This is a genomic window from Streptomyces violascens (genome assembly GCF_014649955.1).
GTDB classification, from domain to species: Bacteria; Actinomycetota; Actinomycetes; order Streptomycetales; family Streptomycetaceae; genus Streptomyces; species Streptomyces violascens.
In genome coordinates, this window is the sequence record NZ_BMUA01000015.1 from 57,672 (window position 1) to 114,446 (window position 56,775).

Sequence of the window (56,775 nt, forward strand, 5' to 3'; positions counted from 1 at the left end):
GCAACCCGGCTGAACGGAAGGCCGCGGGATGACCTCGTACGTGGAAGTTCCGGGAGCGGCGGCCACCCCCGCCGCCCCGGTGCCCCGGGCGCCCGTGCGCGACCGGTACTTCGACTTCCTGCGCGCCCTCGCCCTGTTCCGGGTGGTGCTCTACCACCTGATGGGCTGGGCCTGGCTGCCGCTGGCCTTCCCCTCCATGGGCGTGATGTTCGCGCTCGCCGGAAACCTGATGGCCCGCTCCCTGAAGCGCCCCGCCGTCCAGGTCGTACGGGGCCGCCTGCGCCGGCTCCTTCCGCCGATGTGGCTGCTCGGCGCGGTCGGCATCACCGGCATGCTCGCCCAGGGCTGGGGCCCCGACTCCGACGGACACCCCGCCTGGTGGTGGGGGCACCTGCTGTTCTGGGTGGTCCCGCTCAGCGACCCGCCGTACGGGGCAGGCCTGCCCGGCATCCACCACGTACTGGGCGACAACTGGGGCGCGAACCTGGCCGAACCGCTCTGGTACCTGCGGGCCTACCTGTGGTTCGTGCTGCTCTCACCGCTGTTCCGGATGCTCCTGCGGCGCCTGCCGTGGCTGACGATCCTCGCTCCGGTCGCGATCGCCGCGCTCGTGGACTTCGTGGACCTCGGTCTTCCCCAGCGCATCGACTCCGCGCTCACCGACTTCGCCACCTTCGGCGCCTGCTGGATCCTCGGCATGGCCCACCAGGCGGGCGTCACACGGAAGTTGCCGAACTATCTGATCCCCTCGCTCGCCCCCCTCGTGATGGCCCTCGGCTACTGGTGGGCCGTGCGCGGCGGGTACTCGATCACCGGCGACACGGAGCTCGACTCGATCCCGCTCGCGCAGACCCTGTGGTCGCTCGGCGCGGTGCTCCTGCTGCTCCACATCAGCCCCTCCTGGGAACAGTGGCCGGCCCCGCTGCGCCGCTGGGACCGCCTGATCACCCTGCTCAACTCGCGGGCCGTGACGGTCTACCTCTGGCACAACCTGTGCATCCTGGTCGCCGCCACCGTCTGGGACGACCTGTGGAGCATCGACGCGCTCGCCGGAGCGGGCAAGTTCCTCAACAGCTCGTGGCCGGTACTCGCCGTGACCTGGGTCCTCATCGGCCTGTGCGTGCTGTGCTTCGGCTGGGTCGAGGACGTCGCCGCCAAGCGCCGGCCCCGGCTCTGGCCCGCCTGACCGACCCGGGCGGCGGCGGTCTCACCGCCGCCGCCCGGGCCCCGTGAAGACACGGTTGCACCCCGGTCACCCGGCGGCACGCGGCCGAAACGCTCCCTCCCTACGGTCGCTGTCACGTGAAGCGAACCGACCGTGGAGGCATGATGGCTGGCCGTTGGATCGAGCGGTGGGACCCGGAGGACGACACCTTCTGGCGGGAGACCGGCGAGCGCGTCGCCCGGCGCAACCTCTTCCTGTCCGTGTTCTGCGAACATGTCGGGTTCTCCGTGTGGAGCCTGTGGTCGGTGATGGTGCTCTTCATGGGCCCCGGCTACGGAGTGGACCCCGCGGGCAAGTTCTTCCTGATCTCGGTGGCGACCCTGGTCGGCGCCCTCGTCCGCATCCCGTACACCTTCGCCGTCGCCCGCTTCGGCGGCCGCAACTGGAGCGTCTTCAGCTGCCTGCTGCTCCTGGTCCCGGCCGTCGCCGCCTGGCTCGCCATGGAGCCCGGCACCTCGTACACCACGTTCCTGCTTGTCGCGGCCATCGCCGGGGTCGGCGGGGGCAATTTCGCCTCCTCGATGACCAACATCAACGCCTTCTTCCCGCTGCGCAAGAAGGGCTGGGCGCTCGGCCTGAACGCGGGCGGCGGCAACATCGGCGTACCGGTGGTGCAGCTCGTCGGGCTGCTCGTCATCGCGACCGCCGGGGCCACCCAGCCGCGCATCGTGCTCGCCGTCTACATCCCGCTGATCGTGATCGCCGGGCTGTGCGCGGCCCTTGGCATGGACAATCTGGCGCCGGTACGCAACGACACCGGCGCTGCCAAGGAGGCGCTGCGCGACGCGCACACCTGGATCATGGCGTTCCTGTACGTCGGCACGTTCGGCTCCTTCATCGGCTACAGCTTCGCCTTCGGCCTCGTGCTCCAGACCCAGTTCGGCCGCACCCCGCTCCAGGCCGCCTCGCTCACCTTCATCGGACCGCTGCTCGGCTCCGTGATCAGGCCCGTCGGCGGCCGCCTCGCCGACGTGTACGGCGGCGCCCGCATCACCCTGGGGAACTTCGCCGCGATGGCCGCCGCCACCGGCGTCGTCCTGTACGCCTCGGTCCAGAAGTCGCTGCCCGTCTTCCTCACCGGGTTCATCGCCCTGTTCGTGCTCAGCGGGCTCGGCAACGGCTCCACGTACAAGATGATCCCCGGCATCTTCCAGGCCAAGGCCCTCGCCCGCGGGCTCTCCGGCGAGGACGCGGCGGCCTACGGGCGACGGCTCTCGGGGGCCGCCATGGGATTCGTCGGGGCGATCGGCGCGCTCGGCGGGCTCGCCATCAACCTCGCCTTCCGTCAGTCCTTCCAGACGGTGGGAAGCGGCACCGCCGCCTTCGCCGCCTTCCTGGCCTGCTACGCCGCGTGTTTCACGGTGACGTGGGCGGTATACGTCCGCCGGCCTGCCCGGACACCGGTCTCCGCCGCACCGGCGCCCGCGTACGCCGAGGTGTGATCCTTGACGGTGGGAGGTGACGTAACACCCGGGAAACCATGGTGAACCCCGGGCGTCACGCTCCGTTGGCAGGCTCGGACGTCCCCGCACCACCTGGAGAGTCATGTCCGCAGAAGCAGAAGCGGCCGCACCGCACGGGCCTCTGGCCGGCTTCACCGTCGGGGTCACCGCCGCCCGCCGTGCCGACGAGCTCGCGGCGCTGCTCACCCGCCGCGGGGCCGCCGTGCTGCACGCCCCCGCGCTGCGGATCGTGCCGCTCGCCGACGACAGCGAACTCCTCGCCGCCACCCAGGAGTTGATCGCCAGAGTGCCGGACACCGTGGTGGCCACCACCGCCATCGGGTTCCGCGGCTGGGTCGAGGCCGCCGACGGCTGGGGGGTGGGGGACGCGCTCCTGAAGACCCTCAAGGGCGTCGAACTCCTCGCCCGCGGCCCCAAGGTCAAGGGCGCGGTACGGGCCGCCGGGCTCACCGAGCAGTGGTCGCCCTCGTCCGAGTCGATGGCCGAGGTCCTCGACCGGCTGCTCGCCGAGGGCGTCGCGGGCCGGCGCATCGCCATTCAGCTGCACGGCGAACCGCTGCCGGGCTTCGTGGAGTCGCTGCGCGCGGGCGGCGCCGAGGTCGTCGGGGTGCCGGTCTACCGCTGGCTGCCGCCGCAGGACCCGGCGCCGCTCGACCGGCTCCTGGACGCCACCGTCTCGCACGGCCTGGACGCGCTCACCTTCACCAGCGCCCCGGCCGCGGCCTCCCTCCTGGACCGGGCCGAGGAGCGCGGCATGCTCGCCGAGCTGCTGCTGGCCCTGCACGACGACGTCCTGCCCGCCTGCGTCGGCCCCGTCACCGCGCTGCAGCTCCAGGCCCGCGGCGTGACCACGCTGGCCCCCGAACGCTTCCGCCTGGGCCCGCTCGTCCAGCTCCTGTGCACCGAACTCCCGGCCCGCTCAAGGGTGTTGCCCCTGGCCGGCCGCCGCGTCGAGATCCGCGGTCACGCGGTCCTGGTGGACGGCGAGCTGAAATCCGTCCCCCCGGCCGGCATGGCCCTGCTTCGCGCCCTCGCCCGCCGCCCCGGCTGGGTGGTGGCCCGCGCCGAACTGCTGCGCGCGCTACCCGGGTCGGGCACGGACGAACACGCGGTGGAAACGGCAATGGCTCGCCTGCGCACGGCGCTCGGCACCCCCCGGGTCATCCAGACCGTGGTGAAACGTGGCTACCGGCTCGCCCTGGATCCGGCGGCGGACGCCAAGTACGCGGAGGACTGAGCGGCCCCCGGCGCACCGTCCGCCGCAACCGGCTACGGCCTCTTCTTCAGCCCGTTCACGACGTCGAAGGCGTGCCGGGGGCCGGGCCGGGGCGAGAACTGGCCGACGAGTTCACGGAAACAGACCAGGGCGGTGATCGGCGGGATTCCGACGACTACCATCGCGAAAAGCGAATGCGGCGCTTGACCGATGCACATGGTCACCGCGGTGCCGGAAGAGATCAGCATCACCGCCCAGGACCGCCGGGCGGTCCGGTGCTGAACGGATGCCCGCAGGATGGAAAGCCCCGCGAGGAGCCACGGCCCGTACACCGTCAGCGGCCACCATTGTGCCAACTGCGGCGTCGCGCCGAGGAGCGCAATGGTGCGCAGCTGATTGTACGAATAGGAGATGGACCAGGTCAGTATCGTCACCGCGCAGATGGTGATCATTACGATGAGGACCGAGACGGCGATGATCCTCCGTTTTCCGGCAAGGACGTGGAATCCCGACCGGGGCCGCCGTCGGCTGACCTGGCGGTGCGAGTGCCGGTCGCCGTCCAGAGGGGGAGGCGCCGGATCCACGCTGTGCGTCGGCTGCAGGATGCGGGCCAGCTCCTCGTCCGGATCCCAGCTGTCCGCCGGGACTTCGGGATCGGGCGTGCGCCACATGTGCTGCACATCGATGGGCTGGGTGTAATCGGGGTATTGGTCTACCGCGTCGTAGTCGGTTCTCATTCCGCATCCTTTCGGTTTTCGGCTGCTCCCTGATCGGCCGTGCGGATGTTTCAGTCGGAGTGGGCACTCTGGGCCGGCCAATCCGCCATCGCGGCCTGCAGATATTCACTCTCCATCCGGCTGATGGTCGCGAAGAAGTCCTCGAGCAGATCCGAGCAGTGCATGAGGCCTGCCGGATCCCTGGAGTCCTCCTGGTGCGAGAGGAGAAGGTGGGTCTTTTCTGCGGTCTTTTCCTTCAAAGTCACGCTCGCCTAACGAGCATCACGCGGCGTGCGGCGTCGTACATTCGGGGGAATATTCGCAGTGGACCTTCCTGTATATCGGATTACAGTCCCTGGCCGATGAAATTCCGAGACGTATTACATGGCGTCGCCGAGGGCGTTTTCAGCCAAGATCTTCCGTGCGGGCATGCCGGTCCGGTGCTCGCCGGCTCCACTGCATGATCGTTTCTGCTGGCTCCGGAGGGACCGGCGCTGCGCGATGCGGCGGCTCCGGGCCCGATGACACCACCCCGGGCCATCCGCTCGCCAGGGGTGGGAGTCATACCGGGCCCGGAGGCCAGTGGCCCTCGTGCGGGACCGCGAAGTGCGGTACGAGGGCAGGTACTTGGCGGGAAGGCGTGCAGCGCGGCTGCTCAGCCGACCTTGCTGTTGCAGCCCATGTCCGAGCCGAGGTGGGCGGGCTGCGCGCCCGGGGCGCCCTCGCCGTTGAGCCCGTTGCCCAGCAGGGCGTTGAGGGCGCCGACGCTGCCGAGGACGTCGATGTTCATGTCGTGCGAGCGGCACTCGGAGTTCTGCATGATGTCCGTGTCGTGCGCGCCCTCCTCGCCGTGCGCGAAGGCGGTGCCGCCGCCGAAGGCGCCGATGCCGCCGAGGACGGCGACGCCGACGAGGGCGACCTTCTGGATCTTGCGCATTTCTTCTCCGTTGGTCGAGCTGATGTGGTGTGCGACAGATGGAGTTGAGCGGTGGAGATTCGCGGAGAGGCGATCAGCCCAGTCGGGGCAGACCCAGCTGGCCGACGGGAGGCGCCGCGAGCTGGCCGAGGCCGAGTCCGGGTACCTGCGGGGCGCTGGCCGGCGCGATCAGCGGGTTGATGAGCGGGTTCACCGTGGGGTTCACCTGCGGGTTCACCTGCGGGGCGACACGAGGCGCGGGCTCCGGGTTGAAGACCTGGGGCATGGCGACCTGGGGGGCGACCTGCGGAGTGACCTGCGGAGCCGCCTGCGGCATGATCTGCGGCTGCGGCCCGGCCTGCGCGACACCCGTCGACTGGGCGTAGGCGGCCGCCTGCGGCGGCGCCGCCGGGGGACCCATCAGCGGCTGGGCGTACGGCTGCTGGTTGGAGGACTGCGTCGTGCTCGACGCGCTGGACACCGACGTGGCCTGCGCCTGGGGGCGGGGCGGCGCGTACTGCGGGGGTGCGTACTGCGGCGGCGGGCCGTACTGCGGGGGGCCGTACTGCGGCGGCGGACCGTACTGCGGGGGCCCGTACTGCGGCGGCGCGTACTGCGGGGGCGGCCCGTACTGCGGGTACTGCGGCGGTGCGTACTGCGGGGGCGGCCCGTACTGCATGGGCGCGTAGTCGGGTGCCGAGTACTGGGGACCAGGCGCCGGACCGGGACCTCCGTACCCGTACCCGGGTGAGTCGGCATGGCTGACGCCGACGCCGACGGCGGACAGACCGCCGGCCGCTGCTACTACGAGCGCGGCCTTGTGAAGCTTTCGCATGGAACCCTCGGCCCTTCAATACCTGTACAGGGGAAATCCGTTGCATTCAGTGCAGTCTTGCGTGCGTTCAGTCCGATATTCACACCGCGCCCAAGCAGGGGAAATGGGGGCTGCCTTGTGGACTTCACGCCGGAGTCGACAGCGGATCCCGTTGCCCCTCTCTCCGGTTCGCGGTCGCCGCCTTACTCCCTGCTGGCAACGATGTTTCCTCCGGGCCGGTCACGGGATCCAAAATTCCGTCACCCATTTGCCATGACTCGTAGCACCACGGACGAGTGAGGACGTGCCGCTGCTGTCACGAACAAGTGCGATGCGGACCCTTGCGAGTTGACGATTCAGATGATGATTCGCACCCTTCGGCAAATGGGTGACCACGCCTCGGATCCCGTGACGGGACCCCCGCTCATCTCGTTCCGCACAGGGCCAGGACGATGGCCCATCGCAGCCGCACAGGACAGCGGGAACAGTCAAGGCTGCACTGGCTCATCCGCATTCCATACGTTTCACGCACAGGTCAACGAAGGGCCGAGGGTTCCATGCGCAAGTTCCAACAGGTCGCGCTCGTCTTCGCAGCAGCCGGCGGGCTGTCCGCCATCGGCGTCGGCTCCAGCTCCGCCGTCGCTCCCGTTGCGTACAACGGCGCTGCTCCGCCCCCGATCGGGCAGCCGGACACCGCCCACGCCTCCTCGTCCTCGCAGGCCGTCGCGCGCAGTTACACGACCCAGCCGCAGGGAATGTCCCTGCCGCAGCCCTCCGAGGTCAGCCCGCAGATCAACCCGCAGCTGAACCCGCTGATCTCCCCCCAGATCTCCCCGCAGACGGCTCCGGCGCCGGGCGGCCCGGTGGAGCAGAGCAACCTCTTCCGCCCGTCCCAGGAGTGCAGCCCGCAGAACCTGCTCAACGCGAACCTCCCCATCGCCGTTCTCGCCGGCGCCGAGACCCGTGGCGTCAGCTGCACCCAGGCCAACAACCAGGCGAACGCCCTCGCTCACGCCAGCAATTAGCGCTTCGCCCGCCGTGCGGTCGCCGAGATGAGACCGCACGCGAGGGTGGCCGATGACGCCGAGGGACCCGCTCGTCGGCATTACGACTTCAGAGTGCTTCCACAACAACCTCGTGGCATCCGGCGCGTCATCGGGATGTTTGGGGGTATTTCGTATTAATTTCCGTGACCGTAAGGAATCGATCTGCCACGGATCGTATCCACTTCACTCCAACGGAGATGACATGAACAAGCTTCGCAAGGCCGCCGTTCTGGTCGCTGCTCTCGGCAGCCTCGGAATGCTGGCCGCTGGCACGGCCCAGGCGCACGACGGCGGGAAGGGCGGCGACCAGTTCAAGATCGGGCAGAGCAGCAACTGCAAGTCGCACGACCTGAACCTCGACGTCCTCGGCCAGGTCGGCCTGCTCAACGGCCTGCTGGGCAACGGCCTCAACGGCGAGGGCAACCCGGGTGCGCAGAACACCCACATCGGCTCGAGCATGGGCTGCAACAACAGCGCGTTCTAATCACGGGTCCGGTCGTATAAGCGGCCGAAAGCGGCAAGCAGGTCCCGGCACCGAGCTCCAGGCTCGGTGCCGGGACCTTTTGTGCTGAAGGAGCCGTGAGGGCGGCTCCGTGCGCGTCTGCCGGGGTTGCAGGGGTGAGGCGAAGGCTTTCACCGGCCGGGCTGCCGGGGCGCGTTGTGGCGCGTATGCAACTGCATGACGGGGCGTGGAAGTCCATCGGGAATCGACCGGGTTCAATCCCGGTACTCACGGGGCCAGTTATTTCGCGGAATCGACCAAGATGGTGAGGGATTTTCTGAATTCGGCGCGCCGCCGGGTGCTTTGGGGATAGGTCCTATTACCTCTGTAACTACACGAAGTCGATCTGCCACAGATCGCGTCCACTTCACTCCATCGGAGATGACATGCAGAAGCTTCGCAAGGCCGCAGTCCTGGTCGCTGCCCTCGGCAGCATCGGGCTCCTCGCCGCTGGCACGGCCCAGGCGCACGACGGCGGGAAGGGCGGCCGGGGCGGCGATTTCTTCGACATCAAGCAGAGCACCACCTGCACGTCGCATGACGGCAACGTCGACGTCCTCGGTCAGGTCGGCATCCTCAACGGCCTGGGCGGCAACCTCCTGAACGGCGAGGGCAACGCCGGCTCGCAGCAGACCTCCATGGGCTCCAGCATGGGCTGCAGCAACAGCGCGTTCAGCAAGTAAGAGTCACCACCTTCCTCGGCGCCCCGGCCACCGGCAGGGGCGCCGAGGCATGTGTGCCGTAGCCCTCCGGCCGGTCAAGTCGCCTTCTTGTACGGGGAGTTGCAGCACGGCGCCCCCGACGGTGTGGTCGGGGGCGGGTCGGGAAGAGCCCTGTCCCCCGTGTCGGCGGCGGCCGGCACGAGGGGGTGTCGTGGACCGGTCACCCGGCGAGATCGTGCGGTGCGAGTTCGCGGGCGCGTTGCTCGCGGGCCACTTCGAGGATGACGTCCCCCAACCGCTCCGTGTACAGCCGCATGTTCTTGTACGCGATGTCGGTGTCGGGGTAGCGGCAGGTGAACCACAGGCCCTCGTGGAGCCGGTTCAGCCAGATGCAGACCTGGTCGCCGTAGGACACGCGCACCAGCCCGTAGGCCGCAAGCTCGTCCCAGCGCTCCGCACCGGAGATGCCCCGTGCGTCGACGAACGAGACGATCGAGTAGAGGTCGGGCGAGGTCGGGCGGAAGTCCGAGCCCAGCAGACGCAGCACCCGGGCCAGCGGCATCTGCGCCAGCGGCCTGTTGGCCTGCAGCTCCGCGCGTACGACCTTCAGGGCGCCGAGGAAGTCGGGCGCCTCGTCGATGGGGACCTCGATGGGCGCGCCGCCCACGTACCAGCCCACGGAGTCGGACCACTTGGACTTGACCCGGGTGTGGAAGGGGACGACGGCGCGGTAGACGGGCTGTCCGCCGATCTCGTTGACGATGAGGCTGGTGGCGGCCAGCATGCCGACGAGGCTGCCGCCGAAGGGCCGGCAGTACGCCTCGAACGCCGCGACGGAGTCCGCGTCGACGAGCATCTCGCTCATGAGCTTCTGCGTGGGCAGAGGGCCGCCGGGCTCCAGGCCGAGCGGGACGGGGAAGTTGGGCAGTTTCCCGTTGCACCGCTTGATGAACTCCCGCCAGCGGCCCACGATCGCGTGCTTGCCGTCGATCCGGTCCGCGTCCGCCCGCTCGATCTCGCAGAAGTCGACGTAACTGCTGACCGGCGACTGCTTGGCCGGGCGGCCCTCGACGGCGGCGGCGTAGAGCTCGCTCATTTCGGCGGGGATGCGCTGGATGGAGTAGGAGTCGACGTTGCTGTGGTCGAAGGCGATGTACACGCTGGTGCAGTCGTCCCTGATGACCGCCGCATAGAGGAAGTTGGGCCAGCGCAGCGCGTTCGCGACGGTGTCGAAACGGTTCTGGAGATGCTCGACGAGCTGTTCCGCGTCGGGGAAGTCGCCGATGTCCTCGCGCTGGAGCGACACGGCCTCCGTGTCGAGCGTGAACCGGTGCATCTCGTCGCCGTCCCAGCGGAAGCCGCTGCGCAGCGTCTCGTGCCTCAGTGTCCAGCCGCGCAGCGCTTCCTGCAGCGCGTCGAGGTCGACCGTGCCCGGGATGTCGAAAGCCGTACCGATCCAGGTCGGCACGAACAGGCCGTCCTCGTGCACCGATTGGGCGGTCCTGATGTGCGACTCCTGGAGGTACGCGGGCGGCCGGGGGTCCTCCGGAAGGTCCGCCGCCGCGGCGACGGTCGCCGGACTGAGCGCCCACTCGACGAGCCGTCCGGGCCGGACCTCGCAACGCTGGATGTCGGTGATTCGCACGGGCGTCTCCGTTCGCAGTTGGAGCCCGGATCGGGCGGACCCGTTCAAGGGAAAGCCGCGAGCGCGAACGGAGACACCCGGAACATGACGTGTTACCACTTTTGAGTGGATTGAGTGATCGGCGGATGTGAGCCAATCGGTCCACCGGGCATTCGGCGGCACCGGCCGACACATCTCGGCCCATGGGCGGTTCGAGGTCGACGGCGCCGTGTTGTTCGAGTGCACGCAGAGTCATTGTCGGCGAGAGGGCGCACCCTCTGGGGAGGTGCATCGTTACTGTTTGTGTTCACCCGGTAACGGTGGGCATTCAACCTCGATGTACAGGCAATGGAGGACCGAGGTTCCATGCGTAAGTTTCAGCAGGCCATGATCGCAGCAGTGGCGGCGGCTGGCGGTCTGGCCGCGGTCGGCGCCGGCGCCGGTACCGCCTCCGCCAATGAAGGCGTGCACCAGAACGACCACTACCGCCCCTACCAGGAGTGCAGCCCGCAGGCGGGGGCCGAGGCCAACACCCCGCTCAGCGTGCTCGGTCTCTCCGACACCTTGGGCACCACCTGCGGCCAGTTCAACAACGCATTCACCAGGTGAGGTCGGCGGCGTAAGCGAGCCCGACGCTTTCAGCGGGCCCCTTCGGGGTCACCCCCGAGGGGGCCCGTTCCTGTGCGGCCACCCGGAGCGTGAGGCCGCCGACTGCAGTAACCGTGCCTGCGATAGGCAAGCCCTTCACTTCGTAAGCGAAACGGACCCGAACGTCCCGGACATGGGTCGGACGCTGGAGCCCGGTTCTCCGGCCTGCCCAGGGCCCGGCGCGGACGGTTCGCGGCGCCCCGGCGCCCCTCACAAAGGAAAACGCATCACATGTTCAGTGCGAAGAAGATCGCGGCCGTCTCGGGGCTTCTCGGCGGCCTCGTCGTGACCTGCGCCGGTGCCACCCAGGCGTACGCCGCGGAAGGGGCGGGCGTGTGCAGCCACGACTCCCAGGGCAGCACCACCTGCATCCAGCGGTTCGTCGGCAGTGCGCCCGACGGCGGCGGGTACATCCTCCGTCAGGCGCAGGGCTGTGTGCCGACGGAGCCCCTGTCGCTGCCCGTCATGGGCCTGCTGAACCGCGGGAACATGAAGATCGGCCCCGAGGTGACCTGTTCCCCCACCAACCCGGGGCCCGAAAGGGGCGAGGAGCCGGGTGTCAATCCCCTTGGCCTGCTGAACTGAGTACGGGGTCGGAATCCTCCGACGCCTTTCCTCACCTTTTTGACGGCGGATGGCCGGACCGGGCGACCGGGTCCGGCCATCCGCCGTTTCCGGTCCGGCGCGCAAACGAGTGACCGTCCCCCGCTGCCCGTGACTCACCCCCGGGGAAATGTCGTTTCCCGGGAGAGCGGTGAGCGCGACCGAGCTCCCTCAATTCCCTTCGTCCACGGTGGACGAAGGGCGTCTTGCCATGGCCGACACGGAGCACGGAAAGGAGCCAAAGATCCCAGATGAACACACTCCGTGTGTATATGCTCACATTAAGTAGTCCGGTCAGGGCTTCACACCTAGTCAAGGAAGAGTCGAATTATGCGCAAGTTTCAGCGGGCTGCGGCCGTAGCCGCAGCGATCGCCGGGCTGTCCATCCTCGGTGCCGGCGTCAGCTTCGCCCACGACGGCGGGGTCACCGCGGTGGCTTCCTCGCAGGCCAACGCCGTTGCCAACAACGGTGGCGGTGGCTGGGACGGCGGCGACGAGCACCATGGCCGCGGTGGCGCGCCGGTGTTCGCCCCGGAGAACGGTGCCGGTGTCAGCTATGGCCAGGACCACGGCCAGGACCACGGTGGGGACCACGACGGCGGCGACCACGGCCAGGACGGCGAAGGTCAGTAAAGAAATTCCCCGAGCTCGGTGCGCACATTTCGGGGAGCTGCGGCCGTAGTCGCAGCGGTGGCGGGTCGGGAAATTCCCTGCCTCGCGCCGCACTGAGCCCCATAAGGCGTATCGATATCCGGCAGAACACCGCAATGCGGGTCGCGCTATTCGAATGTCCGTCTCCTGGACCGGCTCGAATTGCTCGACGGTGTGCCGGACAACACCCTCAACGGCAAGGGCAGCCCGGACGCGCAAAAAACCCACCAGGGTGCGCGCCCGGGCTGCATCGCTGCCATCGCCGTATTTCGAATTCCCCCAAGGGTCGAGTGCACGCCACAGCCCTGGCGCAGGCGCCCGAGCCTCGATTGCAAAGGAACGCAGCACATGTTCAGTCGGCAGAAGATCGCAACCGTCTCGGGGCTCATCGGAAGTCTCGCCGTGATCTGCGTCGGCGCCACGCAGGCGCACGCCGAGCCGCCCAAGCCCAAGGGCGAGTGCAAGACCTCCGCCGCGGGTGAGACCACCTGCATCCACAAGAGCGAGACCGTTCACATCGACAAGAAGAACGGCAGCTACAGCATCAAGCAGACGCAGGAATGCTCGACGACCGACCGGCCGAACCTGCTGATGCCCGGGGACACCCAGGTGAACCAGGAGACCATGCAGGTCGGGCCGACCGTGGGCTGCTCCAACAACGCCAAGTTGCCCAAGGGCGTCAAGGTGCCGCACTTCGAGTTCTGAGGCGCGACCGGCGAAGGGTGTGGTCCGCTGCGGGGGAGCGGACGCGGGCGTCGGTTCCCCTCGTGCCGGTAACCGCCCGGTAGGAGGGGTTCCGGGGGAAGCTCCGGGCGGGCACTCTGGGGGGTGGCACTCACCGGTAACCCCCTAGGCGGTGACAGGCGCATGGTGCGGTTCGACCCGGGGCGGATCTGTCTGGATCTGCTGGCGACCGGGGCGTACGAGAGGGAACAGCTCGACAGCACCGCACAGTTGGGCCAGTGGCTGCTCCGCGCCGGTCTGGTCCCGCGCGGCACCCCGCTCACCGGGCTCGGGCGCGACTGGCCGGTCCGGTTCATCGAACTGCGGTGCTGCATCGGCCAGTTGATCCACGCAGAACTCGGCGGCCCCGCCGACGGCGCGCCCGCCGCCCTCGACCGTGTCAACGCGCTCGCGGCCGCCCCGCCCCCGGGCGTCCGCGCGATCCGGGGCGCCGACGGCGGACTCGTACGCGCCCTGAGCCGCGCCCCCGAATGCGGCGCGCTGCTCGCCGCGGTCGCCCGGGACGCCGTCGACCTGCTCACCGACCCCGAGGCCCGGGCCCGGCTCCGCCAGTGCGAGGGCGACAACTGCCGGCTGCTCTACCTCGACACCTCGCGCGGACGCAGGCGCCGCTGGTGCTCCAGCGAGGCGTGCGGAAACCGCGAGCGGGTGGCCCGGCACCGGCGCCGCGTCGCCGCACCCTGAGAGACCCGTACGAAGAAAGTCGTCCCGCGTTTGAATGGATCCCGACAACCGCCCGTATGGAGAGATGAACCGGCTCGCAGCCGCGCGCCGGGATGGTCTCGACCTGGAGGTGCCGGTTGCGCAAGGATGCCGCCGTGGCCGATGACCGTCCGCGCGGGGCCAAGCACCGCTCCGTGCCCGACGAAGAGCTGATGCGGGCGCTGTACCGCGAGCACGCGGGGCCGCTGCTCGGGTACGTCATGCGCCTCGTCGCCGGCGACCGGCAGCGGGCCGAGGACGTCGTGCAGGAGACGCTCATCCGTGCCTGGAAGAACGCCGGTCAGCTCAATCGGGCCACCGGTTCGGTCCGCCCCTGGCTGGTGACGGTCGCGCGCCGCATCGTCATCGACGGCCACCGCAGCCGGCAGGCCCGGCCGCAGGAGGTCGATCCGTCGCCGCTGGAGGTCATGCCCGCGGAGGACGAGATCGACAAGGCGTTGTGGCTGATGACCCTCTCCGATGCGCTCGACGACCTCACCCCGGCCCACCGGGAGGCCCTCGTCGAGACGTACTTCAAGGGACGTACGGTCAATGAGGCGGCCCAGGCGCTCGGCGTACCCAGCGGGACCGTGCGGTCCCGCGTCTTCTACGCCCTGCGCTCCATGAAACTCGCACTGGAGGAACGGGGGGTGACGACATGACGACCGGGGACCACGCGGAAGGCTCGCTGCACGAGGCTGTCGGCGCGTACGCGCTCGGCATCCTGGACGACGCCGAGGCCACCGCCTTCGAAGCGCACCTCGCGGGCTGCGACCTGTGCGCCGCCGAACTCGACGGCCTGGCCGGCATGGAGCCGATGCTGGCCACCCTCAAGGAGTTCCCGGGCCCCGCCGCCCAGCCGCTGCGCCCGGCGCCGCCCAGCATGACCACGACCCTGATCAACGAGGTCGCGGCCCAGCGCGCCAAGCGCCGCCGGCGCACCACGTACCTGGTGGCGGCCGCGGCCGCACTGATCGTCGGCGGCCCGGCGATCGCGGTGGTGGCGACCTCCGGAGACACCGGCACCCACCAGAGCGCCGAGGCGCATCCGACCAGCCCGGCCGAGGACGCCTTCTTCAACCACATGACCCAGAAGGTCTCCGCGACCGACCCGAAGACCGACGTCACCGCGACCGTCGGCACCGAGGCGAAGGCGTGGGGCACCCACACCGTCCTGGAGCTCAAGAACGTCAAGGGCCCCCTCAAGTGCAGCCTGATCGCGGTCGGCAAGAACGGCGACCAGGAGACCGTCACGTCCTGGGCGGTGCCCAACTGGGGCTACGGGATCAAGGACAGCCCGCACGAGTCGGCGAAGTATCCGCTGTACGTGCACGGCGGCACCGCGATGAACCGCGACCAGATCGACCACTTCGAGGTCCGTACGTTCGACGGGAAGGCTCTCGTGGACGTACCGGCCTGAGCCGCGCGGCGGGACAACCGTCCCGACATGCGGTTCGGCATCAAATTGTGGCCTGACATCGGGTCCCCCTTCGCGTACGGTTGACGGCTGCCCAATGCACGTCAGAAGGGGGCCTCGGTGGCCGCGCAGGATGCCGCTGTCGATACCGCTTCCGGTACCGCCGAATCCGCTGTGGATTCGGTCCGGGAACGCGAGATCGCTGGGGAACAGGTACATCTCGACCAGGTGTACCGCCGCCTGGAGGAGAAGATCCACGAGGCGGAGTTCCTGATGAACGACGCCGCCAAGCGCGGGCAGGTCGGCACGCCCGGCGCGCTCGCCGAGCGCGACGCCCAGGTCTTCCGGGCGGGGGTCCATCTCAACCGGCTCAACAACGAGTTCGAGGACTTCCTCTTCGGCCGGATCGACCTGCTGCTCGGCAAGGACGGCAAGAAGGGCCCGGACGGCGCGTACACCTCGGTCGACCCGGCCGAGGACGCCGTGCGCCCCGACGGCACGGCCGACATCGCCGAGACCCTGCACATCGGCCGGATCGGCGTCCTGGACTCCGACTACTCGCCGCTGGTGATCGACTGGCGGGCGCCGGCCGCGGCGCCCTTCTACCGCTCGACGCCGGTCGACCCGGGCCGTGTCGTACGCCGCCGGGTCATCCGCTCCAAGGGCCGCAGGGTGCTCGGCGTCGAGGACGACCTGATGCGCCCGGAGCTCAAGGCGACCCTGAACGGCGCCGAGCTGCCCGTGATCGGCGACGGCGCCCTGATGGCCGCGCTCGGCCAGGCCCGCAGCCACACCATGCGGGACATCGTCGCCTCCATCCAGGCCGAGCAGGACCTGGTCATCCGGGCGCCCGCCGCCTCGGTGACGTACGTCGAGGGCGGCCCCGGCACCGGCAAGACGGCGGTCGCGCTGCACCGCGCGGCCTACCTCCTCTACCAGGACCGGCGCCGCTACGCCGGCGGCATCCTGATCGTCTCGCCGACCCCGCTGCTCGTCGCCTACACCGAGGGCGTGCTGCCCTCGCTCGGCGAGGAGGGCCAGGTCGCGATCCGCGCGGTCGGCAACCTCGTGGACGGCGCGGAGGCCACCGAGTACGACGACCCGGCCATCGCCCGGATCAAGGGCTCGTCCCGCATGCTCCACGTCCTGCGCAGGGCTGCCAGGGGCGCCCTGGAAGGGCCGGGGGAGCAGCCCAGGCGCTCCCGCCGGCGCGGCGGGGAGCAGCTCGCTCTCGGTGGTGACGAGGCGCCCGCCCAGCGGCTGCGCGTCGTCGCCTTCGGCGCGCGCATCGAGCTGGAGGGCGAGGAGCTGCGGCGCATCCGCCAGAACGTGCTCGGCGGCACCGCGCCCGTGAACCTGCTGCGCCCGCGCGCCCGCAGGCTGCTGCTCGACGCCCTGTGGTCGAAGTCGGGCGCGAACGGCCGTCACACCGACCCCGAGCTCGCCGCCGAACTGCGCTCCTCCTTCGACGACGACATCGCCTCCGAGGACTCCTTCATCACCTTCCTCGACGCGTGGTGGCCCGAGCTCACTCCGCGCGGGGTGCTCGCCGCGATGGCGGACGAGAAGCGCCTGTCGCGCTGGGCCCGCCGGGTCCTCAACCAGGGCGAGGTGCGGCGCCTGGCCCGCTCGCTCGCGCGCACCGCCGACGGCGCCTTCTCGGTGCACGACGTGGCCCTGCTCGACGAGCTGGAGACGCTGCTCGGCGCCCCGGCCCGGCCGAAGAAGAAGCGCGAGTACGACCCGCTCGACGCGCTCACCGGCCTCGAAGAGCTGATGCCGCACCGCGAGGAGACCCAGCGCGAGCGCGCCGAGCGGCTCGCCCAGGAACGCACCGAGTACGCGCACGTCATCGTCGACGAGGCGCAGGACCTGACCCCCATGCAGTGGCGGATGGTCGGCCGGCGCGGGCGCACCGCCACCTGGACGGTCGTGGGCGACCCGGCGCAGTCCTCGTGGTCCGACCCGGACGAGGCCGCCGAGGCCCGCGACGAGGCGCTGGGCAGCCGCCCGCGCCGCCGTTTCGAGCTGACCGTCAACTACCGCAACCCGGCCGAGATCGCCGAACTGGCCGCCAAAGTGCTGGCGTTGGCCATGCCGGGCATGAAGTCCCCGGCCGCCGTCCGCTCGACGGGAGTCCAGCCCCGGTTCGCGGTCGTACGCGAAGGGGACCTCGCCCGCTGCGTACGGGAGGAGGCGGCGCGGCTGCTCGACCGGGTCGACGGAACGGTCGGCGTGGTCGTCGCGATGCGGCGCCGCGAACAGGCCGCGCGCTGGCTCGCCGGGCTCGGCGACCGGGTGGTGGCGCTCGGCAGCCTGGAGGCCAAGGGACTGGAGTACGACGCCACGGTGGTCGTATCGCCGGCCGAGATCGCGGACGAGTCCCCGGCCGGACTGCGGGTGCTGTATGTGGCGTTGACCCGGGCGACGCAGCAGCTCACGGTCGTCTCCGGCGAGCGGGACGAGCCCGACACGGACGGGGTGCCCGACCTGCTCCGCGATTAAATTCGGGGTCAACTCGCGATGCGGGGATCACTTGCCGGGGTGGTTTGTTAGCCTGGGTGTGGCACCGGCTCGATCCAAGCCCCCGGGCCCAACCTTAGTCGCTCAGAGCGACCACTTGCCGCGAGGCGAGCATGGCGGGTCGGTGTCATTAACGTGAGCGACAGGCCCACGTCATCTTCGGATGACGTGGGCCTGTTGTCGTTGGTGCGGGTGCCGTTGGCGGGTGTCGGCAGTCTCCGGAAGGGTCTTCCGCCGGACCATCACTTTCTCGTATGGTGGAAACAACTTTCCGAAAAGAGTCGCCCATTATCGGCTACCAGCCAGTAGGTGCGACCATCGGATGGCACCGCCGCGCCACAGCCGGGGCGGCGCCAGCAACGAAGCCAGGGAAAGCAGAGGAACACGGTCATGGCAACGGCGCCCAGCGTCTCGTACTCGATGACGGTCCGTCTTGAGGTGCCCGCCAGCGGCACGGCGGTCTCTCAGCTCACCACCGCCGTGGAGTCCTCCGGCGGGTCGGTGACCGGCCTCGACGTGACCGCCTCCGGCCACGAGAAGCTGCGGATCGACGTCACCATCGCGGCCACCTCCACCGCGCACGCCGACGAGATCGTCGAGAAGCTGCGCGGCATCGAGGGCGTCACCCTCGGCAAGGTCTCCGACCGTACGTTCCTGATGCACCTCGGCGGCAAGATCGAGATGGCGTCGAAGCACCCCATCCGCAACCGTGACGACCTCTCCATGGTCTACACCCCGGGCGTGGCCCGCGTGTGCATGGCGATCGCCGAGAACCCCGAGGACGCCCGCCGCCTCACCATCAAGCGCAACTCCGTCGCAGTCGTGACGGACGGCTCCGCGGTGCTCGGCCTCGGCAACATCGGCCCGATGGCCGCGCTGCCCGTCATGGAGGGCAAGGCGGCCCTCTTCAAGCGCTTCGCCGGCATCGACGCCTGGCCGATCTGCCTGGACACCCAGGACTCCGACGCCATCGTCGAGATCGTCAAGGCGATCGCCCCCGGCTTCGCGGGCATCAACCTCGAAGACATCTCCGCGCCCCGCTGCTTCGAGATCGAGGCCCGCCTGCGCGAGGCCCTCGACATCCCCGTCTTCCACGACGACCAGCACGGCACCGCGATCGTGGTGCTCGCCTCGCTGACCAACGCACTTCGCGTGGTGGGCAAGGGAATTGGCGACGTACGCGTCGTCATGTCCGGCGCCGGCGCGGCCGGTACCGCCATCCTCAAGCTGCTGCTCGCGGCCGGTGTCAAGAACGCCGTCGTCGCCGACATCCACGGCGTGGTGCACGCCGGGCGCGACGATCTGATCAGCGCGAGCCCCGAGTCCGCGCTGCGCTGGATCGCCGACAACACCAACCCCGAGGGCCTGACCGGCACGCTCAAGGAGGCCGTGGTCGGCGCCGACGTCTTCATCGGCGTCTCCGCCCCCAACGTGCTCAACGGGGACGACGTCGCGGCGATGGCCGACGGCGCGATCGTGTTCGCGCTCGCGAACCCGGACCCCGAGGTCGACCCCGCGATCGCCCGCCAGAGCGCGGCAGTTGTGGCCACCGGCCGCTCGGACTTCCCCAACCAGATCAACAACGTGCTGGTCTTCCCGGGCGTCTTCCGGGGCCTCCTGGACGCCCAGTCCCGCACGGTCAACACCGAGATGATGCTGGCCGCGGCCGGCGCGCTCGCGGACGTCGTCGCCGAGGACGAGCTCAACGCGAACTACATCATCCCGTCGGTCTTCAACGACAAGGTCGCCGGAGCGGTCGCGGGAGCCGTCCGCAACGCCGCCAAGGCCGCCGGGGGCGCTGTGACGGCGCCCACGTCGGCCTGAGCTCCGGCGCGTCGCGGGATGCGGGCCCAGTAACGCCCCCTTAGGGTGACGGACCATGACCCGCATCCGCACCGGCCCCGGCCCGGGAGTTCTCACCCTGTCGACGGAGCGTCACCTCGATGAGGCAGTGGCGCTTTTCGTGTGACTCAGGGTGACTCGGGAGGGTGCCGGATTGGCTTTCCCGCCGTAGGTGGGGGCAGGATGCTTCCCCAAGGACTTCGTCCAGGGGGGACCCCCCATGGACGCGAGGGTCGTGACCCGGGTGCGGGGACTGTCCGAGGGCCCTGGCAGCATCGGCTTCGCTGTACCCAACATGCGGCTTCCGCCGCGTGGCACGCCTCACAGGCAAGAAGAACACGGGAGTAAGAACATGAACCGCAGTGAGCTGGTGGCCGCGCTGGCCGACCGCGCCGAGGTGACCCGCAAGGACGCCGACGCCGTGCTGGCCGCTCTCGCCGAGACCGTCGGCGAGATCGTCGCCAAGGGCGACGAGAAGGTCACCATCCCCGGCTTCCTGACCTTCGAGCGCACCCACCGTGCCGCTCGTACCGCTCGTAACCCGCAGACCGGCGACCCGATCAACATCCCGGCCGGCTACAGCGTGAAGGTCTCCGCGGGCTCGAAGCTCAAGGAAGCCGCCAAGGGCAAGTAAGCGTTCCTTGCTCTGCAAGGCCGCTTGGCAGCAACACTGAGGGCGGCCACCCTGGAAACAGGGTGGCCGCCCTTTTGCGTCGGCCCGCGGGCCGTGCTTGCTTCTTGTGCAGTTCCCGCGTCCCTGACAGCACTGGTGCCGGCCCGCGCGGGGGTGCAGGGGGCGGAGCCCCCTGCACGGTCAGACCAGCGAACCGTTGGGGAGCTCGACCTTCGCGCCCAGGCTCTCCAGCTTCTCCATGAAGTTTTCGTAGCCGCGGTTGATCAGGTCGATGCCGTGGACCCGGGACGTGCCCTGGGCCGCCAGGGCGGCGATCAGGTACGAGAAGCCGCCCCGGAGGTCCGGGATGATCAGGTCGGCGCCCTGGAGCTTCGTGGGGCCGCTCACGACCGCGGAGTGCAGGAAGTTGCGCTGGCCGAAGCGGCAGTCCGAGCCGCCCAGGCACTCGCGGTACAGCTGGATGTGCGCGCCCATCTGGTTCAGCGCCGAGGTGAAGCCGAGCCGCGACTCGTACACCGTCTCGTGGACGATGGACAGGCCGGTGGCCTGGGTGAGGGCGACGACCAGCGGCTGCTGCCAGTCGGTCTGGAAGCCGGGGTGCACGTCCGTTTCGAGGGCGATGGACTTGAGCGAGCCGCCGGGGTGCCAGAAGCGGATGCCCTCGTCGTCGATCTCGAAGGCGCCGCCGACCTTCCGGTAGGTGTTCAGGAACGTCATCATCGAGCGCTGCTGGGCGCCGCGGACGTAGATGTTGCCCTCGGTCGCCAGCGCGGCGGAGGCCCACGAGGCGGCCTCCAGGCGGTCCGAGAGGGCGCGGTGGGTGTAGCCGCCGAGCTTGTCGACACCGGTGACGCGGATGGTCCGGTCGGTGTCCATGGCGATGATCGCGCCCATCTTCTGCAGGACGCAGATGAGGTCCTCGATCTCCGGCTCGACCGCGGCGTTGGAGAGCTCGGTCACACCCTCCGCGAGCACCGCGGTGAGCAGCACCTGCTCGGTCGCGCCGACCGAGGGGTAGGGCAGCCGGATCTTGCAGCCGCGAAGGCGCTGCGGGGCCTCCAGGTACTGGCCGTCCGCACGCTTCTCGATGGTCGCGCCGAACTGGCGCAGCACCTCGAAGTGGAAGTCGATGGGCCGGCCGCCGATGTCGCAGCCGCCGAGGCCCGGGATGAAGGCGTGGCCCAGCCGGTGCAGGAGCGGGCCGCACAGCAGGATCGGGATCCGCGAGGAACCCGCGTGCGCGTCGATGTCGGCGACGTTGGCGGACTCGACGTGGGACGGGTCGAGGATCAGCTCGCCCGGCTCGTCGCCGGGGCGGACGGTGACGCCGTGCAGCTGCAGCAGGCCCCGTACGACGCGCACGTCGCGGATGTCGGGCACATTGCGCAGTCTGCTCGGGCCGCTGCCGAGAAGGGCGGCGACCATCGCCTTCGGCACGAGGTTCTTCGCGCCGCGGACGCGGATCTCGCCCTCGAGCGGGGTTCCGCCGTGGACAAGCAGTACATCGTCTGTGCCGGTCATGAATCTCGCGTTCCGGAGTGGTCGGGCAAGGGGCAGGGATAAAGGGTAAGGGGCTTTCACCCCTGCCCCGTAAGGCCGAGGAGGGTTCACGAAGGTAATGAATTCGCTACAGCACGCTCCGCGCAGGAAATTCAGCGCAGCGTCACGTACCCCGGTACTCGTCCGGGGGCGCACGAGGGAAGACGCCCTCTTGCTGCCGTGCGCCCGCCCGTCACCCGACCGCCACCCCTCAACGTCGCGCTTCGCGCGGCACCTTCCTATCCTCATCGCCCACTTATGCGGGATCATGTCCGCATGACCGAGGTGTCCTCGCTCACAGGGCGGCTGCTCGTCGCGACCCCCGCGCTCGCGGATCCGAACTTCGACCGCGCGGTGGTGCTGCTCCTCGACCACGACGAGGAGGGCACGCTCGGCGTGGTCCTGAACCGGCCGACCCCGGTCGGGGTCGGCGACATCCTGGAGTCCTGGGCGGGGCTGGCCGGCGAGCCCGGTGTGGTCTTCCAGGGCGGCCCGGTCTCGCTCGACTCGGCCCTCGGCGTCGCCGTCATCCCCGGCGACGAGGGCCCGCTCGGCTGGCGGCGGGTGTACGGGGCGATCGGCCTGGTCGACCTGGAGGCGCCGCCCGAACTGCTCGCCGCCGCCCTCGGCTCGCTGCGGATCTTCGCCGGGTACGCGGGCTGGGGCCCCGGCCAGCTGGAGGACGAGCTCACCGACGGCGCCTGGTACGTGGTCGAGTCGGAACCCGGTGACGTCTCGTCCCCGGAACCCGAGAGCCTGTGGCGGGCGGTGCTGCGCCGCCAGCGCAGCGAGCTCGCGATGGTCGCCACCTATCCGGACGATCCCTCGCTCAATTGACGCCCCGGCGACGCGCCTCCACCCAATCCGTTTGCCTTCAGTACCCTTGGTGGTTATGAGCACTCTTGAGCCCGAGCGCGGGGCAGGTACGGGGACCCTCGTAGAGCCGACACCCCAGGTGTCGAACGGCGACGGCGACCACGAGCGCTTCGCCCACTACGTCCAGAAGGACAAGATCATGGCGAGCGCGCTGGACGGCACGCCCGTCGTCGCGCTCTGCGGCAAGGTCTGGGTGCCGGGGCGCGACCCGAAGAAGTACCCGGTCTGCCCGATGTGCAAGGAGATCTACGAGTCCATGGGCGCCGGTGGCGACAAGGACAAGGGCGGCAAGGACAAGAAGTAGCCCCCGGACCGGATGGCCTGCGCGGCCCCCTGAGTGTGCGTGACGCACACCCGGGGGGCCGTTTTGCGTGTGCGGGTTGTCCAGACCTCTTGCCGGGGGCTTTGCCTCCGCCATAACCTCCTCCCTGTTGTGCAGTATGCGAAACGCTCGTTGCGTAGGTTGCAACGACCATGGGGAGGATCTCTGCCGTGAAGCTCACTGCCCGAACCGCCCGAGCTGCTCTGACTGCCCTGCCGCTGGCGGCACTTGCCCTCGCCGGCCTGGCCGCCTGCGCCCCGCAGACGTCCGACAACAGCGCCAAGAGCGACGACAGGAGCGGCACCCTGCGGGTCTGGCTCTTCCAGGAGGTGAGCAACGGCCCCAAACAGCAGGTGGTGGACAAGGCCGTGGCCGCCTTCGAAAAGGCCCACAAGGGCGCCGACGTGCAGGTCGAGTACATACCCGTCGACACCCGCGCCCAGAAGATCAAGGCCGCCTTCAACGACCCCGCCTCCGCGCCCGACCTGATCGAGTACGGCAACACCGACACGGCCGGCTATGTGAAGGACGGCGGACTCGCCGATGTGAGCGCCGAGTTCGCCGCCTGGCCCGAGGCGAAGGACACCGACCCGACGGCGAAGCAGTCCGTCACCGTGGGCGGAAAGGTCTACGGGGCCCCGCTGTTCGTGGGCGTACGCGCCCTCTACTACCGCACCGACGTCCTCAAGGGCCTCGGCCTCGCCGTGCCCAGGACCCAGGACGAGCTGATCGCGACCGCGAAGAAGGTCCACCGGGCGAAGCCGGACCTGTACGGGCTCGCGGTGGGCGGCGCCTACACCTACGGCGCGCTGCCCTTCCTGTGGGCCAACGGTGGTGAACTGGCCACCGAGAACGGCGGGAAATACACCTCGGCGATCGACAGCGAAGCCTCCCGCAAGGGCGTCGCCGCCTACACCTCGCTCTTCGGCGACACCAACTGTCCCGCCGCCAAGTGCGCGCAGATGGGCGGCAACGCCACCGTCACCGCCTTCGCGAACGGCAAGGCGGCCATGGCGATCGGCGGCGACTTCAACCACGCGGCCGTCGAGGCGGGGACCGTCAAGGGCAAGTACGCGGTCGTGCCGCTGCCGGGCATCGCGCCGGGCTCGGTCGCCCCGGCCTTCGCGGGCGGCAACAACATCGGCGTGCTGAAGAGCAGTTCGCACCGCACGCTCGCGGTCGGGCTCATGGAACAGCTCGCCGGCAAGGCCACCCAGCGCGAGCTGTTCGACGCGATGGGCTTCCTGCCGACGTACACCGACGTGCGCGCGGAGGTCGCGAGGAAGCAGCCGTTCGTCGAGCCGTTCGTGCGCAGCCTGGCGGCGGGTGCCAAGTCCGTTCCCGTGTCGCCTGGTTGGGGCCAGATCGACTCCTCGCTCGTGCTGCCGACGATGTTCCAGGAGATCGTCAGCGGCAAGAAGGACGTCGCCAAGGCGTCGGCGGACGCGGCGAAGAAGATGAACGACGTGTTCGGGGCGGCGGGTTGAGCCCCGCGACCGCCACACGGGACGCCGTACGGGTGCCGGTGGCGAAGCCGGCGCCGGGCCGCCGCTCGCACCGGCAGGGGGGCTGGACCCCGTGGCTCTACCTGGCCCCCGCACTCGCCGTCCTCGGCGCGCTCCTCGTCTACCCGATCTACCAACTCGGCCTGATCTCGTTCCTGGAATACACCCAGGCCCAGGTCAGCGGCGGTGAGCCGACCAGCTTCCAGGGCCTTGGCAACTACTCCGCGCTCTTCTCGGACAGTCAGTTCTGGTCGGTGCTGCTCGCCACGGTCGTCTTCGCGGCCGCCTGCGTGCTGAGCACTCTCGCCGTGGGCTGCGCGCTCGCGGTGCTGCTCACGCGCGTACGGGCACTGCCCCGGCTCGCGCTGATGCTGGCCGCGCTCGGCGCGTGGGCGACTCCCGCGATCACCGGCTCGACGGTGTGGATGTTCCTCTTCGACCCGGACTTCGGCCCGGTCAACCGGGTCCTGGGCCTCGGCGACCACTCGTGGACGTACGGCCGCTACAGCGCGTTCCTGCTCGTCCTGCTCGAAGTGGTGTGGTGCTCCTTCCCGTTCGTGATGGTCACGGTGTACGCCGGGATCCGGGCGATCCCGGGCGAGGTCCTGGAGGCGGCCGCGCTCGACGGAGCCTCGCAGTGGCGGATCTGGCGGTCCGTCATGGTCCCGATGCTGCGGCCGATCCTCACGGTCGTCACGATCCAGTCCGTCATCTGGGACTTCAAGGTCTTCACGCAGATCTACGTCATGACGAACGGGGGCGGGATCGCGGGCCAGAACCTGGTCCTGAACGTGTACGCGTACCAGAAGGCGTTCGCGTCCTCGCAGTACAGCCTCGGCTCGGCGATCGGCGTCGTGATGCTGCTGATCCTGCTGGCGGCGACGCTGGTGTATCTGAGGGTGCTGCGGGGGCGGGGGGAGGAGCTGTGAGTTCCGTACGTGTTCTTGTGGGTTTCGTACGTGTTCGCCGCCCGGGGCGGTTGGCTGCCGAGGCGGGCGCGCTGGTGGCGGCCGTGGTGGTCGCCTTCCCGCTGTACTGGATGGTGCTGTCCGCCTTCAAACCGGCGGGGGAGGTGCAGTCGGCGCACCCCCGGCCCTGGACGCTGTCCCCCTCCCTCGACTCCTTCCGCCGGGTCTTCACGCAGCAGGACTTCGGGCGGTACTTCCTCAACAGCCTGGTGGTGGCGGGCTCGGTGGTGCTGCTCTCGGCGCTGATCGCCTTCCTGGCGGCGACGGCGGTGACGCGCTTCCGGTTCAGGTTCCGCACCACGCTGCTGATCATGTTCCTGGTGGCGCAGATGGTGCCGGTCGAGGCGCTGACGATCCCGCTGTTCTTCCTGATGCGGGATCTGGGCCAGCTGAACACCCTGGGCTCGCTGATCCTGCCGCACCTGGCCTTCTCGCTGCCCTTCGCGATCTGGATGCTGCGGGGCTTCGTGAAGGGGGTGCCGGTGGCGCTGGAGGAGGCGGCGGCGCTGGACGGGGCGAGCCGGACGCGGTTCCTCTGGCAGATCCTGTTCCCGCTGGTGTTTCCGGGGCTGGTGGCGACAAGCGTCTTCTCCTTCATCGCTGCCTGGAACGACTTCCTGTTCGCGAAGTCGTTCATCATCAGCGACACGTCGCAGTCCACGCTGCCGATGGCACTGCTCGTCTTCTTCAAGCCGGACGAGAACGACTGGGGCGGGATCATGGCGGCGTCGACGGTGATGACGCTGCCGGTGCTGGTGTTCTTCGTGCTGGTGCAGCGGAGGCTGGTCTCGGGGGTGGGGGGTGCGGTCAAATGACGCCTGGCTCCGCCGGTTCCGAGGGTGCGGCGGGGTTGGCCCTGGGCCGGGCGGGGGCGCTTGCGCTCTGCCCTGGAGCCCCGGGGGCGTTGTCCCCACCCGCCCGCCCGTTGCCCGGCGTTGGCCGGGCTGTGCTCCTGGGGCTGTGCGCCAGGCCCTGGGGAGCTTGCCCATCCGCCCGCCCGTTGCCCGGCGTTGGCTGGGCTGGGCCCCTGGGGCTCCGCCCCGGACCCGCCGGGGGCTGCGCCCCTCGCCCCGCTTCGGGGCTCCGCCCCGGACCCCGGAGGCGCTGGCCCGCCCTCCCCGCGGGGGACTTCGCCCCGCAACGCCCCAGCGGCACGCGCAGCGGCAGATCCAGCCCCTCCGGCGCTTGAGGAGCGGGGGCCTGGGGGCCGCGCCCCCGATGCCGTCCGCCGTCCGCATCCGACCCGGATCCCCCGGAGGGTCTCGGGAAGGGGCGGGGCGGGGAAAGAAAGAGCCGCACCCGACACACCGCATCTCAACGAAAGGACCCCATGGACATCGCCCCGGACACCCACACCCCCAACAGCTCCCGCGACCCTCACAGCCTCATCCCCGCCCCCACCAGCACCAGCACCCTCCACACGGCCCAAGAACCCCCCACCCGGCACGCCCTGCACCCCCACACCACCCTCCACACCGCCCCCGGCACCGAACCCCTCGCCGCCCTCCTGCGAGGGACCGTCGGGGCCGCCACCGGGCTGGCGCTCCCCGACGGTGCCACCGGCCAGGACCGCATCGTGCTGCGGATCAGCCCGGAGGTCGCGGGGCGGCACGGCCCGGAGGGATACCGGCTGTCCACGGACCGCTCCGTCGAGGACGTCGCCGTACTCATCGAGGGCGGCAGCGCGGCCGGCGTGTTCCGGGGGATGCAGACGTTCCGTCAGCTGCTCGGGCCGGATGCCTTTCGCCGGGCCCCGCTGGAGAGCGGGCGCGACTGGGACCTCCCCGGGGTCACCGTCGAAGACGGGCCCCGCTTCGCCTGGCGCGGCCTCATGCTCGACGTCTCACGGCACTTCATGCCGAAGGACGGCGTGCTGCGCTACCTCGATCTGATCGCCGCCCACAAGCTCAATGTCTTTCATTTCCACCTCACCGACGATCAGGGGTGGCGCGTCGAAATCAAGCGGTACCCGCGGCTCACCGAGGTCGGAGCCTGGCGCAGTCGTACCAAGTGGGGGCATCGCGCATCACCCCTGTGGGACGAGAAGCCGCACGGGGGCTACTACACCCAGGAGGACATCCGCGAGATCGTCGCGTACGCCGCCGAGCGGCATATCCGGGTCGTCCCCGAGATCGACATCCCGGGGCATTCGCAGGCCGCCATCGCCGCGTACCCCGAACTCGGCAACACCGACGTCATCGACACCGCCTCCCTCTCCGTCTGGGACACCTGGGGCGTCAATCCGAACGTACTCGCCCCCACTGACAACACCCTCCGCTTCTACGAAGGGGTGTTGGAGGAGGTGCTCGAGATGTTCCCCGAGGAGACCTCGCCGTTCATTCACATCGGCGGGGACGAGTGCCCCAAGGAGCAGTGGCAGAAGTCCGACCTCGTACAGGAGCGGATCCGTGAGCTCGGGCTCGCCGGTGAGAACGAGCTCCAGTCCTGGCTCATCCGGCACTTCGACAGCTGGCTGAGCGCGCGCGGGCGTCGGCTCATCGGGTGGGACGAGATCCTGGAGGGCGGCCTCGCACCCGGCGCCGCCGTCTCGTCCTGGCGCGGCTACGGCGCCGGGATCGCGGCCGCCGAGGCCGGCCACGACGTCGTGATGTGCCCCGAGCAGCACGTCTACCTCGACCACCGCCAGGCCGGCGGCGAGGACGAGCCGATGCCCATCGGATACGTACGCACCCTGGAGGACGTCTACCGGTTCGAGCCCGTGCCGCCGCAGCTCGGTCCCGAGGCAGCCGCCCACATCCTCGGCACCCAGGCCAACGTGTGGACCGAGGTGATGGAGAACCAGTCCCGCGTCGACTACCAGGTGTTCCCCCGGCTCGCAGCCTTCGCCGAGGTGGCCTGGAGCGCCCTGCCCGCCCCCGCCGACCGCGATTTCGCCGATTTCGAGCGGCGAATGACCGCCCACTACAAGCGACTTGACGCGCTCGGCGTCGACTACCGTCCGCCGACCGGCCCGTTGCCGTGGCAACAGCGCCCAGGTGTGCTCGGACGCCCGATCGAGGGGGCGCCCCCAAACAGGTGAGCCCTGGCTCAAGAGGGTGCTCGGAGGCCGTGTCCCTGGGAGCGTGACCCCAGGTCACGGCCGCCCCGGCCGTGTCCGGCTGCGAGGAAGACCGCTGTGACGAACACCCGGCGTGCGGAACAAGGCGTACCGCATAAGTCGTACAAGGCTTTCCAAACCGGAACATTCCCCAGGTCGGGGACGGAAGCATGCTTCGCGGACCCTCCCGTCGGCCGGTCCGGAAGATGTGCCAGAGTTGCCACGTCCGGGCTGTGAGCACGTACGGTACGGCCATCAGCAGGTGGCTACAGACGGCACAGCCGGTACGGCCGGGACACCGGGAAGGGGCAGCTGGGTTGACCACGCACGCACCGCAGGCGGCGCAGTCCGTGACGCTGCCTGCCTCACTGGACGAGGCCGTGGCGGCGCTCGCGGCCATGCCTGCCGCCGTGCCCGTCGCGGGCGGCACCGATCTGATGGCGGCCGTGAACCGGGGCCTTCTGCGCCCCGCGGGCCTGGTCGGGCTCGGCCGGATCAACGAGATCCGCGGCTGGCAGTACCAGGACGGCCACGCCCTGCTCGGCGCCGGTCTCACCCACGCCCGTATGGGGCGCCCGGACTTCGCGGCGCTCATTCCGGCGCTCGCCGCGGCCGCTCGCGCCGCAGGTCCCCCGCAGATCCGCAACGCGGGCACCCTGGGCGGCAACATCGCCTCCGCCGCCCCGACCGGTGACGCGCTGCCCGTGCTCGCCGCGCTCGAAGCCACCCTCGTCATCGCGGGCCCGGACGGCGCACGGCGGGAAATCCCCGTGTCGCACCTGCTGGCCGGCCGGGACATGCTCGCCCCGGCCGAGTTGATCGGATATGTCCGGGTGCCGCTGTTGCACGCTCCCCAAGTTTTCCTCAAGGCGACCGGCCGCACCGGCCCCGGCCGCGCCACCGCCTCGGTCGCCGTCGTCCTGGACCCGGCCCGGCGCGGGGTGCGCTGCGCGGTCGGCGCCATCGCGCCGATGCCGCTGCGGCCCCTGGAGGCCGAGCGCTGGATCGCCTCGCTCATCGACTGGGACGGCGAGCGCGCGGCGCTGGCCCCGGAGGCACTCGGCGCGTTCGGCGAGTACGTGGCCGCCGCCTGCATCCCGGACCCGGCGCCATCCGTGGACGGTGCACCGCCACCGCCCCTCTCGCCGGCCGTACTGCATCTGCGGCGCACCGTCGCCGCGTTGGCCCGACGAGCACTGGGGAGGGCGCTGTCGTGACCGACCGGAACAACGAGCACGAGCCCGAGCGCGGACACGAGCACGGCTACGGCCAGGTGCCCCGGCACGGCGGCTGGGAGCCCGTTCCGCACGGCGGCGAGTACGAGCCCGACGCCACGGCCTTCGTCCAGCTGCCCCCGGACATGGACATGATGGGCGCCCCGCTGGCCGCCCCCGGCCACGGCTACGTACCGCCGATGATCGTGCCGCTCACGCCGGCCGCCGCGACGGACCCGGGCGCGACCGGCGTCTGGCGCATCCCGACCGAGCTCACCGGGCAGCCCACCCCCGACGCCGACCCGGCGCCGGGTGCGCAGACCGTGGTGTGGCCGGAGCCCGCCGCGCCCGCCCCCGTGCCCGCGACCCCGACGGAGCCCGCCCACGACCCGGCCGCCACGGCCCAGTGGAACTTCGCCGACGAGCCCTCCCTCGCGGGCACCGGCCAGTGGACCATCCCGGTCGCCGAGGGTGAACTCCCGGAAGAATCGGGCGAGTTCACGACCTCCTCGCTGATCGAGCAGTGGGGCTCGACCCCGCCCGCCACCCTCCCCGGCGGCGCGCCCGCCCCCTGGGCGAACCAGCTGCCCGAGGCCCGGCAGCCCGAGCCCCGGCCCGAGAACCACCCCGAGATCCAGGAGTCCGCGGCCCAGGAGTCCGCGCCGCCCGCCGCCGGCATTCCGGATGTACGGGACGTATCGGATGTCGCCGGGCCGACGGACGGCGCCGCCCGGCAGCCGCACCCGCAGTCACCTCCCCAGTCGCATCCGCAGCCGGAACCGGAAGCCGTGCGCGGGCCCGAGCCCCTGCAGGAAGCGCCCGCCGCCGAACCCGTACCCGAAACGGCCGAAGCACCCGAAGCGGCCAAGTCGCTCGAAGTGCCCGAAGCGTCTGAAGCGCCCGAATCGGTCGAACTTCCCGTGTCCCAGACCGAAGCCGAGCCCGAGCCGGATTCCGGGCCCGCGCCCGAGGTCGCCGACGACCCCGGGACCGACCCCGACCCCGCACCCGAGCCCGTCGTGGAAGCGGCGCCCGCCCCCGACCTCGAACACCCCCGCGCCTCCTACGTGCTGCGCGTCAACGGCGCCGACCGGCCCGTCACCGAGGCCTGGGTCGGGGAGTCGCTGCTGTACGTGCTGCGCGAGCGGCTCGGGCTCGCCGGGGCCAAGGACGGGTGCTCGCAGGGCGAGTGCGGAGCCTGCAACGTCCAGGTGGACGGGCGGCTCGTCGCCTCCTGCCTGGTGCCCGCGGCCACCACCGCCGGCAGCGAGGTCCGTACCGTCGAGGGGCTCGCCACCAACGGCGAACCCTCCGACGTCCAGCGGGCCCTCGCCGAGAGCTGCGCCGTGCAGTGCGGATTCTGCATCCCCGGCATGGCCATGACCGTGCACGACCTGCTCGAAGGCAACCACGCCCCCACCGAGCTCGAAACCCGCCAGGCGCTCTGCGGCAACCTGTGCCGCTGTTCCGGCTACCGTGGCGTCCTCGACGCGGTGAAGGACGTCGTGGCGGGCCGCGAGGCGGCCGGGGCGGTCCCCGCCGAAGAGGCCCGCATCCCGCACCAGGCACCCCCCGGGGCCGGCAGCGCCAAGCCCCCGCACACGCACGACGGAGGCATGGCGTGAGCAACGACGCAGCCACCGCGACGGTCGACGGCGCCTCCCCGGCGGCGGCGCCGGAGCAGCAGGCGCCCGCGCACGGGATCGGCGCGTCGCTCGCGCCGGTCGACGCGCGCGCCAAGACCGAGGGCACCTTCCCCTACGCGGCCGACCTGTGGGCCGAGGGCCTGCTGTGGGCGGCCGTGCTGCGCGCCCCGCACGCCTGCGCCCGCATCGTCTCGATCGACACCTCGGCCGCGGTCGCCATGCCGGGCGTACGGTCCGTGGTGACCCACGCCGACGTTCCGGGCGACCCGGCGTTCGGCCGCCGCATCGCCGACCGGCCGGTCTTCGCCGCCGAGTTCGTACGCCACCACGGCGAGCCCATCGCGGCCGTGGCCGCCGACCACCCGGACACCGCGCGCCTCGCGGCCGCCGCGATCGCCGTCGAGTACGAGGTGCTCGAACCGGTCACCGACCCGGAGAAGGCGTTCGCGGCCGAACCGCTGCACCCCGACGGCAACCTGATCCGGCACATCCCGCTCCAGTACGGCGACCCCGAGGTCACCGGCGAGGTCGTCGTCGAGGGCCTGTACCGGATCGGCCGCCAGGACCCGGCCCCGATCGGCGCCGAGGCGGGCCTCGCGGTGCCCCGGCCCGACGGCGGCGTCGAGCTGTACGCCGCCTCCACCGACCCGCACAGCGACCGCGATCTGGCCGCCGCCTGCTTCGGCCTGGAGCCGGACCGCGTCAAGGTCGTGGTCACCGGCGTGCCCGGCGCGACCGGCGACCGCGAGGACCTCGGCTTCCAACTCCCGCTGGGACTGCTGGCGTTGAAGACGGGCTGCCCGGTCAAGCTGACCGCGACCCGCGAGGAGTCCTTCCTCGGCCACGCCCACCGCCACCCCACCCTCCTCCGCTACCGCCACCACGCGGACACCGAGGGCCGCCTCGTCAAGGTCGAGGCGCAGATCCTGCTCGACGCGGGGGCGTACGCCGAGGCCTCCTCCGAATCCCTGGCCGCCGCCGTCGCGTTCGCGTGCGGCCCGTACGTCGTGCCGCACGCCTTCGTCGAGGGCTGGGCGGTGCGCACCAACAACCCGCCGTCCGGGCACGTCCGGGGCGAGGGCGCCATGCAGGTGTGCGCGGCGTACGAGGGCCAAATGGACAAGCTGGCGGCGAAGCTGGGCCTCGACCCGGCCGAGCTGCGCATGCGCAACGCGCTTGCGACCGGGGATCTGCTGCCCACCGGCCAGACGGTGACCTGCCCGGCCCCGGTGGCCGAACTCCTCGCCGCCGTAAGGGACTTCCCGCTTCCGACCCTCCCCAAGGACGCCCCCGAGGACGACTGGCTGCTGCCGGGCGGCCCCGAGGGCGCGGGCGAGCCGGACGCGGTCCGGCGCGGCGTCGGCTACGCGCTCGGCATGGTCCACATGCTCGGCGCGGAGGGCACCGACGAGGTCTCCACGGCCACCGTCAAGGTCCAGGACGGCGTCGCCACGGTCATCTGCGCGGCCGTCGAGACCGGCCAGGGCTTCACCACGCTGGCCCGCCAGATCGTCCAGGAGACCCTGGGCATCGACGAGGTCCACGTCGCCCCCGTCGACACCGACCAGCCCCCGGCGGGCCCCGCGACCCACGGCCGCCACACCTGGGTGTCCGGCGGCGCGGTCGAGCGCGCGGCCAAGATGGTCCGCACCCAGCTGCTCCAGCCCCTGGCGCACAAGTTCGGCATGTCCACGGAGCTGCTCCAGATCGCCGACGGCAAGATCACCTCGTACGACGGCGTGCTGTCCACGACGGTGACCGAGGCGATGGACGGCAAGGAACTCTGGGCCACCGCCCAGTGCCGCCCCCACCCCACCGAGCCGCTGGACGAGACGGGGCAGGGCGACGCGTTCGTGGGCCTGGCGTTCTGCGCGATCCGCGCGGTGGTCGACGTCGACATCGAGCTCGGCTCGGTCCGCGTCGTCGAACTCGCCGTGGCTCAGGACGTCGGCCGCATCCTCAACCCCCGCCAGCTCGCGGCCCGGATCGAGGCCGGCGTGACCCAGGGCGTGGGCGCGGCCCTCACCGAGAACCTGCGTACGGTACGCGGCCGGATCCGCCACCCCGACCTCACGGGCTACGCCCTGCCGACCGCGCTCGACGCCCCCGACATCCGCATCGTGAAACTGGTCGAGGAACGCGACGTGGTGGCCCCCTTCGGCGCCAAGGCGGCGAGCGCCGTCCCGGTGGTCACCTCGCCGGCCGCGATCGCCTCCGCGGTCCGCGCCGCGACCGGCCGCCCGGTCAACCGCCTCCCGATCCGCCCCCAGGCGGCGGTGGTCCAGCAGGGCTAGTGGTTCGGCCGGCGCCGGAGCAGGTCGACCACGCCCGTCAGGCTCTCCTCGGCACTGCTCTCGGCCAGGCGCCGCCGCATCAACGCGAAGTACGGAACGAGCAGTTCGGGGCTGACGCCCTGCTGCTCGGCCGTGTCGAGGAAAGTCGGGGTTCCGGCCACCTGCATGCCGAGGTTGGAGACGACCCCCTTGGTGTAGTCGCCGCTCTTCAGGTGGTCGGCCGTCTGGTGCACCGACGGCGCCATCGCGACGAGCCAGTCGGCGAGCAGCGGGGCGAGCGAGGCGGGGTCGATGTCCTCCTCGCGGATCAGGGCGAAGGCGTGCGCGGCTCCCGCGAACATCCCGTACATGGCGCTGAGCAGCGCCACGTCGTGCAGCGCCGCGAAGCCCGCGTCCTCGCCGACGTAGGTGGTGCCGACCGGAACGGCCAGTGTCTCCCGATGCCGCTCGAACAGCTCGCGCGAGCCGCTGTAGAAGACGTAACCGCCCGCTTCGGGTACGCCGATCATCGGCGGTACGGCCATGATCCCGCCGTCCAGGTAGCGGGCGCCCCGCTCGCGCGCCCACGCGCCGCGGGCCCTGGCCTGGGCCGGAGTGCTGGTGGTCAGATTGACGAGGTCCTTGCCGGCCAGGTCCGCCCCCGCAAGGGCGTCACCGACAGACTCGTCGTCCAACAGGCACGTGATGACAAGGGAGTTGGCCGCCACGGCCTCGGCGGCACTGCCGGCGGCCCGCGCGCCTTCGGCGGCGATCGTGGCAGCGCGGGCGGGGCTGCGGTTCCAGACGGTGAGCGGGTGCCCGGCGGCCAGCCAGGTACGGGCGAGGGCGGAGCCCATGGCGCCGAGGCCGAGGAGAGTGAGCGAGGGCTTCTCGGGGTGATCAGGGTGCTGTGTCATGCGGTTCAGGCTCGCCGCGACCCGATGCATGATCAAGTACGCACTTGGGAGTGGGTGGTTACCCTGGGGTGAGTGAGCAGGTCAGAGCGTTCTGGAGGGGGTGGGGCATGACGACGCTGAACCGGCCGGGCGCGCCGGACGGGCACATCTGCGGGATCGACACCGCGATGGAGGTGATCGGCGGCAAGTGGAAGGTGCTGATCCTCTGGGCCCTCCACGAACACCCCTGTCGCCGCTTCGGTGAACTGCGCCGATTGCTGCCGGGAATCACCGAGAAGGTTCTCGCCTCGCACCTGCGCGAGATGGAGGCGGACGGCGTGGTGAGCCGCGTCTCGTACGACCAGGTGCCGCCCCGCGTCGAGTACGCGCTGACCGAGGACGGGGCGCTCCTCAACGAGGCGCTCGAACCGCTGGCGGCGTGAGGCCGCGCGCGGGCGACGGGCCCGGCCGAGGTGAATCCCGGGACATGAGTACGGCCGCCGATTCACCCCTGAGTGCCCTCTGACGCAGAACCCGTGGGATCTCCCTCCCGTACGCTGACGGCAAAGATTCCGTAATGCACGCGTACAGAACGGGAGTTGGGGATGGCGTCAGGGGCGGCGGCGCAGGGTTCGGGCGGCGGGGATCTCGTCGCGCACGCCGATGATCTCGGGGTGATCGGCTCGGACGCGCACAAGCTGTACGACGGATTCCGGCGCGACGGCGATCACGCGAGAGCGGCCACCTTCGAAGCGGCGCGGGCGCTCAGCGCGGACAACTTCACCAGTGGCGCCGCCCTGATGAAGGTCCACGACACCTGGCAGAGCCAGTACACGACGCTCCGCGACGCCTGCGCGCAGATCTCGAACCACCTCGACTACTCGACCGCCCAGCACGGGAAGGACGACGCGCGCGTACAGGGCGCCCTGGCGGCCGTCTCGGTGATCAGCGGCTACATCAACTAGCGGACGGATAGCGGCAGTTGCTGAAGTACGCGGATGTGGTGAACGCGCCGGTCGACAAGCTCAAAACGGCGGTGGACGACTGGTCCGACATGGCGCGCAGCCTGAAGAGGCTGTCCGACGAGGCGCACGACGGCATGCGGGTGCACGCCGAGACGGCCAGGTGGGCCGGGGTGAACGCGGGGGTTACCCGCGAGTTCGTCCGCAAGACGGTGAAGGAGTTCGCGGACGCCGAGCAGGAGGCCGAGGGTGTGCACCGGCTCCTGCTCGATGCGTACACGGAGTTCAAGAAGGCGAAGGACGGGCTGCAGGCCGTTCTCGACGGCGCGGAGCAGAACGGCATCGCGGTCGACGGGAAGGGCCGGGTCGTGGCCCGCCACCCGGTCGCGGACGACGCTGCGAGGCGACACGACCCCGAGTACGACGGGCTGGCGAAGGACATGAAGGCCGAGCGGGAGCATGTCGCGGCCTGGCAGCGCAAGGTGGACGCGCTGATCGCCGGGTGCGACGCGGCGGACGAGTCGCTGCGCCTCGCCCTGACGGCGAACCTCCCGAACGAACACGACTTCAGCGCACCACGGTTCGCCTCCCTGGACGACGAGGAGGCCGCGCGGGCGGTCGACCTGGCGAAGCGCGTCACGGGCGAGGGCGGCACGGCCCGCAACGTGGAGGAGCTCAAGCAGCTCCAGACCCTGCTGGACGCGAACGCCCAGGACCCCGAGTTCTCGACGTCCTTCTACCGGCGGCTCGGCGCGCAGGGAACGCTGGGGTTCTACACCCGGCTCTCCCTCGACGCGACGGGCCTCGGCCCGGCGGGCCTGGACCGGGCGGCGATGGTCCGCCACGTCCAGGACGACCTGGGCCCGATGCTGGGCCTCGCCACGAACCCGCACACCCCCGGCCACCTCGACGGCCCCTGGACGACCGACCTGATGCGGGCGGGCCGCCGCCCGGTCGACGTCAGCGGTTTCGCGGGCGCGGGGACGAAGGTGTACGGGTACCAGGCACTGGGGGCGCTGCTGCGGCACGGCACGTACGACAGGGAGTTCCTGCTGCCGGTCGCCCGCGACATGGTGGGGTTCGAGCACCAGAACCCGAAGGTCTTCGAGCAGGGTGTACCGCAGGTCCCGGGCATGGCCCTGAACCTCGACCCGTCGGGCGGCCGGGGCTTCGACCCGCTGACCGGCCTGATGTCGGCGATGTCCAACAACCCGGAGTCGTCCGCGGAGTTCTTCAACGAGCCGGTCCGTTCGGACAGCGACGGCAACGGCCTGGTGACGGCGGACGACGCGGCGGTCCGGGCGCCCGGTGGCGGCCGGCTCAGCATGGTCGACCACCTCCTGGACAAGCCCCCCACGGACGACCGCTACGACGCCCTCCCCGACGCCCGCACCCCGTACCAGTCCGCCCTGGGCAACGCCCTGGAGGCAGCGGTCACGGGCCGCATCCCGGGCGACGAGACGGCGAAGCCGGTGGAGCACACGGCGGCGATGGCGAACGTGATGGAAAAGGTGGTCGCGAAGATCGGCGCGGATCCGTCCTTGATCCTGGGCGAGGACGATGCGCCGGGGAAGCTGGAGGGGCTTTCGGGGAACTTTGGGAATATGGCTGCGGAGTATATGGCTGATATTCAGGCGAGGGTCGAGAACGGGGCGGATCAGGCCAAGCCCTTCGGGGTGCTGGCGAAGTTCGCCGACACCGGACAGCTGGCCCATTTTCTGGGAGCCGTGGCCCAGGACCCCGATGCGTATGGCGCGATCACGAATGCTCAACAGGCGTATACGACACTGCTGGTGCGTGACGTGTTCGCCCACCCGGAGAACCATGGCTCCGATGTGGGGGAGGCTATTCGCAATGCGGTCTACCCGGGGGGTGAGATCTCGGGAATCATGACCCAAGCCCGCGTCGAGGCGATTTACGAGAAGCATTCAGCGGCGGATGCCCAGTTCAACACCGCTGTCGAGGACAACGTCGAGTGGACGAACCGCATCATCGACGCGGTGGGCGCGAAATATGTGGAGATGATTCCGGTTGGGGGCGACGCCGTGGAGTGGCTGAAGGAGGAAATCTCCAAGTCCTCCCTCGAGAACGCCCAGCAGGACTCCTCGGGGTTGGCGGCTCAGGAGGCTGCGACCGCGTACTCGCAGGCTGAGGAGAAGGTCAAGCGATCCGCGGCGGACGCCGTGTCGACCGCAGGCAGGAGCGCGGGTGCCGCGGGACATGACGTCCAGGAGTACCGGGGCACGGCTTCCACCGGTGCCGCGGCGGGCCATGTCGCAGGCCGGAGCTTCCTGGCCAGCTCGACCGCCCCCGGCGGAGGGAAGTGACCCGCCGCCAGTGGGGCTCGCGTTCGGCGGGCCGCACCCGCGGGGGCAGGAGCAGCAGGACGGCGACGATATCGCTCGCCGTCGCACTGATGGCGATACCGGCAGTCGGTGGATGCTCGGGCGGTTCGGAGGCGGACGACCATGTCGTACCCGCGCTGCCGCCGAAGGTCTGCTGGCGAGCGTTCGACGGGACCGCGGTTGCCGCTCTGCTGCCGAAGGCCACGGACCCGAACGCGGAGATCAAGGGCGACCCGGTCTTCGATCTCTACGGGCGCTTCAAGTCTGCGGGCTGCCAGATCCATGTCGACGGGGAATCTCGGTTCACCGCTTGGGGAGACCGCTCGTGGTCAGCGGGAAGCGATCTGGAGAAGCACGTCTGGAACTCGCTGACACAGTTCGGGCCCACGCCCATAGCGGCGGGAGACAAGGGCATTGTCTTCCGCGGCGGCGCCAGGGCCTACTTCCGTTGTGAGCGCCCCGGCCTGCCACCGTCACCGAGCAATGTCTCCCCGGCGGAGGTCGAGGTCGTCGAGCTGGGCTTGACCGCGAACAGTGCACCCAGCACGCAGCATGTGACGGACGTACTGACCACCCTGATGAAGCAGTACGTCCAGTTCGCCAAGCAGAAGCTCAAGTGCCGGAATTGATCCGGCTGTTGGAGGCCGTGACCGGAATCGAACCGGCGTAACTCGCTTTGCAGGCGAGCCCCTCAACCACTCGGGCACACGGCCGTGTGCTGGTGCGTTGGAATGACCGTAGGGGGCGGGTGCGGGGGAGGGGAAGGGTGTCCCGCTGGGTGCAACGGGACTGCCATGCGGCGTTCATGTTCGGGCGTGGGACTACGACTATTCGGGTAGTCGGGATCCCACCTTTTGACAGGGGCCAGTACGCAGTACGCCTCTTACTCTGGCCGGATGAGTGCCCTTGAATCCTCCGGACCCCGTACGGATGCCCCGACCGCTGACCTCCCCGGAGGGGGTGTCGCCGGGGGGATTCTGGGGCGGGAGTACCGCGCGCTGAGCTTCGGGATCGTCACCGTCGTGCTGCTCATCGCCTTCGAGGCGACCGCCGTGGGTACGGCCATGCCCGTCGCGGCGCGGGAGCTCGACGGGGTGTCGCTGTACGCCTTCGCCTTCTCCGCGTACTTCACGACGAGTTTGTTCGGGATGGTCGTCGCGGGGCAGTGGGCCGACCGGCGCGGGCCGCTCGGGGCGCTCGGGGTCGGGATGTCGGGGTTCGCGGCGGGGCTGCTGCTGTCCGGGACCGCGCTGAACATGTGGACGTTCATCGCGGGGCGGGCCGTGCAGGGGCTCGGCGGCGGCCTTGTGATCGTCGCGCTGTACGTCGTCATCGGGCGGGCCTATCCCGCGCGGCTCCAGCCGACGATCATGGCGGCGTTCGCGGCGGGCTGGGTGGTGCCCTCGGTGGTGGGGCCGCTCGTGGCGGGGACGGCCACCGAACAGCTGGGCTGGCGCTGGGTGTTCATCGGGATTCCGGCGCTCGTGGTGTTCCCGCTGGCGCTCGCGCTGCCCGCGACGCGGCGGATGGCGTCGGGGCCGGCCGATCCGTCGGCGCCCGTCGAACCCTTCGACCGGCGCCGGATCAAGCTGGCGCTGGGGATCTCGGTCGGGGCCGGGCTGCTGCAGTACGCGGGGCAGGAGCTGAGGTGGCTGTCCGTGCTGCCGTTCGTGGCGGGCGTGGCCCTGCTCGCCCCGGCGGTCGCGGGACGGCGCGCCCTGCTGCCGCACGGCACCTGGCGGGCGGCACGCGGACTGCCCGCGGTGGTGCTGTTGCGCGGGGTGGCGGCGGGGTCGTTCATCGCGGCGGAGTCGTTCGTGCCGCTGATGCTCGTCACCCAGCGCGGGCTCACGCCGACGATGGCCGGGCTGTCGCTGGCCGTGGGCGGGGCGACCTGGGCGCTGGGCTCGTACGTGCAGGCCCGGCCCCGGATGGAGGCGTACCGGGAGCGGCTGATGGTGGCCGGGATGGTGCTTGTGGCCCTCGCGATAGTGGCCGCGCCGAGCGTGCTCGTCGCGGCGGTGCCGGTGTGGGTGGTCGGCGTCGCGTGGGGCGTGGGCTGTTTCGGCATGGGCATGGTGATCGCCTCGACGAGCGTGCTGCTCCTGAAGCTGTCGGCCCCGCAGGAGGCCGGCGCGAATTCCGCCGCCCTCCAGATCTCGGACGGCCTGTCCAACGTGCTGCTGCTCGCGGCGGGCGGGGCGGGGTTCGCGGCGCTGGGCGGCGGCGCGGTCTCGGGTCCGGCCGCCTCGCATCCGGGGGCGTTCCTGGTGGTGTTTCTGCCGATGGGGGTGGTGGCGCTGAGCGGGGCGTTCGTGGCGGGGCGGGTGGGGGAGCGGGGCTGAGCGGGGGAGCCCCACCCCTGTGAGGCCGGTCTCAACCCCGGCCCGCCGGGAGGCGTTCCGCCGGGGTCGGCCGGCCCGCGCCGGTAAGGTGGCCCGGTTGTCGTACGTAAGCGCCGGCGCCCGAACCCGCCCCGGCCCGCCGAACCGGACGGAGTTCAGCCCCAGCCCCAAGCCAGCCGGTGCCGATCCGGACGAAGCCCAGCCCCGCCTCAATGCCGCAGGTGCCGACCCGGAAACAGAGCCCCGCCCAGCCTCGGCGCAGCCCCCGGCCCCAACCCCGACGCCCCTGACCCCGTACAACCGAGAGCCCCGAACCGGAGACCGTGACTACTACCGCCTCCCACCACCTCTCACCCGCCTTCCCCGGCCGCGCCCCCTGGGGCACCGCCAACAAGCTGCGTGCCTGGCAGCAGGGTGCCCTGGAGAGGTACGTCCAGGAGCAGCCGCGCGACTTCCTCGCCGTCGCGACGCCCGGCGCCGGCAAGACGACCTTCGCGCTGACGCTCGCGTCGTGGCTGCTGCACCACCACGTGGTCCAGCAGATCACCGTCGTCGCGCCGACCGAGCACCTCAAGAAGCAGTGGGCGGACGCGGCGGCCCGCGTCGGCATCAAGCTCGACCCGGACTACAGCGCCGGGCCGCTGAGCCGCGAGTACCACGGCGTCGCCGTCACCTACGCCGGTGTCGGCGTGCGCCCCATGCTGCACCGCAACCGCTGCGAGCAGCGCAAGACCCTGGTGATCCTGGACGAGATCCACCACGCCGGCGACAGCAAGTCGTGGGGCGAGGCCTGCCTCGAAGCCTTCGACCCGGCCACCCGGCGGCTCGCGCTCACCGGTACGCCCTTCCGGTCCGACACCAACCCCATCCCCTTCGTCACGTACGAGGAGGGGAACGACGGCATCCGGCGGTCCTCCGCCGACTACACGTACGGATACGGCAACGCGCTCGCCGACGGGGTCGTGCGGCCCGTCATATTCATGAGCTACAGCGGCAACATGCGCTGGCGCACCAAGGCCGGTGACGAGATCGCCGCCCGGCTCGGCGAGCCCATGACCAAGGACGCCATCTCGCAGGCCTGGCGCACCGCGCTCGACCCGCGCGGCGACTGGATGCCCAATGTGCTGCGGGCCGCCGACCAGCGGCTCACCGAAGTCAGGAAGGCCATTCCGGACGCCGGGGCGCTCGTCATCGCCTCCGACCAGGACTCCGCCCGCGCCTACGCCAAGCTGATCCGCGAGATCACCGGCACGAAGGCCACCGTCGTCCTCTCCGACGACACCGGCGCCTCCAAGCGGATCGACGAGTTCAGCGAGGGCGACTCCCGGTGGATGGTCGCCGTCCGCATGGTGTCCGAGGGCGTCGACGTGCCGCGCCTGGCCGTCGGCGTGTACGCCACCACCATTTCCACCCCCCTCTTCTTCGCCCAGGCCGTCGGCCGTTTCGTGCGTTCGCGGCGGCGCGGCGAGACCGCTTCCGTTTTCCTCCCCACCATTCCGATGCTGCTCGGCTTCGCCAATGAGATGGAGGTCGAGCGCGACCACGTGCTCGACAAGCCGAAGAAGGACGGCGAGGAAGAAGACCCGTACGCCGAGTCCGAACAGGAAATGGACGACGCGAACAAGCAGCAGGACGAGGACACCGGGGACGACATGCTCCCCTTCGAGGCCCTCGAATCCGATGCCGTCTTCGACCGGGTCATGTACAACGGCGCCGAATTCGGCATGCAGGCCCACCCGGGAAGCGAGGAGGAGCAGGACTATCTCGGGATTCCCGGGCTCCTCGAACCGGACCAGGTGCAGATGCTGCTGCAGAAGCGGCAGGCCCGGCAGATCGCGCACAGCCGCCAGAAGCCGGCCGAGCAGGCCGATCTGCTCGAAATGCCCGCCGAGCGGCGCCCCGTCGTCTCGCACAAGGAACTGCTCGAACTGCGCAAGTCGCTGAACACGATGGTCGGCGCGTACGTCCACCAGAGCGGCAAGCCGCACGGCGTCATCCACACCGAGCTGCGCCGGGTGTGCGGCGGGCCGCCGAGCGCGGAGGCCACGGCCGGCCAGCTCCGCGAGCGGATCAAGAAGGTCCAGGAGTGGGCGACCCGCATGAAGTAGCGGGTGCACACTGCGAACGGGGCCCGGCGTGCGTTGCCGGGCCCCGTTCGATCCCTTGGGTACGGGATGCGTACGAGGACCGGCCCCCACGGACGCCCCTCGGACGACTGCCACAGTAATGTCCCGGTAAATCCATTCCGGTCGCCCAAGGTCCTCACCAAGACGGACTTAGGTCCTGAACGTGATCGAACAGGGATCAAATTCGTCGCCCACGGACATTATTTGTCCATCCGTTGGGGCTGGTTCGCCCATTCCATGGGGCCCGGAATTCTGATCGCGCCCGGATTCTGGACGAGGTCTTCCGCTGAGCGGTGTCCGCTCGCTACTGTCCCGGCCATGCAAACGCCCCGTGGCAGCGTCGCCGCGGAGCGCAGCCGGTGCCTTGGCCTCGCCGGCGGGCTCTGCGCGCGATGCCGATGGGACCGGCGCCGCGAACCACGTGAGAGTGCCGCCGCGACTCACCACTTAAGGAGTGGGTGTCGTGACCGCGGAGACCTCCCAGACGCTCGACCGGGGACTACGCGTCCTCAAGCTGCTCGCCGACACCGACCACGGTCTGACGGTCACCGAGTTGTCCAACAAACTCGGCGTCAACCGCACGGTCGTCTACCGCCTGCTCGCGACCCTGGAGCAGCACGCCCTCGTACGACGTGACCTGGGCGGCCGCGCCCGGGTCGGGCTCGGCGTGCTGCGCCTGGGCCGCCAGGTGCATCCGCTGGTCCGCGAGGCCGCGCTGCCCGCGCTGCGCTCGCTCGCCGAGGACATAGGCGCCACCGCCCACCTCACCCTCGTCGACGGTTCGGACGCGCTCGCGGTCGCCGTGGTCGAGCCGACCTGGACCGACTACCACGTCGCCTACCGGGCCGGGTTCCGCCACGCCCTGGACAAGGGCGCCGCCGGCCGGGCGATCCTCGCGGCCCGCCAGGCCGGGGGCCTCGCCGAGCCCGGGTTCACCCTCACCCACGGCGAGCTGGAGGCAGGCGCGAGCGGGGCCGCGGCGCCGCTGGTCGGGGTCACCGGGATAGAGGGGAGCGTCGGCGTGGTGATGCTCGCCGACGCCGTGCCCGAACGGGTCGGGCCCCGTGTCGTGGACGCGGCGAGGGAAGTGGCCGACGCCCTGCGCTGAGCCGACGCCCTGCGCCGAGCCGGATCCCCGCGCCGAACCGACGCCCCGGCCCTTTGTCCGGACCCGGCCGCCCGGGCCCGTGCCCGGGGCGGCCGGGTGCGTACGGATAGATTGGGGCCGTGCTCACTCGTCACCCCCGCCTCCGCAACCTCGCCATCGGCGCCGCTCCGGTCGTGGCGCTGCTCGCCGTCGCCTGCTTCGCGCCGCTGCCGTTCGCGGTGGCGCAGCCGGGGCCGACCGCGAACGTACTCGGCGACGACGAGGGCAAACCGGTGATCACCATCTCCGGCGCGCCCACCCGCCCCACCAGCGGGCAGCTGCGGATGACCACCATCGTGGCGACCGGGCCCCACACGGACGTCGGCATCTCCGACGTCGTCGACGGCTGGTTCCGTACCGACCGGGCCGTGATGCCGCGCGACTCGGTCTATCCGGGCGGCGGCAGCGAGAAGGAGATCTCCGAGCACAACCAGGCCCAGATGAAGCAGTCGCAGGACGCCGCGTCCGTCGCGGCCCTCGGCTACCTCGGCCTCAGCCCCGACAAGGTCAAGGTCGACCTCCACCTCGCCGACGTCGGCGGCCCGAGCGCGGGCCTGCTCTTCACCCTCGGCATCATCGACAAGCTGAACGGCAACGGCTCCGGCGGCGACCTCACCGGCGGCCGCAATATCGCCGGTACGGGGACGATCACGGAGAACGGGGACGTCGGCGCGGTCGGCGGGGTCGCGCTCAAGACGCAGGCCGCGGCCCGGGACGGGGCGACCGTCTTCCTCGTACCGAAGGCGGAGTGCTCGGACGCGCAGTCCGAGCTGCCCAAGGGGCTGCGCCTGATCCCCGTGACTACGCTGAAGGGTGCGGTGTCCGCGCTCCAGGCGCTGCAGAAGGGCGCCCCGGTTCCGTCCTGCTGACGGCGCCCGCGTCCATGTCCTTCCAGGCCGGGAAGACCAGCGGGCTCAGCGTCGCCAGGAGATAGACCCCGCCGACCGCGAGCAGTGCGCCGCGCACCCCGGCCGCCTCCACGAGGAAGCCCGCGGCGAGCCCGCCGAGCGGCATCGCCAGTTCGCAGCCCGCCGTGAGCACCCCGGCGACCCGGCTGCGCAGCTCGTCCGGCACCTTTTCGTAGATCACCGTGGTCAGGATCGGGTTGAGCGCGCCGCTCGCGAGCCCCGCGACCAGCATCGTGACGGCCAGCGGCAGGGTGGTGCCGGTCAGCGCGGCGACCGCGTACCGGGGCGCCCCGCACAGCAGCACGCAGACCGTGAAGACCGTACGGCGCGAGAAACGATGGCCGATCAGGCCGTACAGGAGCGCGCCGGACAGGCCGCCCGCCCCGAACAGGGCGGCGAGCAGGCCGAGTTGGGTCGCGCCGCCCAGCTCCTGCTCGGCGTGCACCGGGAGCAGTACGGCGGTCCAGCCCTGGTCGGTGCCGTTCATCAGCATCACCATCGTGACCACCGCGAGCAACAGCCGGGTGCGCGCCAAGTAGCCGTATCCCTCGCGGAGTTCGGCCTTGTAGGTGCGCAGGGAGACCGGTGGCTCCTCGCGCCGGGGGCGTGCCGCGCGGACGTCGCGCAGGCCGGTCGCGACCAGCACCGCCGAGACGGCGAAGGTCGCGCCGTCGATGAGGAGGACGTCGCCGGCGCCGGTCAGCGCGATGAGCACGCCGGCCAGGGCCGCGCCGGTCATCCGGGAGCCGCGCGCGACGGCGTCGTACACGCTGGCCGCACGCGCCAGGGTCGTACCGGCCTGGCGGGCGAGGTCCGGAAGCAGGACGTAGCGGGCGGTGACGCCCGGGGTGTGGGCGAGGCCGCCGAGCGCCATCAGGGCGCACAGCATCCAGAATTCGAGGAGTCCGGTGTGGTGCAGGAGCGGGATCGCGGCGACCGCGAGCCCGCAGACGGCATCGGAGCCGACCGAGACCCGGCGGCGGCCGATGCGGTCGATGACCGGGCCGCCGATCAGGGCCGAGACCACGATCGGCAGCGTCGCACAGAAGGCGACGACCCCGGCCCGGCCCGCGCTTCCGGTGGTCTGCAGCACGAACCACGGCACCCCGATCAGGGTGAGTGAACTGCCGGTCGCCGAAACGGCGTTGGCGGTCAGTACGGCCGCGAGCGGCCTTCTGTCGCGGTGTCCCCCCGGCCCGCTCATGCGAGGCGGGCTTGCCGGTGCGGGGCCTGCTGGGTCAGACGGAGTCCCAACTCGACCAGTATCCAGCCCAGTCGGGCCCGCAGGGCGCGGGGCTCGCGGGGGAGCGCGGTGCGGGTCTCGGCCGCCAGCTCGGCGGCGCGCAGGTGGTGAAGGAGGAGGTGGGTGTCGCTGTGCATGGCGGCGGTCCTTTCAGCGGGACGGGTGGGAGCGCGGGAAGGAGTGCAGATGGACGCGGACCTGGGCGGCGTCGCCGGTCTCGTCGGGGGCGATCGTGCGGTACGTCTCGACGACCGCGTGCAGCTTCTCGTTGAGCTCGTGCAGCTGGGCCGCCGTGAGGCTGAGCGTGAAGTCGCTCAGGTCGCCGCTGGTGGACCAGGGCTCGGGCCAGTCGTGCATGGTGGCGAGCCAGGTCGAGAGCTCCTGGGTGTGGATGCCGGCGATCTCGTGCAGGAACAGGTTGGCCGCGCCCCGCACCTCCGGGTCGGTGCTGGTGTGCAGGTCGTCGGCGAACGAGGTGCCGTTGTGCACGGCCTTCCACCAGCGCTCGCGGCCCTTGCCGCGGCCGGGGTCGTCCTCGACGAAGCCGTGCGCGGCGAGCTGGCGCAGGTGATAGCTGGTCGCGCCGCTCGACTCGCCGAGCCGCTCGCCGAGTTGGGATGCGGTGGCCGGGCCGTCGTGGCGCAGCGACTTCAGGATCCGGATGCGCAGGGGGTGGGCGAGGCCGCGCAGGGAGCGGGCGTCGAGGATGCGCTCGCCGGCCGCGTTCAGGGCGGGGCCGGCGCCGGGGTCGGGCTCAGGGGCGGGCTGCTTGTTCTCGGGCATGTTCCAAAGGTAGCTATGCAAAGAGAATGTTGCAACGCTTCCTTTGCATCAACTTCTTTGCACTGGGTTCTTTGCAGGCCGTACCCGACAGGACCGGGCGAAGGTCACCCCTTCTTGACGAACCCCTGCGACACCAGCCAGTCCAGCGCCACGTCGTGCGGGTCCCTGCCCTCCACGTCGACCTTGGCGTTGAGATCCCGGGCGACCTGCGTGGTGAGCCTGGCGCTGAGCGGGTCGAGGAGGCCGGCGATCGCCGGGTACTTCTCGTACGTCCTGCTGTGCAGCTCGGGTGCCGCGTTGTAGTTGGGGAAGAAGTGCTTGTCGTCCTGGAGGGTCGCCAGGTTCATCGCCTTGATGCGGCCGTCGGTGGTGAACACCTCGCCGAGCAGGCAGGAGCTGGACTTGGAGACCTGGGTGTAGATGATCCCGGCGTCCATCTTCTGGATGTGGGAGGCGGGGATCGCCATCCCGTACGCCTTCTGCATCCCGGGCAGCCCGTCCTCGCGCGAGGCGAACTCGTTCTCCACGCAGAGCGTCACCGCCGAGGGGTCCTTCTTCGACAGCGCGGCCACGTCCGAGAGCGTCCTGAGGTGGTACTTGGCGTTGTTGGCCTGGCTGATGCCGAGCGAATAGGTGTTGTTGAGGGTCGACTGGGAGAGCCACGTCACGCCGTTCTTCAGGTCGGCCCCGCGGACCGCCGCCCACTGCGCCTGCGGGTTCGTGATCGGCTTGGCGTTGCCCTGATAGGTGATCCACGCCGTGCCCGTGTACTCGTACATCGCGTCCGCGTCGCCCTTCACGATCGCCTCGCGGGCGCTGATCGACCCGGGCAGGTTCGTACGGTCGAGGACCTCGGCGCCGGCCGCCTTGAAGACCAGGCCGACCATCTGGCCGAGGACGATGTTCTCGCTGAAGTTCTTCGACGTGACCGTCAGGGATGCCCCCTTGAGGGGCAGGCCCCTGCCGACCGAGCCGGGCACCACGTCGTCCACCATCGGCGAGCCGGACTTGAGCCCGCAGCCGGACACCGCGGCGAGCAGCGCCAGAGCGCCCGAGGCCGCTGCCAGCGCCGTACGGAGCCGCCGCATCACGCCACCTCCAGTCCGCGCGGGGTCAGCGCCACCTCGGCCAGCGAGGCCAGCCAGTCCACGAGCAGGGCGAGCGCCACCGTCAGGATCGAGCCGAGGACCAGGACCGGCATGCGCTGGGTCTGGATGCCGGAGGTGATCAGGTCGCCGAGGCCGCCTCCGCCGCCGAAGGTGGCGAGCGTCGCGGTGCCGACGTTCAGGACGAGCGCGGTGCGCACCCCGGCGAGGATCAGTGGTACCGCGAGCGGCAGTTCGACCCTGCCCAGGGTGCCGAGCGCCGACATGCCGATGCCGCGCGAGGCCTCCACCAGCTGCGGGTCGATCGCCTTGAGCCCGGCCACCGTGTTGGAGAGCACCGGAAGCACCGCGTAGATCACCATGCCGATGACGGCGGTGCCGGGCCCGATGCCGAGCCAGATCACCAGCAGCGCAAGGAGGCCGATGGCCGGGGTGGCCTGGCCGGTGTTGGCGATCGCGGTGACCAGCGGGGCCGCCCGGCTCACCCCGCGCCGGGTCAGCGCGATGCCCAGCGGGATCGCGATGACCAGCACCCAGAACGTGGAGATCGCGGTCAGCTTCACGTGCTGCCACAGCCGCAGCTGGACGTTGCCGTGGTCGAGGGAGTTCTTCGCGATCGAGTCCAGCTGGACGCTGGTGATCCAGAAGTACGTGATCACGAGGACCACCGCGATGAAGAGCGGCAGGAACACCAGCTTCTGCCAGGTGATCCGCCGGGCCGGCTTCCCGGGCGCCGGGCTCTCCTCCTCGGGTTCGGCGAGGGGGCCGGCGAGCGCGTCGGTCAGCTCGTCGCGGAAGGCATGGCCCTTGACCTCGTGCTCGCCCGGCGGGCGCTCGGCCGGGGCGGGGCTCCTGGGCGTCATGACTCCTCCGCACCGCCCTCCAGCTCCTGTTCGGTCTGGTGGTGGCGGAGTTCTTCCAGGTCGTGCTGGTGCTCGATGGCGGCGAGCCGGTCGGCCTCCAGGAGCTCGTGCACGGAGTTCATCAGCGTCTCCATGTCGACGACGCCGATGTACTCGCCGCGCCGCCCGGTCACCGCGACCCGGCCGCCCGAGTCGATGAGCACGGCCTCCAGGGCGTCGTGCAGCGTCGCGTCCCGGGTCACCGTGTCGTGCACCAGCTGCCCGGCCCGCGCGAGCGAGCCCTTGGCGCGCATCAGGTCGCCGCGCCGCAGCCACTTGTAGGGCCGGTTCCTGCGGTCCAGCATGAGCAGCTCGTTGTGCGGGCCGCTGCGGAGCTTGTTGAAGATCGACTGAAGCGGGTCGTCGACCGTGACCGTGGGGAACTCGGCCATCTCCACATCCCGTACGCGGGTGAGGTTGAGCCGCTTGAGGGCGGCACCCGCGCCCACGAACCCGGACACGAAGTCGTCGGCCGGGTTGGTCAGGATGGCCTCGGGCGTATCGAATTGAGCGATGTGCGATCGTTCGCGCAGAACGGCGATCCGATCGCCCAGTTTGATCGCTTCGTCGAAGTCGTGGGTGACGAACACGATCGTCTTGTGCAGCTCGTGCTGGAGGCGGATCAGCTCGTCCTGGAGGTGGTCGCGGGTGATCGGGTCGACCGCACCGAACGGCTCGTCCATCAAAAGGACCGGTGGATCGGCCGCCAACGCCCTTGCCACGCCCACCCGTTGCTGCTGTCCGCCGGAGAGCTGACGCGGATAGCGGCCGTGGAACTCGCGCGGGTCGAGCCCGACCAGGTCGAGCATCTCCTCCACCCGGTCCTTCACCTTCGCCTTGGACCAGCCGACCATCTTCGGTACGAGCGCGATGTTCTCGGCCACCGTCATGTGCGGGAAGAGCCCGGACGACTGGATCGCGTACCCGACCTTGCGGCGCAGCTTCACCGGGTCGATGTCGGTGACGTCCTCGTCGTTGATCCGGATGCGGCCGGAGGTCGGCTCGATCAGGCGGTTGATCATCTTGAGGGTGGTCGACTTCCCGCAGCCGGACGGGCCCACGAAGATCACGGTCTCGCCCGCCTTGATCTCCATGGAGACGCTGTCCACCGACGGGCTGGGGTTGCCCGGGTACCGCTTGGTGAGGTTCTCCAGCTGGATGGAGGCGCCCGAGGCGGCGGCACTGCCCGGCTCGGACTCGGTTCGCTCAGACACGGATCCCCCTCGGGATGGTGAGTCGGCCGATCAGTACGTACACCGCGTCGAAGAGCAGGGCGAGCACCACGATGCCGAGGGTGCCCGCGAGCACCTGGTTGATGGCGTTGGCGCTGCCGAGCGAGGCGATCCCGCGGAAGATCTCGTTGCCGAGCCCGGGGCCCGAGGCGTAGGCGGCGATCGCCGCGATGCCCATCAGCATCTGCGTGGAGACCCGGATGCCGGTGAGGATCGGCGGCCAGGCCAGCGGGAGTTCGACCCGCAGCAGGCGGGCGATGCGCGACATCCCGATGCCCTTGGCCGCGTCCACGAGCGAGGGGTCCACCCCGCGCAGCCCCACGATCGAGTTCCGCACGATCGGGAGCAGCCCGTACAGCGTCAGGGTCACGACGGTGGGCGCCACGCCCAGACCCACCAGCGGGATCAGCAGACCGATCATGGCGAGCGAGGGGATCGTGAGGATCGAGGAGGTCGAGGTGATGGCCAGGCCCGCCGCCCAGCCGCTGGGGTACGTCACCACGCCGATCACGACGCCGAGCACGGTCGCGATCACCATGCACTGGACCACCGCGCTCGCGTGCTGGAGGGCGTCGGTGAGCAGCTGCTGGTGCCGGTTGGACACGTAGTCCCAGAAACCCACGCGCGCTCACCCCTGTCGGTCCGGGGTCAGGCACCCCCGGGGACGGAGTCCTGAGCCGCCTGCTCCACCAGCGGGATGATCCGCAGCGGGACCGGGTTCTCCATGACGATCGCCGTGGAGGCCCGGACGATGCCATCAAAACCGACAACCCGGTCGATCACCCGCTGGAGATCGGCGTTGGAGCGGGCCACCAGACGGCACAGCATGTCGCCGTGCCCGGTGGTCGTGTGCAGCTCCAGGACCTCGGGCACGGTCGCCAAATGGGCCCGTACGTCCGCCCCCTGGCCCTGTTTGATCTCCAGGGTGGCGAAGGCGGTGACCGGGTAGCCGAGCGCGGCCGGATCGACGTCCGGGCCGAAGCCCCGGATGACTCCATTCGACTGAAGCCGGTCGAGCCGCGCCTGGACCGTGCCGCGCGCGACCCCGAGCCGCCGGGACGCCTCCAGGACCCCGATCCGGGGCTCGCGTGCGAGCAGCACGATCAGCCGCCCGTCCAGATGATCGATCGACATCGTGGCCTCCGGATGGTCATCATGTACAGAACGCCCTCCAATACTGGCCATTCGCTGCACACATTGACCAGTAAAAACGCGAACTATTGCGCAGCTTGCGGTACGGAGGGACTCTCCTCGCATGACTGAGACCATCCATCACACCCCCGAATCCGCGCGGCAGGCCGACCCCTTCCCGGTGAAGGGCATGGACGCGGTCGTCTTCGCCGTGGGCAACGCCAAGCAGGCCGCGCACTACTACTCGACGGCCTTCGGCATGAAGCTCGTTGCCTACTCCGGACCGGAGAACGGCAGCCGCGAGACCGCCAGCTACGTGCTGACCAGCGGCGCCGCCCGCTTCGTGTTCACCTCCGTCATCAAGACCTCCACCGAGCGCGGCCGCTTCCTGGCCGAGCACGTCGCCGAGCACGGCGACGGTGTGGTGGACCTCGCCATCGAGGTGCCGGACGCCCGCGCCGCGTACAAGTACGCCACCGAGCACGGCGCCACCGGCCTCGAGGAGCCGCACGAGGTCTCCGACGAGCACGGCACCGTGGTCCTGGCCGCGATCGCCACGTACGGCAAGACCCGGCACACCCTGGTCGAGCGCACCGACTACACCGGCCCCTACCTGCCGGGCTTCGCCGCGGCCGAGCCGATGGTCGAGACGCCCAAGAGGTTCTTCCAGGCCATCGACCACTGCGTCGGCAACGTCGAGCTCGGCAAGATGGACGAGTGGGTGGCGTTCTACAACAACGTCATGGGCTTCACCAACATGAAGGAGTTCGTGGGCGACGACATCGCCACCGAGTACTCCGCGCTCATGTCGAAGGTCGTCGCGGACGGCACCCTCAAGGTGAAGTTCCCGCTCAACGAGCCGGCCATCGCCAAGAAGAAGTCGCAGATCGACGAGTACCTGGAGTTCTACGGCGGCCCCGGCGTCCAGCACATCGCGCTCGCCACCAACGACATCGTCGCCTCGGTGAAGGCCATGCGGGCCGCGGGCGTGCAGTTCCTGGACACCCCCGACTCGTACTACGACACCCTCGGCGAGTGGGCCGGCGAGACCCGGGTGCCGGTCGAGACGCTGCGCGAGCTGAAGATCCTGGTCGACCGCGACGAGGACGGCTACCTGCTGCAGATCTTCACCAAGCCGGTCCAGGACCGCCCCACCGTCTTCTTCGAGATGATCGAGCGGCACGGTTCGATGGGCTTCGGCAAGGGCAACTTCAAGGCGCTCTTCGAGGCGATCGAGCGCGAGCAGGAGAAGCGCGGAAACCTCTGACCTGCAACTGGTCACGTTCGTACGGTAATTGAGTTACCGTCATCAGTCTGCGGCCCCACGGACCTGACCCGTGGGGCCGCGACTCTTTTCCGTGCTCCTCCGCGCAGCTCAGTGGCGCCGCTTCGAGGGCTTGTGCGGCTTGACCGGCCGCTTCGGCCCGGAGTTCGAACTCGTCCCCGAACCGGACGACGAGGAGGAGCCCGCGCTGGAAGAACCGGAGCCGGATCCCGAGCCGGACCCCGACCCCGAGTCGGATCCCGAACCCGCCTGGGCCGCGGCCGCCACATAGCCGTACATGTCCCTCGGGCCGCCCTCCGGCGGCTCGCCGAGCGCCGCGAGCGCCTCCGTCGCCTTCGGCGCGAGCACCGGCGAGAAATACGGGTTGGTGCGCAGCGCGTCCTGGAGGTGGCGGCGGGCCGCGCCCAACTGGCCGAGCTCCCGCTCGATGATGGCCTGGTGGTAGGAGAACAGGGCATCGCGCACCCCGGAGTCGGTCGCCTTGCGGGCGTGGACCAGCGCCTCCTCCGACTCGCCCGACCGGTACATCGCCCAGCCGAGCGCGTCCTCGGCCGCCGCGCTCGGATGCGCCCGCCACTCGGCTTCGAGCCGGTCGAGCGCGACGTGCGCGGAACCGTGGTCGGTCTCGAACCGGCCGAGCACCAGGGCGTCGTCCACCCCGTTGGCGCTGTCCCGCGCGGCGAGCTCGCGCAGCTTGTCGAACCAGGTCCGCGCGTCACCGTCCAGACCCTGCGACTCGTACAACTCGCCCAGTTCCAGGAGGTATTCGGGGCGCGGCAGGACGGCGATCGCCGCCTGGTAGTCGCGCTGGGCGTCCTCCTGCTGGCCGAGCGCGGCCTTGGCGCGGGCCCGGCGCGCGAGCGCCGCATGCGTGCCCGGGTCGGTGCGCAGCGCCGCGTCGTAGTGGGTGATCGCCGCCTGCGGCTCCCCCCGCTCCCACGCGAGATCGCCCACCGCCACCAGCGCGGCCGCCTTCTGCGCGGGCGTCGTGGCGTGCCCGACCGCCTCGTCGAGGGCGGCCGAGGCGTCCTCGCGCCAGCCGTGCTCGCGATAGACCTCGGCCGCCTGGGTCAACGCGGCGAAACCGCCCCGGAGTTCGAGCAGCTGCTCCACCGCCTTGGCCGCGGACTTCGCGTCACCGAGCCCGTTGTACGCCTCGATCAGCGCGGGGTAGAGCGTCCACCGGTTCGCCTTGCGGGCGCGTACGCCCTCGGCCAGGGTGCGCGCCGCGGCGTAGTCGTGCCGGGCGTTGGCGAGCGCCGCGAGACCGGTCTCCGCGTCCAGGTTGTCCTTCGGCCGCACCTGGAGCGAGCGCTTCAGCGCCGACTCGGCGCGCGGATAGAACGAGGAGTCGGCGGCCTGCACGCCCCGCTCCAGATAGGCGGAGCCGAGCACCGCCCACGAGGCGTCGTCCGTGGGGTGGGTGCGCACCCAGTCGGTCCGGTCGGTGATGAGCGCCGTCAGATCGCCCAGCGAGGCGGGCGCCCCGGCCGCGACCGCCGACAGGGCCCGCGCGGCCGGGCCCAGGGCGGGCGGCGGCGCCTTCGCCACCTTGTCCTCGGGCCTGATCAGCAGCACGCCCCCGATCAGCACGGTCGTGGCCATCGCCACCAGGCCGGCCCGCTTCAGGGCACGCGGCGTCCTGGACGGCGGCGAGGTCCGCTGGGCCGCGGCCGAGGCGGCAATCCAGGCCGCCCGGCGTGCCGCTTCCGCATCCTGTTCGGTCTTCGCGATCTCCATGGCGCTCACTGTGCGTCAATAGGAAGAGCGCACCGGTCCCGCCCGCCCGACCGGGGAAAGGGTTCACACCGATGGCCCCCGGGTGCCAGGCTGAAGGCATGGACGATCTTCTCGAACGGCTGCGCGAGGAACTCCCGGCGGACGCCGTCATCACCGACCCCGACATCACCGCCTCGTACGCCCACGACATGGCGAGCTTCTGCGCCGCGGGCAGCCCGGCGGTGGTCGTGCTGCCCCGCACCGTCGAGCAGGTCCAGCACGTGATGCGCACGGCGACGGCGCTGCGCGTGCCCGTGGTGCCGCAGGGCGCCCGCACCGGCCTGTCCGGCGCGGCCAACGCGAGCGAGGGCTGCATCGTCCTGTCCCTGGTCAAGATGGACCGCATCCTGGAGATCAACCCGGTCGACCGGGTCGCGGTCGTCGAACCCGGCGTCGTCAACGCCGTACTGTCGCGCCAAGTCCACGAACTCGGGCTCTACTACCCGCCGGACCCTTCGAGTTGGGAGATGTGCACCATCGGCGGGAACATCGGCACCGCGTCCGGCGGCCTGTGCTGCGTGAAATACGGGGTGACCGCGGAATACGTCCTCGGTCTGGAGGTCGTGCTCGCCGACGGGCGGCTCATGAACACCGGGCGGCGCACCGCCAAGGGCGTCGCCGGATACGACCTGACCCGGCTGTTCGTCGGCTCCGAGGGCAGCCTCGGCATCGTCGTGAAGGCGGTCCTCGCCCTGCGCCCCGCGCCGCCGCCGCAGCTCGCGCTCGCCGCCGAGTTCGCCTCGGCCGCGGCCGCCTGCGACGCCGTCGTACGGATCATGGAGCGCGGCCACACGCCGTCGCTCCTCGAACTCATGGACCGCACCACCATCCGGGCCGTCAACCGCATGGCCAACATGGGTCTGCCCGACAGCACCGAGGCCTTGCTGCTCGCCGCCTTCGACACCCCGGGCGCGGCCGCCGATCTCGCGGCCGTCGGCGAGCTGTGCACCGCCGCGGGCGCCACCCAGGTCGTCCCGGCGGAGGACGTCGCCGAGTCCGAACTCCTCCTCCAGGCCCGGCGGTTGTCGCTCACCGCACTGGAGACGATCAAGTCGGCCACGATGATCGACGACGTGTGCGTGCCGCGCTCCCGGCTCGCCGCGATGCTCGACGGCACCTCCGCGATCGCCGCCAAGTACGGCCTGACCATCGGCGTCTGCGCGCACGCCGGAGACGGCAACACCCACCCCGTGGTCTGCTTCGACGCCGCCGACGAGGACGAGTCGCGGCGCGCCCGCGAGTCGTTCGACGAGATCATGGCGCTCGGTCTGGAACTGGGCGGCACCATCACCGGCGAACACGGCGTCGGCGTACTCAAGAAGGAATGGCTGGCCCGCGAGCTCGGTCCGGTGGGTATCGAGATGCAGCGCGCGGTGAAGCACGCCTTCGACCCGCTCGGCCTGCTGAACCCGGGCAAGCTGTTCTGAACGCGGGCCCTCACGCACCCTCCTCCGGCCGGGACTCGTCGGAGGGCCACGGGTCGCTCAGCCACAGCTCGTCCGCGCGGCCGGTGGCCGGTGCGAGCAGCTCGGCCAGGCCGTCGTCGATGCCGAGCTGTTCGGTCTCGGAGCCGGGCGGCACCACCCGCAGCGTCCGCTCCAGCCACGCCGAGACCTGCGCGGACGGCGCTTCGAGCAGCGCGTCGCCGTCCGGCGAACTGAGCGCCATCAGGACGAGGCCGCGGCCCCCGACCTTGGTCGGCCAGATCCGCACGTCGCCGTGCCCGCACGCCCGGAACACCCCCTCGACCAGGAGCTCGCGCGCGAACGTCCAGTTGACGGGCGTCTGTGAGCCGATGTGGAAGGTGATGTGCACGGCGTACGGGTCGTTGGTCCGGTAGGTCAGCCGGGCCGGCACGGGGATGCTGCGCTCGGGCGACAGCACCAGTTTGAGCTCCAGTTCGCGTTCCACCACGGTGTGCATGAGGGGTCTCTCTTCCCTTTCCCCGTACGGGTTCGCAGGACGAGCCCGTACGTGCGGTACGGCGCGCGGGGGCGGGCCGTACCGGGTGAGAGCGTGTTGCCCCGCGGGCATTACGCGACTTCGGGAAGTTTTTCCGAAGAACTTTTCTGAGTGTCGCGGCGCCTTCGAGTCCGACCCCACGAGGATCCCCGGCACGTACTCGGGCCGCGCGACGAGACGGCCCTGAACACCCGCACAGCGGCGGGCCGGTGCTGCTCCCCCGGCACCGGCCCGCCGCACGGCGGATGTCACGGCGGGCCCGAGCCGCCCAGCCAGCTCGCGCCGTACACCGCCGAGCCGAGCGCGAGGACGGCGACCACCGGCACCGCCCGCGCCGCCCGCACCCGGGACAGCGCCAGCGCCACCGGGAGCAGCAGCGGGAAGGCGGGCAGGAGCAGGCGGGGCTTGGAGCCGAAGTAGCCCGATGAGCAGAGCGCCAACGCCATCACGATGCCGGTGTAGACGAGCAGCGCGAGCGGCTGGCGCTGCCGCACACACGCCCAGTACGCCCAGAGCGCGAGCGCCGTGCCCGCGATCAGGCCGATCCCGGCGAGCACGACGGGCCAGCCGCCGAGGTGGGCCACGATGAACTTCCCGTACGCCAGGCCCCCGTCGAAGCCGTTGCCCCATTCGGCCTGGACGTCGAGATAGGCCAGCGGGCTGCCCCGGCGCAGGCCCACCCACAGGATGTAGCCCGCCGCGCCCAGCGGGGCGATCACCGCGCCGGCCAGCATCCGGGCCCCGATGTGCCGGGTGCGCCGCGCCTCGACCGCGGCCCCCGCCCACAGCGCGGCCGCGACCGCGAGCCCCACCGGGCGGGTGAGCCCCGCGAGCGACGCGAGGAGTCCGGCCTCGATCCAGCGGTGCCCAAGGACGGCGTACAGCGCCCACGCGGCGAGCGCGACGAAGAGGGCCTCGCTGTACGCCATCGACTCGACGATCCCGACCGGCATCGCCGCCCACAGCGTCACCAGGAGGAGCCCCGCCCGATGACCGTAGAGCCGATGGCCCATCAGGTACATGCCCCAGGCGCCGGCGATCCCCGCGAGGCCGCTGATCAGCAGACCCGCGTCGCCCGGGCCGAGCGGGCTCACCGCGGCGACCGCCTGCTCCAGCCAGGGGAGCAGCGGGAAGAACGCCATGTCGGACAGGACCCGCCCGTCCGGCGCGGTCAGCGTGAAGTCGTACCCCGACTCGGCGACCCGCACGTACCAGAGCGAGTCCCAGCGCGCGGAGAGCAGCTCGTGGGCGTCGGTGTCGTTGGCGCGGGACCA

General features: G+C 70.8%; 54 protein-coding genes and 1 tRNA gene (2 of these 55 running past the window's edge). 36 read left to right on the forward strand and 19 right to left on the reverse strand.

The window, feature by feature from the left end:
- From IE206_RS26130 to IE206_RS26145, 4 genes are all read left to right on the forward strand, one after another.
- Positions 1 to 32: the final stretch of a bifunctional polysaccharide deacetylase/glycosyltransferase family 2 protein gene (locus tag IE206_RS26130; protein WP_189966388.1), read on the forward strand. 2,071 nt of this gene lie to the left of the window's left edge; only the last 32 of its 2,103 coding nucleotides appear in the window; its start codon lies beyond the left edge, outside the window; the stop codon is at positions 30 to 32.
- Entirely contained in the window at positions 29 to 1,186 is a 1,158-nt protein-coding gene (locus IE206_RS26135; protein ID WP_189966135.1) for an acyltransferase family protein, read from the forward strand. The genes IE206_RS26130 and IE206_RS26135 overlap by 4 nt, the downstream gene beginning before the upstream one ends.
- Positions 1,187 to 1,329: 143 nt before the next feature.
- A complete protein-coding gene (locus tag IE206_RS26140; protein ID WP_189966390.1) occupies positions 1,330 to 2,667 on the forward strand; it encodes a nitrate/nitrite transporter in 1,338 nt (445 codons plus the stop codon).
- Positions 2,668 to 2,770: 103 nt separating this feature from the next.
- A complete protein-coding gene (locus IE206_RS26145) occupies positions 2,771 to 3,925 on the forward strand; it encodes a uroporphyrinogen-III synthase (RefSeq protein ID WP_189966137.1) in 1,155 nt (384 codons plus the stop codon).
- Positions 3,926 to 3,957: 32 nt separating this feature from the next.
- On the opposite strand, the gene IE206_RS26150 is transcribed toward IE206_RS26145, so the two are convergent.
- From IE206_RS26150 to IE206_RS26165, 4 genes are all read right to left on the reverse strand, one after another.
- On the reverse strand, positions 3,958 to 4,641 hold the full coding sequence (locus IE206_RS26150; RefSeq protein WP_189966139.1) for a DUF2637 domain-containing protein: 684 nt from the start codon (positions 4,639 to 4,641) through the stop codon (positions 3,958 to 3,960).
- A gap of 50 nt (positions 4,642 to 4,691) precedes the next feature.
- Positions 4,692 to 4,880 carry a hypothetical protein gene (locus tag IE206_RS26155; RefSeq protein ID WP_189966141.1) on the reverse strand — a complete coding sequence of 63 codons (189 nt, stop codon included), beginning with the start codon at positions 4,878 to 4,880 and terminating at the stop codon, positions 4,692 to 4,694.
- Positions 4,881 to 5,275: 395 nt separating this feature from the next.
- Positions 5,276 to 5,557: a hypothetical protein gene (locus IE206_RS26160; RefSeq protein ID WP_189966143.1), complete on the reverse strand. Its 282-nt coding sequence runs from the start codon at positions 5,555 to 5,557 to the stop codon at positions 5,276 to 5,278.
- Between the two features lie 73 nt (positions 5,558 to 5,630).
- Complete coding sequence (locus IE206_RS26165) at positions 5,631 to 6,371, reverse strand: hypothetical protein (RefSeq protein WP_189966145.1); 741 nt, start codon at positions 6,369 to 6,371, stop codon at positions 5,631 to 5,633.
- 536 nt (positions 6,372 to 6,907) lie between these two features.
- Between IE206_RS26165 and IE206_RS26170 the strand changes: the two genes are divergently transcribed.
- From IE206_RS26170 to IE206_RS26180, 3 genes are all read left to right on the forward strand, one after another.
- On the forward strand, positions 6,908 to 7,375 hold the full coding sequence (locus IE206_RS26170) for a hypothetical protein (RefSeq protein WP_189966147.1): 468 nt from the start codon (positions 6,908 to 6,910) through the stop codon (positions 7,373 to 7,375).
- Between the two features lie 223 nt (positions 7,376 to 7,598).
- Positions 7,599 to 7,880: a hypothetical protein gene (locus IE206_RS26175; RefSeq protein WP_189966149.1), complete on the forward strand. Its 282-nt coding sequence runs from the start codon at positions 7,599 to 7,601 to the stop codon at positions 7,878 to 7,880.
- Positions 7,881 to 8,284: 404 nt separating this feature from the next.
- Positions 8,285 to 8,581 carry a hypothetical protein gene (locus IE206_RS26180; RefSeq protein ID WP_189966151.1) on the forward strand — a complete coding sequence of 99 codons (297 nt, stop codon included), beginning with the start codon at positions 8,285 to 8,287 and terminating at the stop codon, positions 8,579 to 8,581.
- A 199-nt stretch (positions 8,582 to 8,780) separates the two neighbouring features.
- Here the strand turns inward: IE206_RS26180 and IE206_RS26185 are convergent, their stop codons facing one another.
- Entirely contained in the window at positions 8,781 to 10,205 is a 1,425-nt protein-coding gene (locus tag IE206_RS26185) for a condensation domain-containing protein (RefSeq protein WP_189966153.1), read from the reverse strand.
- Between the two features lie 345 nt (positions 10,206 to 10,550).
- Here IE206_RS26185 and IE206_RS26190 point away from each other — a divergent pair, with 345 nt between their 5' ends.
- From IE206_RS26190 to IE206_RS26235, 10 genes are all read left to right on the forward strand, one after another.
- A complete protein-coding gene (locus IE206_RS26190) occupies positions 10,551 to 10,793 on the forward strand; it encodes a hypothetical protein (RefSeq protein ID WP_189966155.1) in 243 nt (80 codons plus the stop codon).
- Between the two features lie 270 nt (positions 10,794 to 11,063).
- Positions 11,064 to 11,417 (forward strand): hypothetical protein, encoded by a 354-nt coding sequence (locus IE206_RS26195; RefSeq protein ID WP_189966157.1) that lies wholly within the window; start codon positions 11,064 to 11,066, stop codon positions 11,415 to 11,417.
- A 348-nt stretch (positions 11,418 to 11,765) separates the two neighbouring features.
- On the forward strand, positions 11,766 to 12,068 hold the full coding sequence (locus tag IE206_RS26200) for a hypothetical protein (RefSeq protein ID WP_189966159.1): 303 nt from the start codon (positions 11,766 to 11,768) through the stop codon (positions 12,066 to 12,068).
- Positions 12,069 to 12,434: 366 nt separating this feature from the next.
- On the forward strand, positions 12,435 to 12,791 hold the full coding sequence (locus IE206_RS26205; RefSeq protein ID WP_226598940.1) for a hypothetical protein: 357 nt from the start codon (positions 12,435 to 12,437) through the stop codon (positions 12,789 to 12,791).
- Positions 12,792 to 12,953: 162 nt separating this feature from the next.
- Positions 12,954 to 13,514: a CGNR zinc finger domain-containing protein gene (locus IE206_RS26210; protein WP_189966160.1), complete on the forward strand. Its 561-nt coding sequence runs from the start codon at positions 12,954 to 12,956 to the stop codon at positions 13,512 to 13,514.
- A gap of 92 nt (positions 13,515 to 13,606) precedes the next feature.
- Positions 13,607 to 14,194: a sigma-70 family RNA polymerase sigma factor gene (locus IE206_RS26215; protein WP_078966511.1), complete on the forward strand. Its 588-nt coding sequence runs from the start codon at positions 13,607 to 13,609 to the stop codon at positions 14,192 to 14,194.
- Complete coding sequence (locus tag IE206_RS26220) at positions 14,191 to 14,952, forward strand: anti-sigma factor family protein (protein ID WP_189966163.1); 762 nt, start codon at positions 14,191 to 14,193, stop codon at positions 14,950 to 14,952. Before IE206_RS26215 ends, IE206_RS26220 begins: the two co-directional genes overlap by 4 nt.
- A 117-nt stretch (positions 14,953 to 15,069) precedes the next feature.
- On the forward strand, positions 15,070 to 17,454 hold the full coding sequence (locus IE206_RS26225; RefSeq protein WP_229853221.1) for a HelD family protein: 2,385 nt from the start codon (positions 15,070 to 15,072) through the stop codon (positions 17,452 to 17,454).
- A gap of 408 nt (positions 17,455 to 17,862) precedes the next feature.
- Positions 17,863 to 19,296, forward strand: a complete 1,434-nt coding sequence (locus tag IE206_RS26230) for an NAD-dependent malic enzyme (RefSeq protein WP_189966165.1) — start codon at positions 17,863 to 17,865, stop codon at positions 19,294 to 19,296.
- Between the two features lie 370 nt (positions 19,297 to 19,666).
- A complete protein-coding gene (locus IE206_RS26235; protein WP_003968811.1) occupies positions 19,667 to 19,948 on the forward strand; it encodes an HU family DNA-binding protein in 282 nt (93 codons plus the stop codon).
- 180 nt (positions 19,949 to 20,128) lie between these two features.
- Here the strand turns inward: IE206_RS26235 and murA are convergent, their stop codons facing one another.
- Positions 20,129 to 21,469 carry a UDP-N-acetylglucosamine 1-carboxyvinyltransferase gene (gene murA, locus IE206_RS26240; protein ID WP_189966167.1) on the reverse strand — a complete coding sequence of 447 codons (1,341 nt, stop codon included), beginning with the start codon at positions 21,467 to 21,469 and terminating at the stop codon, positions 20,129 to 20,131.
- A 294-nt stretch (positions 21,470 to 21,763) separates the two neighbouring features.
- Between murA and IE206_RS26245 the strand changes: the two genes are divergently transcribed.
- From IE206_RS26245 to IE206_RS26285, 9 genes are all read left to right on the forward strand, one after another.
- Positions 21,764 to 22,324: a YqgE/AlgH family protein gene (locus IE206_RS26245; protein ID WP_053727200.1), complete on the forward strand. Its 561-nt coding sequence runs from the start codon at positions 21,764 to 21,766 to the stop codon at positions 22,322 to 22,324.
- A 55-nt stretch (positions 22,325 to 22,379) separates the two neighbouring features.
- Positions 22,380 to 22,667: a DUF3039 domain-containing protein gene (locus IE206_RS26250; RefSeq protein WP_078966510.1), complete on the forward strand. Its 288-nt coding sequence runs from the start codon at positions 22,380 to 22,382 to the stop codon at positions 22,665 to 22,667.
- A gap of 188 nt (positions 22,668 to 22,855) precedes the next feature.
- Positions 22,856 to 24,172, forward strand: a complete 1,317-nt coding sequence (locus tag IE206_RS26255) for an extracellular solute-binding protein (protein ID WP_226598939.1) — start codon at positions 22,856 to 22,858, stop codon at positions 24,170 to 24,172.
- Positions 24,169 to 25,119, forward strand: a complete 951-nt coding sequence (locus tag IE206_RS26260; RefSeq protein WP_189966171.1) for a carbohydrate ABC transporter permease — start codon at positions 24,169 to 24,171, stop codon at positions 25,117 to 25,119. Before IE206_RS26255 ends, IE206_RS26260 begins: the two co-directional genes overlap by 4 nt.
- A complete protein-coding gene (locus IE206_RS26265; RefSeq protein ID WP_189966173.1) occupies positions 25,116 to 25,973 on the forward strand; it encodes a carbohydrate ABC transporter permease in 858 nt (285 codons plus the stop codon). Before IE206_RS26260 ends, IE206_RS26265 begins: the two co-directional genes overlap by 4 nt.
- Before the next feature lie 515 nt (positions 25,974 to 26,488).
- Positions 26,489 to 28,198 carry a beta-N-acetylhexosaminidase gene (locus IE206_RS26270; protein ID WP_189966175.1) on the forward strand — a complete coding sequence of 570 codons (1,710 nt, stop codon included), beginning with the start codon at positions 26,489 to 26,491 and terminating at the stop codon, positions 28,196 to 28,198.
- 335 nt (positions 28,199 to 28,533) lie between these two features.
- Positions 28,534 to 29,433: an FAD binding domain-containing protein gene (locus tag IE206_RS26275; protein WP_189966177.1), complete on the forward strand. Its 900-nt coding sequence runs from the start codon at positions 28,534 to 28,536 to the stop codon at positions 29,431 to 29,433.
- Entirely contained in the window at positions 29,430 to 31,055 is a 1,626-nt protein-coding gene (locus IE206_RS26280) for a 2Fe-2S iron-sulfur cluster-binding protein (RefSeq protein ID WP_373300986.1), read from the forward strand. The genes IE206_RS26275 and IE206_RS26280 overlap by 4 nt, the downstream gene beginning before the upstream one ends.
- Complete coding sequence (locus IE206_RS26285; RefSeq protein WP_189966179.1) at positions 31,052 to 33,370, forward strand: xanthine dehydrogenase family protein molybdopterin-binding subunit; 2,319 nt, start codon at positions 31,052 to 31,054, stop codon at positions 33,368 to 33,370. The genes IE206_RS26280 and IE206_RS26285 overlap by 4 nt, the downstream gene beginning before the upstream one ends.
- On the opposite strand, the gene IE206_RS26290 is transcribed toward IE206_RS26285, so the two are convergent.
- A complete protein-coding gene (locus IE206_RS26290) occupies positions 33,367 to 34,266 on the reverse strand; it encodes an NAD(P)-dependent oxidoreductase (RefSeq protein WP_189966181.1) in 900 nt (299 codons plus the stop codon). The two genes, IE206_RS26285 and IE206_RS26290, sit on opposite strands and share 4 nt — an antisense overlap.
- Before the next feature lie 107 nt (positions 34,267 to 34,373).
- Here IE206_RS26290 and IE206_RS26295 point away from each other — a divergent pair, with 107 nt between their 5' ends.
- The 4 genes from IE206_RS26295 (at position 34,374) to IE206_RS26310 (ending at position 38,181) form a co-directional block, all read left to right on the forward strand.
- Positions 34,374 to 34,688, forward strand: a complete 315-nt coding sequence (locus IE206_RS26295; protein WP_189966183.1) for a winged helix-turn-helix transcriptional regulator — start codon at positions 34,374 to 34,376, stop codon at positions 34,686 to 34,688.
- 162 nt (positions 34,689 to 34,850) lie between these two features.
- A complete protein-coding gene (locus tag IE206_RS26300) occupies positions 34,851 to 35,210 on the forward strand; it encodes a hypothetical protein (RefSeq protein ID WP_189966185.1) in 360 nt (119 codons plus the stop codon).
- Between the two features lie 17 nt (positions 35,211 to 35,227).
- Complete coding sequence (locus IE206_RS26305) at positions 35,228 to 37,534, forward strand: DUF6571 family protein (protein ID WP_189966188.1); 2,307 nt, start codon at positions 35,228 to 35,230, stop codon at positions 37,532 to 37,534.
- 89 nt (positions 37,535 to 37,623) lie between these two features.
- The gene (locus IE206_RS26310) at positions 37,624 to 38,181 is read left to right on the forward strand and encodes a hypothetical protein (protein WP_189966190.1); all 558 of its coding nucleotides are present in this window, start codon (positions 37,624 to 37,626) and stop codon (positions 38,179 to 38,181) included.
- Between the two features lie 9 nt (positions 38,182 to 38,190).
- Here the strand turns inward: IE206_RS26310 and IE206_RS26315 are convergent.
- Positions 38,191 to 38,265: transfer RNA gene (locus tag IE206_RS26315), tRNA-Cys, on the reverse strand.
- A 183-nt stretch (positions 38,266 to 38,448) separates the two neighbouring features.
- On the opposite strand from IE206_RS26315, the gene IE206_RS26320 reads away from it, so the two are divergent.
- The 4 genes from IE206_RS26320 to IE206_RS26335 all read left to right on the forward strand — a co-directional run bounded on the left by IE206_RS26320 (position 38,449) and on the right by IE206_RS26335 (position 44,039).
- Positions 38,449 to 39,897: an MFS transporter gene (locus IE206_RS26320; RefSeq protein WP_189966192.1), complete on the forward strand. Its 1,449-nt coding sequence runs from the start codon at positions 38,449 to 38,451 to the stop codon at positions 39,895 to 39,897.
- A 323-nt stretch (positions 39,898 to 40,220) separates the two neighbouring features.
- Positions 40,221 to 42,005, forward strand: coding sequence for a DEAD/DEAH box helicase (locus IE206_RS26325; RefSeq protein WP_189966194.1), 1,785 nt, complete (start codon positions 40,221 to 40,223; stop codon positions 42,003 to 42,005).
- A 481-nt stretch (positions 42,006 to 42,486) separates the two neighbouring features.
- A complete protein-coding gene (locus tag IE206_RS26330; protein ID WP_189966196.1) occupies positions 42,487 to 43,131 on the forward strand; it encodes an IclR family transcriptional regulator in 645 nt (214 codons plus the stop codon).
- Between the two features lie 119 nt (positions 43,132 to 43,250).
- Positions 43,251 to 44,039, forward strand: a complete 789-nt coding sequence (locus IE206_RS26335) for a YlbL family protein (RefSeq protein WP_189966198.1) — start codon at positions 43,251 to 43,253, stop codon at positions 44,037 to 44,039.
- On the opposite strand, the gene IE206_RS26340 is transcribed toward IE206_RS26335, so the two are convergent.
- The 8 genes from IE206_RS26340 to IE206_RS26375 all read right to left on the reverse strand — a co-directional run bounded on the left by IE206_RS26340 (position 43,972) and on the right by IE206_RS26375 (position 50,478).
- A complete protein-coding gene (locus tag IE206_RS26340) occupies positions 43,972 to 45,282 on the reverse strand; it encodes an MFS transporter (protein ID WP_189966200.1) in 1,311 nt (436 codons plus the stop codon). The two genes, IE206_RS26335 and IE206_RS26340, sit on opposite strands and share 68 nt — an antisense overlap.
- Positions 45,279 to 45,458 carry a hypothetical protein gene (locus IE206_RS26345; RefSeq protein ID WP_189966202.1) on the reverse strand — a complete coding sequence of 60 codons (180 nt, stop codon included), beginning with the start codon at positions 45,456 to 45,458 and terminating at the stop codon, positions 45,279 to 45,281. Before IE206_RS26345 ends, IE206_RS26340 begins: the two co-directional genes overlap by 4 nt.
- Before the next feature lie 13 nt (positions 45,459 to 45,471).
- Positions 45,472 to 46,104, reverse strand: a complete 633-nt coding sequence (locus tag IE206_RS26350) for an ArsR/SmtB family transcription factor (RefSeq protein ID WP_189966204.1) — start codon at positions 46,102 to 46,104, stop codon at positions 45,472 to 45,474.
- Between the two features lie 104 nt (positions 46,105 to 46,208).
- Positions 46,209 to 47,192, reverse strand: a complete 984-nt coding sequence (locus IE206_RS26355) for a glycine betaine ABC transporter substrate-binding protein (protein ID WP_189966206.1) — start codon at positions 47,190 to 47,192, stop codon at positions 46,209 to 46,211.
- Complete coding sequence (locus IE206_RS26360) at positions 47,192 to 48,073, reverse strand: ABC transporter permease (RefSeq protein ID WP_189966208.1); 882 nt, start codon at positions 48,071 to 48,073, stop codon at positions 47,192 to 47,194. The genes IE206_RS26355 and IE206_RS26360 overlap by 1 nt, the downstream gene beginning before the upstream one ends.
- A complete protein-coding gene (locus IE206_RS26365) occupies positions 48,070 to 49,326 on the reverse strand; it encodes an ABC transporter ATP-binding protein (protein WP_189966210.1) in 1,257 nt (418 codons plus the stop codon). Before IE206_RS26365 ends, IE206_RS26360 begins: the two co-directional genes overlap by 4 nt.
- On the reverse strand, positions 49,319 to 49,966 hold the full coding sequence (locus IE206_RS26370) for an ABC transporter permease (RefSeq protein ID WP_189966212.1): 648 nt from the start codon (positions 49,964 to 49,966) through the stop codon (positions 49,319 to 49,321). The genes IE206_RS26365 and IE206_RS26370 overlap by 8 nt, the downstream gene beginning before the upstream one ends.
- 26 nt (positions 49,967 to 49,992) lie before the next feature.
- Entirely contained in the window at positions 49,993 to 50,478 is a 486-nt protein-coding gene (locus IE206_RS26375) for an Lrp/AsnC family transcriptional regulator (protein ID WP_189966214.1), read from the reverse strand.
- Between the two features lie 121 nt (positions 50,479 to 50,599).
- Here IE206_RS26375 and hppD point away from each other — a divergent pair, with 121 nt between their 5' ends.
- Positions 50,600 to 51,742, forward strand: coding sequence for a 4-hydroxyphenylpyruvate dioxygenase (gene hppD / locus IE206_RS26380; RefSeq protein ID WP_189966216.1), 1,143 nt, complete (start codon positions 50,600 to 50,602; stop codon positions 51,740 to 51,742).
- Between the two features lie 108 nt (positions 51,743 to 51,850).
- On the opposite strand, the gene IE206_RS26385 is transcribed toward hppD, so the two are convergent.
- Positions 51,851 to 53,500: a tetratricopeptide repeat protein gene (locus IE206_RS26385; protein WP_189966218.1), complete on the reverse strand. Its 1,650-nt coding sequence runs from the start codon at positions 53,498 to 53,500 to the stop codon at positions 51,851 to 51,853.
- Between the two features lie 98 nt (positions 53,501 to 53,598).
- Between IE206_RS26385 and IE206_RS26390 the strand changes: the two genes are divergently transcribed.
- Positions 53,599 to 54,966: an FAD-binding oxidoreductase gene (locus tag IE206_RS26390; RefSeq protein ID WP_189966220.1), complete on the forward strand. Its 1,368-nt coding sequence runs from the start codon at positions 53,599 to 53,601 to the stop codon at positions 54,964 to 54,966.
- Between the two features lie 10 nt (positions 54,967 to 54,976).
- Here the strand turns inward: IE206_RS26390 and IE206_RS26395 are convergent, their stop codons facing one another.
- On the reverse strand, positions 54,977 to 55,462 hold the full coding sequence (locus tag IE206_RS26395) for an SsgA family sporulation/cell division regulator (RefSeq protein ID WP_189966222.1): 486 nt from the start codon (positions 55,460 to 55,462) through the stop codon (positions 54,977 to 54,979).
- A 287-nt stretch (positions 55,463 to 55,749) separates the two neighbouring features.
- Positions 55,750 to 56,775 carry the 3' portion of a putative hexosyltransferase gene (locus IE206_RS26400; protein ID WP_189966224.1) on the reverse strand. The gene runs 141 nt beyond the window's last position, so only the last 1,026 of its 1,167 coding nucleotides appear in the window; its start codon lies off the right edge, out of view; its stop codon occupies positions 55,750 to 55,752.

Coding starts and splice junctions, on each gene's coding strand:
- IE206_RS26375 (WP_189966214.1), bottom strand. CDS start 50,478: ATGTCGATCGATCATCTGGACGGGCGGCTGATCGTGCTGCTCGCACGC.
- murA (WP_189966167.1), bottom strand. CDS start 21,469: ATGACCGGCACAGACGATGTACTGCTTGTCCACGGCGGAACCCCGCTC.
- IE206_RS26170 (WP_189966147.1), top strand. CDS start 6,908: ATGCGCAAGTTCCAACAGGTCGCGCTCGTCTTCGCAGCAGCCGGCGGG.
- IE206_RS26190 (WP_189966155.1), top strand. CDS start 10,551: ATGCGTAAGTTTCAGCAGGCCATGATCGCAGCAGTGGCGGCGGCTGGC.
- IE206_RS26320 (WP_189966192.1), top strand. CDS start 38,449: ATGAGTGCCCTTGAATCCTCCGGACCCCGTACGGATGCCCCGACCGCT.
- IE206_RS26135 (WP_189966135.1), top strand. CDS start 29: ATGACCTCGTACGTGGAAGTTCCGGGAGCGGCGGCCACCCCCGCCGCC.
- IE206_RS26390 (WP_189966220.1), top strand. CDS start 53,599: ATGGACGATCTTCTCGAACGGCTGCGCGAGGAACTCCCGGCGGACGCC.
- IE206_RS26165 (WP_189966145.1), bottom strand. CDS start 6,371: ATGCGAAAGCTTCACAAGGCCGCGCTCGTAGTAGCAGCGGCCGGCGGT.
- IE206_RS26270 (WP_189966175.1), top strand. CDS start 26,489: ATGGACATCGCCCCGGACACCCACACCCCCAACAGCTCCCGCGACCCT.
- IE206_RS26295 (WP_189966183.1), top strand. CDS start 34,374: ATGACGACGCTGAACCGGCCGGGCGCGCCGGACGGGCACATCTGCGGG.
- IE206_RS26180 (WP_189966151.1), top strand. CDS start 8,285: ATGCAGAAGCTTCGCAAGGCCGCAGTCCTGGTCGCTGCCCTCGGCAGC.
- IE206_RS26175 (WP_189966149.1), top strand. CDS start 7,599: ATGAACAAGCTTCGCAAGGCCGCCGTTCTGGTCGCTGCTCTCGGCAGC.
- IE206_RS26205 (WP_226598940.1), top strand. CDS start 12,435: ATGTTCAGTCGGCAGAAGATCGCAACCGTCTCGGGGCTCATCGGAAGT.
- hppD (WP_189966216.1), top strand. CDS start 50,600: ATGACTGAGACCATCCATCACACCCCCGAATCCGCGCGGCAGGCCGAC.
- IE206_RS26215 (WP_078966511.1), top strand. CDS start 13,607: ATGGTCTCGACCTGGAGGTGCCGGTTGCGCAAGGATGCCGCCGTGGCC.
- IE206_RS26145 (WP_189966137.1), top strand. CDS start 2,771: ATGTCCGCAGAAGCAGAAGCGGCCGCACCGCACGGGCCTCTGGCCGGC.
- IE206_RS26140 (WP_189966390.1), top strand. CDS start 1,330: ATGGCTGGCCGTTGGATCGAGCGGTGGGACCCGGAGGACGACACCTTC.
- IE206_RS26350 (WP_189966204.1), bottom strand. CDS start 46,104: ATGCCCGAGAACAAGCAGCCCGCCCCTGAGCCCGACCCCGGCGCCGGC.
- IE206_RS26395 (WP_189966222.1), bottom strand. CDS start 55,462: ATGCACACCGTGGTGGAACGCGAACTGGAGCTCAAACTGGTGCTGTCG.
- IE206_RS26200 (WP_189966159.1), top strand. CDS start 11,766: ATGCGCAAGTTTCAGCGGGCTGCGGCCGTAGCCGCAGCGATCGCCGGG.
- IE206_RS26355 (WP_189966206.1), bottom strand. CDS start 47,192: ATGCGGCGGCTCCGTACGGCGCTGGCAGCGGCCTCGGGCGCTCTGGCG.
- IE206_RS26235 (WP_003968811.1), top strand. CDS start 19,667: ATGAACCGCAGTGAGCTGGTGGCCGCGCTGGCCGACCGCGCCGAGGTG.
- IE206_RS26150 (WP_189966139.1), bottom strand. CDS start 4,641: ATGAGAACCGACTACGACGCGGTAGACCAATACCCCGATTACACCCAG.
- IE206_RS26300 (WP_189966185.1), top strand. CDS start 34,851: ATGGCGTCAGGGGCGGCGGCGCAGGGTTCGGGCGGCGGGGATCTCGTC.
- IE206_RS26250 (WP_078966510.1), top strand. CDS start 22,380: ATGAGCACTCTTGAGCCCGAGCGCGGGGCAGGTACGGGGACCCTCGTA.
- IE206_RS26360 (WP_189966208.1), bottom strand. CDS start 48,073: ATGACGCCCAGGAGCCCCGCCCCGGCCGAGCGCCCGCCGGGCGAGCAC.
- IE206_RS26230 (WP_189966165.1), top strand. CDS start 17,863: ATGGCAACGGCGCCCAGCGTCTCGTACTCGATGACGGTCCGTCTTGAG.
- IE206_RS26310 (WP_189966190.1), top strand. CDS start 37,624: ATGGCGATACCGGCAGTCGGTGGATGCTCGGGCGGTTCGGAGGCGGAC.
- IE206_RS26385 (WP_189966218.1), bottom strand. CDS start 53,500: ATGGAGATCGCGAAGACCGAACAGGATGCGGAAGCGGCACGCCGGGCG.
- IE206_RS26345 (WP_189966202.1), bottom strand. CDS start 45,458: ATGCACAGCGACACCCACCTCCTCCTTCACCACCTGCGCGCCGCCGAG.
- IE206_RS26245 (WP_053727200.1), top strand. CDS start 21,764: ATGACCGAGGTGTCCTCGCTCACAGGGCGGCTGCTCGTCGCGACCCCC.
- IE206_RS26220 (WP_189966163.1), top strand. CDS start 14,191: ATGACGACCGGGGACCACGCGGAAGGCTCGCTGCACGAGGCTGTCGGC.
- IE206_RS26290 (WP_189966181.1), bottom strand. CDS start 34,266: ATGACACAGCACCCTGATCACCCCGAGAAGCCCTCGCTCACTCTCCTC.
- IE206_RS26160 (WP_189966143.1), bottom strand. CDS start 5,557: ATGCGCAAGATCCAGAAGGTCGCCCTCGTCGGCGTCGCCGTCCTCGGC.
- IE206_RS26340 (WP_189966200.1), bottom strand. CDS start 45,282: ATGAGCGGGCCGGGGGGACACCGCGACAGAAGGCCGCTCGCGGCCGTA.
- IE206_RS26210 (WP_189966160.1), top strand. CDS start 12,954: ATGGTGCGGTTCGACCCGGGGCGGATCTGTCTGGATCTGCTGGCGACC.
- IE206_RS26195 (WP_189966157.1), top strand. CDS start 11,064: ATGTTCAGTGCGAAGAAGATCGCGGCCGTCTCGGGGCTTCTCGGCGGC.